General features: G+C 72.8%; 6 protein-coding genes (1 of these 6 running past the window's edge). All 6 read right to left on the bottom strand.

What is annotated here, in order from left to right; all coding sequences use genetic code 11:
- Positions 1–12,222, bottom strand: the 5' portion of a protein-coding gene (locus tag ACIGXW_RS12535) for a type I polyketide synthase (protein WP_399572544.1). The gene continues 19,236 nt to the left of window position 1, outside the view; only the first 12,222 of its 31,458 coding nucleotides appear in the window; it begins with the start codon at positions 12,220–12,222; its stop codon lies off the left edge, out of view.
- Positions 12,219–33,467 (bottom strand): type I polyketide synthase, encoded by a 21,249-nt coding sequence (locus ACIGXW_RS12530; protein WP_399572542.1) that lies wholly within the window; start codon positions 33,465–33,467, stop codon positions 12,219–12,221. Before ACIGXW_RS12530 ends, ACIGXW_RS12535 begins: the two co-directional genes overlap by 4 nt.
- Before the next feature lie 65 nt (positions 33,468–33,532).
- A complete protein-coding gene (locus ACIGXW_RS12525; RefSeq protein ID WP_399572540.1) occupies positions 33,533–50,686 on the bottom strand; it encodes a type I polyketide synthase in 17,154 nt (5,717 codons plus the stop codon).
- Between the two features lie 80 nt (positions 50,687–50,766).
- Positions 50,767–55,410: an amino acid adenylation domain-containing protein gene (locus tag ACIGXW_RS12520; protein WP_399572538.1), complete on the bottom strand. Its 4,644-nt coding sequence runs from the start codon at positions 55,408–55,410 to the stop codon at positions 50,767–50,769.
- Between the two features lie 78 nt (positions 55,411–55,488).
- Positions 55,489–56,547 (bottom strand): ornithine cyclodeaminase family protein, encoded by a 1,059-nt coding sequence (locus tag ACIGXW_RS12515; protein ID WP_399572536.1) that lies wholly within the window; start codon positions 56,545–56,547, stop codon positions 55,489–55,491.
- Positions 56,548–56,743: 196 nt separating this feature from the next.
- The gene (locus ACIGXW_RS12510; protein WP_399573498.1) at positions 56,744–57,661 is read right to left on the bottom strand and encodes a phosphatidylglycerol lysyltransferase domain-containing protein; all 918 of its coding nucleotides are present in this window, start codon (positions 57,659–57,661) and stop codon (positions 56,744–56,746) included.
- Positions 57,662–57,671 lie beyond the last annotated feature (10 nt).

Here is a 57,671-nt window from a genome sequence, read left to right as displayed (position 1 = left end):
GACCTGGTCCTCACCCGTCACGCCGGACAGCACCCGGGCCAGCTGGGTGCGGGACCTGTCGTCCACACCCTCCGGCAGGTCGATCAGTCCACCCCAGCGCAGGGGCTGTTCGAGGGCGATGACCCGGCCGAGACCCCACACCAGGGCCTGCTCCGGCGCACCGACGACATCGGCGCTTCCGGTCGACATCGCCTGTTGGGTCACACCCCACAGGGGAGCCTCCACGCCGGCGTCACCGAGGGCCTGCGACAGCAGTACCGTCAAGGCGAAACCGACCGGCACGGACGCGAAGTCGGGATGCGGCCGGCGGTCGAGAGCGACCAGCGACACCACGCCGACGGCGTCCGCCGACTCCCGCAGTCGCTCGGCCAGCGCGGCGCGGTCCAGCTCGGGTTCGCCGAGGACGAGCAGCGACGGCTCGGCACCGTGGCCGGCCAGCGCCTCGGTCACACCCGTGACCCACGCGTGCTCGACGTCGGCCTCGGAGACCACGACCAGCCACGAACTCGACAGGGGTGCGGGCTGGTTGCCGGTCAGCGGCTTCCAGTCGATGCGATACCGGAGCGACTCCTGCGCGGAGCGCTCGTTCCGCTGCCGGCGCCAGGCCGACAGCGCGGGCAGCAGACCGCTCAGCTGCTCGCCGTCGAGCCCGAGGGCCGTCACCAGCGACTCGACGTCCTCCCGCTCGACCGCAGCCCAGAATTCACTGTCCGCTTCCGCGAGCGGTGGCACGGCAGGAGCGCTCGGCTCGACCCAGAAACGTTCCCGCTGGAACGGATAGGTCGGCAGATCGACCCGGCGAGCGCCCGTTCCGGCGAAGACCTGCGTCCAGTCGGTGGGCACACCGTGCACGGACAGCTCGGCCAGCGCGGTCAGGAACTGCGCCGGTCCACCGTGGTCGCGGCGCAGGGAGCCGGTCGTCACGACACCCGTCCCGGCCGCGTCGGCGATGTCCTGCACCCCCGCCGCGAGAACGGGGTGGGGGCTCGCCTCGACGAAAGCGGTGTGGCCGAGGGTGAGCAGGCTCTCGATGGTGTTCTGGAACTCGACGGTGTGGCGGAGGTTGCGGTACCAGTAGGCGGCGTCCAGCTCTGCCGTGTCCGTGAGCGCGCCCGTCACGGTCGAGTAGAACGGGATGTCTCCCGTGCGGGGTGTGATCGGTGCCAGTGTTTCCGCGAGTTCGCCCTCGAGCTGTTCGACGTGGGCGGAGTGGGAGGCGTAGTCGACGGGGATGCGCTTGGCCTGCGGGAACTCGGCCAGGATCGCGTCGAGGACGTCGTTGTCGCCTGATATGACGGTCGATGCGGGGCCGTTGACGGCGGCGATGGACAGTCCGTCCCGGCCGCGCAGCTGGTCGGCGGGCAGGGGTACGGAGACCATGCCGCCCTGACCCGACAGTGAGAGCAGGGCCTTGCTGCGCAGGGCGACGATGCGGGCGCCGTCCTCCAGGGACAGGCCGCCCGCGACGCATGCCGCCGCGATCTCGCCCTGGGAGTGGCCCACGACCGCTGCCGGTGTGACACCGTAGGAGCGCCAGAGCTCGGCGAGCGAGACCATGACGGCCCAGAGGGCGGGCTGGACGATGTCGACCCGACGCAGGGCGTCTTCATCCGACAGCACGTCGAACAGCGACCAGTCCACGAACGCGCTCAGCGCCTCGGCGCACTGCCGCATGCGTCCGGCGAACACCGGCGAGGACTCGATGAGTTCCAGCGCCATGCCGGTCCACTGGGACCCCTGACCGGGGAAGACGAACACGACGCCGGACGGGGAACCGGCCACACCGGTCACCACGCCCGGGGCCGGCGCACCGCCCGCCACCGCGTTCAGTCCGCGCAACAGGTCCTCGCGATCCGCGCCCACGACGACAGCGCGATGCGACAGCGGGGAACGAGTCGACGCCAGCGACCATGCCACGTCCACCGGGTGCGGGTCCGTTCCGGCCTCCATGAAGGACCGCAGCCGCGCAGCCTGCGCGCGAAGACCTGCCTCGTCCTGGGCCGACACCACCAACGGCACGGCCGACGGCTCGGTGCGAGCCTCCTCGGGCTCGGCGACCACGGGTGCCTGCTCGAGGATGACGTGGGCGTTGGTGCCGCTCACGCCGAACGACGACACACCCGCGCGGCGGGCCTCGCCGGTCTCCGGCCAGTCGGTCCGCTCGGTAAGCAGTTCGACGGAGCCGGTCGTCCAGTCGACGTGCGGGGTGGGCTCGTCGACGTGCAGGGTCCGGGGCAGCACTCCGTGCTGCATCGCCAGCACCATCTTGATGACACCGGCGACGCCGGCCGCGGCCTGGGTGTGGCCGATGTTCGACTTCACCGAGCCGAGGAGCAGCGGCCGGTCCGTGTCCCGGTCCTGGCCGTACGTGGCCAGGAGTGCCTGGGCCTCGATGGGGTCGCCCAGCGTCGTGCCCGTACCGTGCGCCTCGACGGCGTCCACGTCCTGCGGCGACAGGCCCGCGCCGGCCAGTGCCTGGCGGATGACCCGCTGCTGCGCGGGACCGTTGGGTGCCGTCAGACCGTTCGAGGCGCCGTCCTGGTTGACGGCGGAGCCGCGTACGACCGCGAGGACCCGGTGGCCGTTGCGCTCGGCGTCCGACAGCCGCTCCACGAGGAGCATGCCGACGCCCTCGCCCCAGCCCGTACCGTCCGCGCCCGCCGCGAACGCCTTGCAGCGCCCGTCGGCGGACAGCGCGCCCTGGCGGGAGAACTCCGCGAACGCCGTGGGGGTGGCCATCACCGTGGCGCCACCGGCCAGCGCCAGGGTGCACTCGCCCGAACGGAGCGCCTGTACGGCCAGGTGCAGGGCGACGAGCGACGACGAACACGCGGTGTCCACGGTGATCGCCGGGCCTTCCAGGCCGAACGTGTAGGACACCCGGCCGGACACCACGCTCGCCGCGCTGCCGGTCGCCAGGTGGCCGTCGGCACGCTGAGGGGCGTTGCCGACCAGGGCACCGTAGTCCTGGCCGTTGGTACCGACGAACACCCCCGTACGGCTGCCCCGCACCGAGTCCGTGGAGATGCCCGCCCGCTCGAAGACCTCCCAGGCCGTTTCCAGCAGCAGTCGCTGCTGCGGGTCCATGGCGATGGCCTCGCGCGGCGAGATCCCGAAGAAGCCCGGGTCGAAGTCGGCGGCGTCGTAGAGGAAGCCACCGGCCCGCACCGGCACGCCGTCGGTCCCGTCGGCGATGCTCCAGCCGCGGTCCGAGGGGAAAGCCGACATGGCGTCCGTGCCCGAGTCGAGCAGGCGCCACAGTTCCTCGGGAGAGTCGACCCCGCCCGGGAAGCGGCAGCTCATGCCGACGATCACGATCGGGTCGTCGTCCACCGGAGCCGGCATTCCGGCCCCCGGGGCCGGGGAAGCGGACGTCGCCTGTGAACCGAGAATCCCGTCCAGGAGGTACCTGGCAAGGAGTTCGGGTGTGGGGTAGTCGAAGACGACGGAGGCGGGTGTGCGCACTCCGGTTGCCGCGGTGAGCCGGTTGCGCAGTTCGACGGCGGTCAGCGAGTCGAAGCCGACCGACTGGAACGTGCGCGAGGTGTCGACCGCCGCCGGTGCGGCGTGGCCGAGGACCGCGGCGACCTGGCCGCGCACCAGCTGGAGGACCGTTCGCTCCTGCTCGACCGGAGGCAGGCCCCGCAGGCGGCCGGAGAACTCACCGGCCGCGACGTCCGCCGACCGGAGGTGCCCCGCACCGAGGAGTCCGGTGAGGAGGGGGCTGGGCCGGGCCGCGGTGAAGCGGGAGCCGAACGACTCCCAGTCCACGTCCGCGACCAGCACCATGGCTTCGCCGTCGTCCAGCACACGCTGGAGTGCGGTGAGCGCCAGCGCGGGCGCCATGGCTCCCGCGTGCCCCGCTCCCATGCCCGTCCCGGCCCAGGCGCCCCAGGCCACCGAGGTGGCGGTCAGGCCCTGGGACCGGCGCTGTCGGGCCAGCCCGTCCAGCACGGCGTTCGCGGCCGCGTAGCTGCCCTGACCTGCGTTGCCGAGCGTCGCGGAGGCCGAGGAGAACAGGACGAACGCGTCCAGGTCGCGGTCACGGGTCAGCTCGTCCAGATGCCGGGCGCCGCCGGCCTTCACGCGCATGACCTCGTGGACGCGCTCCGGGGTCAACGACTCCAGCATGCCGTCGTCGAGGACGCCCGCGGCGTGTACGACGACCCGGAGGTCGGGGAGCGTGTCGAGCAGTGCGGCGACCGTGTCGCGGTCGGCCACGTCGCAGGCGGCGACCGTGACCCGGGTGCCCAGTGCCTCAAGTTCGGCGGCCAGTTCGGTCGCGCCCGGGGCATCGGCGCCTCGGCGGCCGGTGAGCACGATGTGCTCGACGCCGGTGCCCGCCAGCCAGCGGGCGACATGGGCGCCCAACGCCCCCGTACCACCGGTCACCAGCGCGGCACCCCGGCCGCGCCACGCAGCGGGCTCGTGTGCTGCCGCAGCCGCACGGCTCAGGCGGCAGCCCCACACTCCCGTGGGCCGGATCGCGACCTGGTCCTCACCGGTCGCGCCGCTGAGCACCGCGCACAACGACGCCGCGACGCGCTCGTCCACCTGCGCGGGGAGGTCGATCAAGCCACCCCAGCGGTCGGGGTGCTCCAGCGCGATCACCCGGCCGAGGCCCCAGATCCCGGACTGGTCCGGGTCGACCGTTCCGTCGTCGTCGGCTACGGATACGGCGCCGCGGGTGACGCACCACAGGGGGGCGTCGATGCCGGCCGTGCCGAGGGCCTGGACGAGGGAGACCGTTTCGACGACGGACAGAAGGGAGACCACACCCGCCACCGGGGCGTCGTCGCCCAGGTCCTCGGGGGCCGTGACGACTCGGACGTCGGCTCCGACGGCCGACAACGCGGCAGCCACGTCGTCGCCCGCCTCGCCGACCACCCACCAGGTGCCGGGCAGCGGCGACTGCGGGGGAACGCCTGTGACGGGAGTCCAGTGCGTCCGGTACCGCCAGGAATCCACCAACGACTGTTCCTGCCGACGGCGGCGCCAGGACGACAGCGTGGGGAGTACATCACCGAACGGCTGGTCGGCGTCGATGCCGAGGGAGCCCAGGTCCCCACGCTCGACGGCGTCCCAGAACGCGGCGTCCACAGCGCTGGTGACGGGCTCGGCGTCGGCAGCCGGCTCCAGCCAGAAGTGCTCCTGCTGGAAGGCGTAGGTGGGGAGTTCGATGCGGCGTGCGCCAGGGAAGACCGTGGGCCAGTCGATGGTGAGGCCGCGGGTGTGGAGGGTGCCGAGTGCGGTGAGGAGGGTGGTTGCCTCGGGTCGGTTGGCGCGAAGGGCGGCTATGCCGTCGCCGTCGGCCAGTGACGTCAAGGTGCCGTCGGGGCCGAGTTCGAGGAAGGTGGTGGTGCCGAGGGTGCGGAGGGTGGTGAGGCCGTCGGCGAAGCGGACGGTCTCCCGGACGTGGCGGACCCAGTACTCGGGGGTGAGCAGCTCGTCGCCTGCGACGGCACCGGTGACGTTGGAGACGATGGGCAGGGTGGGGGAGTGGAACGCGACATCGTCGAGTACGGCGGCGAAGTCGTCCAGCATCGCGTCCATCCGGTGCGAATGGAACGCATGACTGACCCGCAGGCGCCGGGTCTTGACCCCGCGAGAGGAGAGGATGTCGGCGACGCTCTCGACGGCTTCTGTGTCTCCGGAGATGACGGTGGATTCGGGTCCGTTGACGGCGGCGATGGTGACGCCGTCCGTCAGCAGGGGCAGGATGTCACCCTCGGAAGCGGCGATGGAGGTCATGGCACCGCCGGCAGGCAGCGCCTGCATCAGACGGCCGCGCGCGGCGACCACGCGTGCGGCGTCTTCGAGGGACCAGACGCCTGCGATGTGGGCTGCGGCAAGCTCACCGATGGAGTGGCCGAGGAGGTGGTCCGGCTTCACGCCCCACGAGGAGAAGAGGTGGTAGAGCGAGACTTCGAGGGCGAAAAGAGCCGCCTGGGTGTAGAGGGTCTCGCCGAGCAGGTCGGTGTCGTCGCCCCAGACCACTTCGTGCAGGGGCCGGTCGAGGTGGCGGTCGAGCTCGGCGCAGACCTCGTCCCAGGCCTGGGCGAAGACCGGGTACGAGCTGTGCAGCTCGCGGCCCATGCCCAGTCGTTGGGAGCCCTGGCCCGTGAACAGCACGCCCAGGCCACCGGCCACTGGAACACCGATGGTCAGTGAGTCGAGTCCGGCGAGGAGCTCGTCGCGGTTCGTGCCCACGACCACCGCGCGATGCGACAGCGCCGCCCGCGTCGAGGCCAACGACCAGCCCACGTCCGCCGGATCCAGCTCCGGATTGTCGTTCACGAAGGACTTCAAACGGTCGGCCTGCGCCCGCAAGCCGTCCTCACCGGCGCCGGACAGGACCCACGGAATCGCCGGCAGTTCGCCCCGCTCCGTCTCGGGCTCGGCCGCTGCCGACGGATGCTCCAGGATCACGTGGGCGTTGGTGCCGCTCACGCCGAAGGACGACACGCCCGCACGTCGCGGAGCACCCGTCTCGGGCCAGTCGGTCTGCTCGGTGAGCAGTTCCACGGATCCCGTGGTCCAGTCGACGTGCGTCGACGGCTCGTCGACGTGGAGGGTCCGGGGCAGCACTCCGTGCTGCATCGCCATGACCATCTTGATGACACCGGCCACACCGGCTGCTGCCTGCGTGTGCCCGATGTTGGACTTCACCGAGCCGAGCAGCAGAGGCCGGTCCGTGTCCCGGTCCTGGCCGTATGTCGCCAGGAGCGCCTGGGCCTCGATGGGGTCGCCCAGGGTCGTACCCGTACCGTGCGCCTCGACCGCGTCGACATCAGCCGCCGCCAGACCGGCGTTCGCCAACGCGGCACGGATGACCCGCTGCTGCGAGGGCCCGTTCGGGGCCGTCAAACCATTGGAGGCACCGTCCTGGTTCACCGCGGAGCCCCGCACCACGGCCAGGACCCGATGCCCGTTCCGGACGGCGTCCGACAGTCGCTCGACGAGGAGCATGCCGACGCCCTCGGCCCAGCCCGTACCGTCCGCACCGGCGGCGAAGGACTTGCACCGGCCGTCGGCCGCGAGACCGCCCTGGCGCGAGAACTCCTCGAACGCGGTCGGAGTGGCCATGATCGTGACGCCGCCGGCCAGGGCCAGCGAGCACTCCCCGGACCGCAGCGCCTGCACCGCCAGGTGCAGCGCCACCAGCGACGACGAACACGCCGTGTCGACCGTCACCGCCGGACCTTCGAGCCCGAAGGTGTAGGACACCCGACCGGAGATGACACTGCTCGAACTGCCGGTCAGGAAGTAACCCTCGGACGCCGCCGCGGCGCCGTAGCCCTGCGAGGACGCACCCACGAACACGCCGGTCCGGCTGCCCCTGACCGAGGAGGCCGGGATGCCCGCCCGCTCGAACGCCTCCCACGTGGTGTGCAGCAGCAGTCGCTGCTGCGGGTCCATCGCCGTCGCCTCGCGGGGCGAGATCCCGAAGAAGCCGGGGTCGAAGTCGCCCGCGCCGTACACGAAGCCGCCCACGCGGGCGTACGACGCGCCCGGCCGCCCGGTGGCCGGGTCGTGGAGGCCGCCCAGGTCCCAGCCGCGGTCCGTCGGGAAGGGCGATATGGCGTCGCCGTTGGAGTCGACCAGCCGCCACAGGTCCTCGGGCGACGCGACGCCGCCCGGATAGCGGCAGCTCATGCCGACGATCACAATCGGGTCGTCGTCCGCCGGAGCCGCCGCCGACGTGTCCGGCACGATCTCCTGCGGAGCGCCCAGCACCTCGCTGACCAGATACGCGGCCAGCGCCGACGGCGTCGGGTAGTCGAAGATGACCGTGGCCGGCGGGCGGATGCCGGTGGCGGTGGTCAGCCGGTTGCGGAGCTCGACCGCGGTCAAGGAGTCGAAGCCGATCTCCTGGAAGGTCCGCGCGGCGTCGACCGCTTCGGGACCCGGGTGCCCCAGCACCGCCGCCGCGGCGGTACGCACCAGCTCCACGGCCGCGCGGCTCCGCTCGGCCTCGGACAGGCCACGGAGGCGGAGCGCGAACTCGCCGGCCGGCGCGGCCGGCTCGGCGGTGTCCGTCAGCAGCTCGCTCAGCAGCGGGCTCGGACGCAGGGCCGTGAACCGCGGCCCGAAGCGTGCCCAGTCCACCTCCGCGACCACGACGGCCGTCTCGTCGCCGTGCAGCGCCTGCCGCAGCGCGGTGACCGCCAGGTCGGGCGCCATGCCCAGGAGCCCGTGCCCCGCGAGGAGGTCCACGCCCTCGGCGGCCATGCCGCCGCCGGCCCACATGCCCCACGCCACCGACGTCGCCACGCGGCCGTCGGCCCGCCGACGGTGCGCCAGTCCGTCCAGGAACGCATTGGCCGCGGCGTACGCCGACTGGCTGCCGCTGCCCCACACGCCGGCGATCGACGAGAACAGGACGAACGCGTCCAGATCCGACTCGCGCGTCAGCTCGTCGAGATGGATCGCGCCCGCGACCTTCGCCCGCATGCCGGCCTCGAACTCGCCGGCGGTCACGCCGTCCACCGCGCCCCAGCTGGGCACCCCGGCGGCATGCACGACCACGCGCAGGTCCGGGATCGTGCCGAGCAGCGCGGCGACCGCGTCCCGGTCCGCCACGTCGCACGCGACGACCCGGGCCCGGGCGCCGAGCGCCTCGAGTTCCGCGACCAGCTCCTGCGCACCCGGCGCCTCCGGGCCACGCCGACTGGTCAGCACCAGCTCCTCCACGCCCGTACCCGCCAGCCAGCGGGCGACATGACCGCCCAGTGCGCCCGTCCCGCCCGTGACGAGTGCGGTTCCGGCAGTACGCCAGGCCACGGGCGCACTGCCGGCCGAAGCCGCACGCCGCAGCCGGCCCGCCCATACCTGGGCGCCACGGATGGCGATCTGGTCCTCGCCGGTGGCGCCGCCGAGGACCAGGGCCAGCAGCTGCCCGGCGCGGTCGTCCGGTTCGCCGGGCAGGTCGATCAGACCGCCCCAGCGGTCCGGCTGCTCCAGGCCGATCACCCGGCCGAGGCCCCAGATCGCGGACTGGTGCGGATCCACCACATCGCCGTCGGCTACGGACACGGCGCCGCGGGTGACGCACCACAGGGGGGCGTCGATGCCCGCCGTGCCGAGGGCCTGGACCAGGGAGACCGTTTCGATGACGGGCAGAAGAGAGACCACACCCGCCGACGGGGCGTCGTCGTCGCCGTCCAGCTCCGCGACCGTCGTCACGCGCACATCGGCGCCGGCGGTGCGCAGCGCGGTGACGACCATGTCGGCGTCGCCCGTCCCCCCGCCCGGCTCGACCACGATCAGCCAGGAACCGGTCGGCTTCGGTTCGGAAGACACCCTGGCGACAGGGGTCCAGGCGAACCGGTACCGCCAGGAGTCGACGACCGACTGGTCCTGCCAGGCCCGCCGCCACGACGACAGCGCCGGCAGCACCTCGTTCATGGGCCGGTCGGCGTCGATGCCCAGAGCCTCCACGTCGCCGCGCTCGACCGCGTCCCAGAACGCGGCGTCCACCACGCTCGTGGCGGACTCGACGGAGGCAGCGGACTCCAGCCAGAAACGTTCCCGCTGGAAGGCGTAGGTGGGGAGTTCGACGCGGTGTGCGCCGGGGAAGACCGTGGGCCAGTCGATGGTGAGGCCGCGGGTGTGGAGGGTGCCGAGGGCGGTGGTGACAGCTGCTGCTTCCGGGCGGTTGGCGCGGAGGGCGGCTATGCCGTCGCCGTCGGCCAGTGATGTCAAGGTGCCGTCGGGGCCGAGTTCGAGGAAGGTGGTGGTGCCGAGGGTGCGGAGGGTGGTGAGGCCGTCGGCGAAGCGGACGGTCTCCCGGACGTGGCGGACCCAGTATTCGGCGGTGAGCAGTTCGTCGCCTGCGACGGCACCGGTGACGTTGGAGACGATGGGCAGGGTGGGGGAGTGGAACGCGACGGTGCTCAGCAGGGTGGCGAAGTCGTCCAGCATCGCGTCCATGCGGGGCGAGTGGAAGGCATGGCTCACCCGCAGGCGCCGGGTCTTGACCCCGCGGGCGGACAGCACATCGGCGATGCCCTGCACGGCATCCTCGTCACCGGACAGCACCAACGACTCGGGGCCGTTGACGGCGGCGATGGCGACGCCGTCCGTCAGCAGGGGCAGGACGTCACCCTCGGAAGCGGCGACGGAGACCATGGCACCGCCGACAGGCAGCGCCTGCATCAGACGGCCGCGCGCGGCGACCACACGTGCCGCGTCTTCGAGGGACCACACCCCCGCCACGTGCGCGGCGGCAAGCTCACCGATGGAGTGGCCGAGGAGGTGGTCCGGCTTCACTCCCCACGAGGAGAAGAGGCGGTAGAGCGAGACTTCGAGGGCGAAGAGGCCGGCCTGGGTGTAGACCGTCTCGCTCAGCAGGTCGGCGGCGTCGCCCCAGACGACGTCGGTGACGGGCCGGTCGAGGTGGCGATCGAGTTCCGCGCAGACCTCGTCCCACGCCTGGGCGAAGACGGGGTACGAATTGTGCAGCTCGCGGCCCATGCCCAGTCGCTGGGAGCCCTGGCCCGTGAACAGCACGCCCAGTCCACCGGCCACCGGAACACCGGCAGCCATGGACTCCAGTCCCGCGAGGAGTTCCTCGCGGTTCGTGCCCACGACCACCGCGCGATGCGACAGCGCCGCACGCGACGAGGCCAATGACCAGCCCACGTCCGCCGGATCCAGCTCCGGATCGTCGTTCACGAAGGACTTCAGGCGCTCGGCCTGCGCCCGAAGCGCAGCCTCGCCCTCACCCGACACCACCCAGGGGATCGCAGGAAGTTCGGCCCGCTCCGTCCTGGACTCCGTCTCCGTAGACGCCTGTTCGAGTACGACGTGGGCGTTGGTGCCGCTCACGCCGAACGCGGACACACCGGCCCGCCGCGGCCTGTCGGCCCCGGGCCACTCCGTCCGCTCGGTCAGCAGCTCCACCGCGCCCGCCGCCCAGTCGACGTGCGTCGACGGCTCGTCGACGTGCAGGGTCCGGGGCAGCACGCCGTGCCGCATCGCCATGACCATCTTGATGACACCGGCCACACCCGCAGCAGCCTGCGTGTGACCGATGTTGGACTTCACCGAGCCCAGCCACAACGGCCGGTCCTCCGGCCGGTCCTGGCCGTACGTGTCCAGCAGCGCCTGCGCCTCGATCGGGTCGCCCAGCTTCGTACCCGTACCGTGCGCCTCGACCGCGTCGACATCAGCCGTCGCCAGACCGGCGTTCGCCAACGCGGCACGGATCACGCGCTGTTGGGACGGTCCGTTGGGCGCGGTCAGGCCATTGGACGCGCCGTCCTGGTTGACGGCGGAGCCCCGTACCACGGCCAGGACCGGGTGGCCGTTGCGCCGGGCGTCGGACAGCCGCTCCACGAGGAGCATGCCGACGCCCTCGCCCCAGCCCGTACCGTCCGCGCCGTCGGCGAAGGACTTGCACCGGCCGTCGGCGGCGAGCCCCCGCTGGCGCGAGAACTGGACGAACGTGCCCGGTGTCGCCATGACCGTGACGCCGCCGGCAAGCGCGAGCGAGCACTCGCCGTTCCGCAGCGCCTGCACCGCCAGGTGCAGGGCCACCAGCGACGACGAGCACGCCGTGTCCACCGTCACCGCCGGCCCCTCGAGGCCGTAGGTGTAGGACACCCGGCCCGAGGCGACGCTCGCCGCCGTGCCGATCCCGACGTATCCCTCCAGCTCGTCCGGCACGGCGGGCAGCCGCGAGACGTAGTCGGAGTACATGAGTCCGGCGAACACACCGGTCCGGCTGCCCCGCACCGAGGTGACGGGGATGCCCGCCCGTTCGAAGACCTCCCACGACGCCTCCAGCAGCAGCCGCTGCTGCGGATCCATCGCCAGTGCCTCGCGGGGCGAGATGCCGAACAGGCCGGGGTCGAAGTCGGCGACGTCATGGACGAACGCGCCCTCGCGGGCGTACGAGCGGCCGGCGCGGTCGGGGTCCGGGTCGTACACGCCCTCCAGGTCCCAGCCGCGGTCGGCCGGGAACCCGCCCACCGCGTCCACCGCCGAATCGGTCAGCCGCCACAGGTCCTCCGGAGAGGCGACACCGCCCGGAAAGCGGCAGCTCATCCCGATGATCGCGATCGGTTCCCGGCTCTTCGCCTCGACGTCGCTGAGGCGTTGCCGAGTCTGTCGCAGATCGGCGGTGAGCTTCTTCAGGTACGCGAGAACCTTCTCGTCGTTCGACATCCGTGCGCCATTCCCCTCGATGACTACTGGTCGGAAGTTCTTGTCGGTCATGACCCATCGAGTTCCTGGTCGATGATGCCGAACATGTCTTCCAGTGAGGCGGATTCCAGGTCCTGCTCAGCCCCGTCTGTTTGCGCAGGTCGTTGCATGTCGTTCCACATCGCAACGATGGAATCCAGCCGTGGCGACAGCCTCTCACGCAGAGTGGTGTCCTCGGCCATGGCGGATATCACAGAAACGATCTTGTCCAGTTCCCTGAGCCGGACCTCGACCGGGTCGGCGGCCTCCGGCGCGACCTGCGCCAACAGGTGCGCGCCCAGCGCGGCCGGAGTCGGATAGTCGAAGATCGCCGTCGCGGGCAGCCGGACCCCGGTGGCGGCGGTCAGCCGGTTGCGCAGGTCGACCGCGGTCAGCGAGTCGAAGCCGATCTCCTGGAACGTCCGCGTGGCGTCGACCGCCCCCGCGTCCGCGTGCCGGAGCACCGCCGCGACCTGGCCGCGGACCAGTTCCCCCACCACCTGGCTCTGCTCGGCCGCCGGCAGCCCGGCCAGGCGGCGCCGCAAGGCGCCCCCGCCGTCGCCGGTTTCGGCCGCCCGCCGCACCGGCGCCGGCGCCAGGCCGCGCAGTACGGGCGGCACGGCACCGGCCGCCGCCAGCGCCCGGACGTCCAACGGGCTGGCCACGAGCGCCGCATCGGCGCTCCGGCACGCCGCGTCGAACAATTCCAGGCCCTGCTCGACGGACAGCGGCAGCGCACCCTTGCCCCTCATCCGGGCCAGGTCGTCGTCCGACAGGTGCGTGGTCAGTCCACTGCGCTGCTCCCAGAAGCCCCAGGCGACGGACACGCCCGCCTGCCCCTGAGCCCGCCGGTGCGTCGCCAGAGCGTCGAGGAAGGCGTTGGCCGCGGCGTAGTTGGCCTGGCCGGCGCTGCCCAGGACCCCGGCGGCGGACGAGAACAGGACGAAGGCGTCCAGTTCCAGATGACGGGTCAGCTCGTGGAGGTGCCACGCCGCGTCCGCCTTCGGACGCAGGACCGCACCCATCTGCTCGTCGGTCAGCGAGCCGACGACCCCGTCGGCGACCGCACCGGCCGTGTGCACGACGGCCCTCAACCCCGGGACGCCGTCCAGGAGCGCGGCCAGCTCCGCACGGTCGCCCGTGTCGCACGCGGCGATCCGGACCCGGGCGCCCAGCGCCTCCAGCGCGGCGGCCAGTTCCCCGGCCCCCGGCGCCCCGGCACCGCTGCGGCTGGCCAGCACCAGGTCCCGGGCGCCGTGCTCGGACACCAGGTGCCGGGCCACCAGACCGCCGAGGGTCCCCGTCCCGCCCGTGATCAGTACCGTGCCACGGTCCCAGGCGGGTGCGTCCCCGCCGGGCGCGGCCGCCTTGGCCAGCCCGGGCACCAGAACCCTGCCCGCCCGGATCGCCACGTCCGGCTCTCCCGCCGCGAGCACCGCGGGCAGGACAGCGAGCCCCGAGTCGTCGTGGTCGACCACCACGATCCTGCCGGGATTCTCCAGCTGCGCCGTCCGCAGGAGACCCCGTACGGCGGCCCCGGCCAGGTCCTCCACGTCGTCGCCCGCCGACACGGCCGCCGCACGGCGCGTCAGCACCACCAGGCGGGTACCGGCGAACCTGTCGTCCGCCAGCCACTCCTGGACCACCCGCAGCACCCGGTGCAGGCCGGCCGCGGTCGCCTCGGCGGCCGAACCGTCGCGGGCGTCGTGCGGGCACGGCACCAGCAACACGTCCGGCACCCGCTCGATCACGGCCAGGTCGTCGGCGAGCTCCAGCGACACCCCGGCCGTCTCCAGCGCGGAGGTCAGCTTCAACTCGTCGTCATGGCCGCCCAGCAGGCTCCAGGAAGCCGCCGACGCCGGATCGGACACGACGGGAACGGGCACCTCCGTCCAGTCCAGTCGGAAGAGCGCGTCGACCTGACGGCCACCGCCCGCCTCGAGCAGCTGCCGCTGCCCGGCCAACGGGCGCATCACCAGCGAGTCGACGGCCAGCACCGGCGCGCCCACCGCGTCGGCGACCTGCACCGTCACGGCATCCGTACCGGCGGACCGCAGCGCGACACGTACCGTCGAGGCGCCCACGGCGTGCAGGCTCACCCCGTTCCAGGCGAAGGGCAGATAGCCCTGGTCCGGTTCGGTGACGAACGCCCCCAGCGCGAGACCGTGCAGCGCCGCGTCCAGCAGCGCCGGATGAATCCCGCACCGTGCGGCATCGCTCCACGCCCCTTCGGGCAACGCCACTTCCAGGAACACGTCGTCCCCACGGACCCAGGCCGCGCGCAGACCCTGGAAGGACGGGCCGTAGCGGTATCCCCGGTCGGCCATCCCCTCGTACACCTCGCCGACACCGAGCTGCTCGGCGCCCGCCGGGGGCCAGACCCGGAGATCCTCCGACGCCTCCGATGCCCCCGCCGGACCACCCGTGCCCAGCACGCCGGTGGCATGACGGACCCAGTCGCCGTCGCGCCGGGAGAACACCGTGAGCGCCCGGTGACCGAGCTCGTCCGCACCGCCGACCGACACCTGGAGCTGAACGGTCTCGTGCTCCGGCAGCACCAGCGGCTCGTGCAGAGTCAGCTCGTCCAGCACATCGCAGCCGAACCGGGCTCCCGCTTGCAGCGCGAGCTCCACGAAGGCGGCTCCCGGAAGCAGCACAACACCCAGCACCGTGTGGTCGGCCAGCCACGGCTGCCCGGCCAGCGACAGCGCACCGGTCAGCACACAGCCGTCCGAGTCGGGCAGCGGCACCACCGCACCCAGCAGCGGGTGGTCGACACCGCCCAGGCCCAGCCCGGACGCGTCACCCGTACCGCGCCCCTGGGCCAGCCAGTAGCGCTCGTGCCGGAAGGCGTAGGTCGGCAGCTCCACCTGCCGGGCGCCCGTGCCCTCGAACACGGACCGCCAGTTCACTTCGGCCCCCGCGACCGAGACCTCTGCCAGCGACCTCAGGAACCGCCGGGCGTCGCCTTCGTCGCGCCGGAGGGAGCCGGTCACGACGGCCTGGACACCGATGGCGTCGGCGGTGTCGTGGATGCCGACGGTGAGGACGGGGTGGGGGCTGGTTTCGATGAAGACGGTGTGGTTGAGGGTGAGGAGGTTGTCGATGGTGTTCTGGAATTCGACGGTGTGGCGGAGGTTGCGGTACCAGTAGGCCGCGTTCAGCTCTGCTGTGTCGGTGAGTTCGCCGGTGACGGTCGAGTAGAAGGGGACATCGCCCGTGCGGGGCTCGATCGGAGCCAGTGCTTCCGCGAGTTCGTCCTCGAGCTGTTCGACGTGAGCGGAGTGGGAGGCGTAGTCGACGGGGATGCGCTTGGCCTGCGGGAACTCGGCCAGGATTGCGCCCAGCACGTCGTTGTCGCCCGAGACGACCGTCGAGGCCGGTCCGTTGACGGCGGCGATGGACAGTCCGTCCCGGCCGCGGAGCTGGTCGGCGGGCAGGGGTACGGAGACCATGCCGCCCTGACCCGACAGTGAGAGCAGGGCCTTGCTGCGGAGGGCGACGATGCGGGCGCCGTCCTCCAGTGAGAGCCCGCCCGCGACGCATGCCGCTGCGATTTCGCCCTGGCTGTGGCCGACGACCGCGGCGGGGGTGACGCCGTAGGAGCGCCAGAGCTCGGCGAGGGAGACCATGACGGCCCACAGCACCGGCTGCACCACGTCGACGCGGCGCAGAGCCTCTTCATCGGCGAGGACGTCGAACAGTGACCAGTCGACGAACGCGCTCAGCGCAGCAGCGCACTCCCGCATCCGCTCGGCGAACACCGGCGAGGAGTCGATGAGTTCCAGCGCCATGCCGGTCCACTGCGACCCCTGACCGGGGAAGACGAACACGGTCTTGCGACCGGATTCGGCGGCGCCGCCGCTCTCCAGCATGTCGAGGCCGCGCAGGAGTTCGTCCCGGTCCGTGCCCACGACCACCGCGCGGTGCGAGAGCATCGCCCGCGTCGAGGTCAGCGACCAGCCGACGTCCACCGGGTCCAGCTCCGGGCTGCTCTCCACGAACGACTTGAGGCGTTCGATCTGTGCCCGCAGGCCGTCCTGACCGACACCCGACAGCACCCACGGCACGGCGGCCGGGGCGACGCGGTCGGCCTCCGGCCCGGTCGCCACCGCCGGTGCCTCTTCGAGGATCACGTGGGCGTTCGTGCCGCTCACGCCGAAGGCGGACACACCGGCCCGGCGGGGGCGCCCGGCGGCAGGCCACGGCGTCTGCTCGGTGAGCAGTTCCACGGCACCGGCCGTCCAGTCGACGTGCGGGGTGGGCTCGTCGACGTGCAGCGTGCGCGGCAGGACGCCGTGTCGCAGGGCCAGGACCATCTTGATGAGGCCGGCCGCACCGGCGGCGGCCTGCGTGTGCCCGATGTTGGACTTGACCGAGCCGAGGAGCAGCGGCCGGTCGGCCTCGCGCCCCTGGCCGTACGTCGCGACCAGTGCCTGGGCCTCGATGGGGTCGCCCAGGGTCGTGCCCGTGCCGTGCGCCTCCACGGCGTCGACGTCCGCGGTCGACAGACCGGCGTTCGCCAGCGCCTGCTGGATGACCCGCTGCTGAGAGGGCCCGTTGGGGGCCGTCAGGCCGTTCGAGGCGCCGTCCTGGTTGACGGCGGAGCCGCGTACGACAGCCAGGACCCGGTGCCCGTTGCGCTCGGCGTCCGAGAGCCGCTCCAGGACCAGCACGCCGACGCCTTCGGCGAATCCGGTGCCGTCGGCCGCCGCGGCGAACGCCTTGCAGCGGCCGTCGGCCGCCAGGCCGCGCTGGCGGGAGAACTCGACCAGCAGGTCCGGCGTCGGCATGACCGCCACGCCACCGGCCAGCGCCAGCGTGCTCTCGCCCCGGCGGAGGGATTCGCAGGCCCAGTGCACGCTGACCAGCGAGGAGGAGCAGGCGGTGTCCACGGTGACCGCGGGGCCCTCGAGCCCCAGCGCGTAGGCGACGCGGCCGGAGATCACCGACGTCGAGTTCCCGGTGAGCAGGTACCCCTCGGAGCCCTCCGGGGTCGAGGGCTGGTCCGCTCCGTACGTGGTCGAAGCGGCGCCCGCGAAGACACCGGTGCGGGTGCCCTTCAGCGTGTGCGGATCGATGCCGGCCCGTTCGAACGCCTCCCAGGACGCCTCCAGCCACAGACGCTGCTGCGGGTCGGCGGCCAGCGCCTCACGGGGCGAGATCTTGAAGAACCCGGCGTCGAAGTCCGCTGCGCCCTGCAGGAACCCGCCGGCCCGCGCGTAGGTGGTGCCGGAGCGGCCGGGATCCTGGTCGTAGAGCGCCGCGAGGTCCCAGCCGCGGTCGGTGGGAAGGCCGGACAGGGCGTCCCCCTCGGTGACCAGCAACTGCCACAGGGCCTCGGGCGAGTCCACGCCGCCCGGCAGGCGGCAGCTCATGCCCACGACGACGATCGGGTCGTCGGCCGGGAGCGCTGCCACGGCCGACGGCACGTCCTCCGTCACCACCACGGCGCCGAACAGCTCCTGCTCGAGGAACGCGGCGAGCGCGTCCGGCGTCGGGTGATCGAAGATCACCGTGGCCTGGAGGCGTCGGCCGGTCGCGGTGCGCAGCCTGTTGCGCAGTTCCACCGCGGACAGCGAGTCGAAGCCCAGCTCCTTGAACGGCCTGTCCGCGGTCACCGACTCCGCGCCGCTGTGTCCGAGCACGGCCGCGGCCTGGGTACGGACCAGGTCGACGAGCGCGGCGTGCCGCTCGGCGGCCGCCAGGCCCGTGAAGCCCGGGCCCGCGAGGCCACCGTCGTGGGCGCCGGTGCCGGACGCGGCACGGGAGAGAGGGACGGCACCGGCGACCGGGGCACCGACGACGCCGCGCAGCAGCGGGGGCACGGTGCCCGCGCTGAGCGGGGCCGCATCGAGGCGCACCGGGACCAGCAATGCGTCGCCTGTGGTCAGCGTGGCGTCGAAGAGCCCGAGCGCGTCCTCGGTGGACAGCGGCCGGACCCCGGCCCGTGCGAGCCGGGCCGGCTCGACGTGTTCGGTCAGCTCACTGCGCTGGTCCCAGAAGCCCCACGCGAGGGAGACCGCGGGCAGGCCCTGCGCCCTGCGGCGCGCGGCCAGCGCGTCGAGGAACGTGTTGGCGGCCGCGTAGTTGCCCTGCCCGGGGCCGCCCAGCACTCCGGCCGCCGAGGAGAACAGCACGAATCCGGCGAGATCCAGGTCCCGGGTCAGCTCGTGCAGATGCCATGCCGCGTCCACCTTCGGGCGCAGCACCGTCCGGACCCGGTCCGGGGTCAGGGAGCCGATCACGGCGTCGTCGAGCACGCCCGCGGTGTGGACCACCATCCGCAGGTCCGCTATCGACGCCACCAGCCCGGCGGCCGCGTCCCGGTCCGCGAGGTCGCACGCGACCACCCGGACCCGCGCGCCGGCCGCTTCGAGCTCGGCGACCAGCCCGGCCGCCGCGGGGGCGGCACCGCCGGAACGGCTCGCCAGTACCAGCTCGCGCACCCCGTGCTCGCGCACCAGGTGCCGGGCGACCAGACCGCCCAGCGTTCCCGTCCCACCGGTGATCAGTACGGCTCCGTCGCACACCGGCTGCGGAATGGTGAGGGCCAGTTTGCCGACGTGGCGCGCCTGCGACAGGAAGCGGAACGCCTCGCCGGCCCGGGCGACGTCCCAGACCCTCAGCGGCAGCGGGGTGAACACCCCCTGCTCGAACAGCGCGACCATCTCGGAGAGGAGCCGGCCGAGCCGGTCCGGGCCCGCTTCGAGCAGTTCGAAGGCCCGGTACGCCACGGCGTGGCCGGCCAGTACCTCGTCCGCGTCACGGACGTCGGTCTTGCCCATCTCGATCATTCGCCCGGCCGGGCGGAGCAGCCCGAGGGAGGCGTCGAGGAGCTCGCCGGTCAGCGAGTTCAGCACCACGTCCACACCGTCGGGCGTCACCGCGCGGAACCGGTCCGCGAAGCCCGTGGACCGGGAGGAGGCGATCCGCTCCTCCGCGACCCCGAGCCCGCGCACCGCGTCCCACTTCGCCGGGCTCGCGGTGGCGAACACCTCCGCACCGAGCCAGTGCGCCACCTGCACCGCGGCCATGCCGACGCCGCCGGCCGCCGCGTGGACGAGCACCGACTCGCCGCGTCGTACCCCGGCCAGGTCGATCAGCCCGTACATCGCCGTGAGGAACGCGACCGGAGTCGCGGCCGCCTGCGCGAACGACCACCCGGCCGGCACCGGTGCCACCAGCCGGTGGTCGGTGACTGCCACCGGCCCGAAGGAGCCGGAGAACAGGCCCATCACCCGGTCGCCCGGAGCGACGTCTTCCACCCCGGGGCCGACCTCCAGGACGACTCCGGCGCCCTCGCTGCCCAGCAGGCCGGCCTTGTCCGGGTACATCCCCAAGGCCAGGAGCACGTCACGGAAGTTCACCCCGGCGGCGTGCACCGCCACCCGGACCTGGCCGCTGTCCAGCGGCCCTGACACCTCGGGGCAGGCCACGCGGGCCAGACCCTCGAGGGTGTCCCCGCCGGTGGCCGCCAGTCGCCAGCCGCTTTCTGCCGCATCTGCCGCATCTGCGAAGGCTGTTTCACCCTTGCCGACATGCGTCAGCCTGGGGACGAGCGCGACGCCGCCGCGCATTGCCACCTGCGGCTCGTCGGTGCGCAGAACGGCCGGGAGCGGGGACAGGTCCTCGTCCGGCAAGTCGGCCAGGACGAAACGACCGGGGTTCTCCGTCTGCGCGGTACGCACGAGACCCCACACGGCCGCGGCCGCCAGGTTCTCCGGGCTCTCGCCGGCCGCCGTCGCCACCGCGCCGCGCGTCACCACCACGAGCCGTGAATCGGCGAACCGGTCTTCCGCCAGCCATACCTGAACCGCCCCCAGCACCCGGCTGACCAGCGCGTGAACCCCGTCCGGGCTCTCGTCCACGTCAGCGGCGGGCTCGAGCACCACCACCGCGGGCAGCTCTGTCAGCTCTGCCAGCTCAGCGGCGGAGGAGACGGTGACGAGCGCCGCCCCGTCCGACGAGGGCAGGGCGAGTTCGGTCCAGTCCACCCGGAACAGCGCCTCGGCGCGTGCACGGTCGAGCCGGTCCGCGGCCATAGGCCGTAGGACCAGGGACTCCGCCGACAGCACTGGCGCGCCCGTGGCATCCGCCACCCGGACGGCCATCGCGTCCGGACCCGCGGGCGACAGGGCCACCCGCAGGGCCCGCGCACCCACCGCGTGGAGGGTGAGCCCGGACCAGGCGAAGGGAAGGTGGGGCTGTTCCGGCTCGGATACGAACGTCCCGAGTCCGGCACCCTGCAACGCCGCGTCCAGCAGCGCCGGATGCAGACCGCACCGGTCCGCGTCGCTCTCGGCCGCACCGGGCAGCGCGACCTCGGCGAACACCTCGTCCCCGCGGCGCCAGGCGGCACGGAGCCCCTGGAAGACGGGTCCGTAGGCGTAACCGCGCGCGTCCATGGACGCGTAGACATCGGTGAGGTCCACCGGCGTGGCCCCCGCAGGAGGCCACACGTCCAGGCGGTCGACGGCCGCCCCGGTGTCGTCACTCAGGCTGCCGGTGGCATGCCGCACCCACTCCGCGTCCCGGCCCCGCCGGGAGTACACCGTGACCGGCCGCCGCCCGGCTTCGTCCGGTCCGCCGACCGAGACCTGTATCTGAGTGTCGCCGTGCTCGGGCAGCACCAGCGGCGCCTGCAGGGTCAGCTCGTCCAGGTGCCGCAGACCGAGCTGGAGACCGGCTTGCAGAGCCAGCTCCACGAACCCGGTGCCCGGCAGCAGGACCTCGCCGAGTACGGCGTGATCACGCAGCCAGGGGTGGGTCGCGGTCGACAACGAACCGGTCAGTACACAGCCGTCGGCGTCCGGCAGCGACAGCACCCCGCTCAGCAGCGGATGGGCGAGCCCGGTCAGCCCGGCGCCTGCCACGTCACCGCCGCCACGGACCGGGTCCAGCCAGAACCACTCGTGCTGGAAGGCGTACGTCGGAAGGTCGACCCGCCGGGCACCGGCACCCGCGAACACGGGCTCCCAGTCCACTGGGACGCCCTCGACGTGCAGCAGCCCGAGCCCGGTGAGGAACTGGGCGAGTCCGCCCTGGTCGCGACGGAGGGACCCGGTGGCCACGACGGTGATGTCCTTGGCGTCGGCGGTGTCCTGTACGCCCACGGTCAGGACGGGGTGGGGGCTCGCTTCCACGAAGACGGTGTGGCCGAGGGCGAGCAGGTTCTCGATGGTGTTCTGGAACTCGACGGTGTGGCGGAGGTTGCGGTACCAGTAGGCCGCGTCGAGTTCGGCCGTGTCCGTGAGCGCGCCCGTCACGGTCGAGTAGAACGGAATGTCTCCCGTGCGGGGTGTGATCGGCGCCAGTGTTTCCGCGAGTTCGTCCTCGAGCTGCTCGACGTGGGCGGAGTGGGAGGCGTAGTCGACGGGGATGCGCTTGGCCTGCGGGAACTCCGTCAGGATCGCGTCCAGCACGTCGTTGTCGCCCGAGACGACCGTCGAGGCCGGTCCGTTGACGGCGGCGATCGACAGTCCGTCACGACCACGCAGCTGGTCCGCGGGGAGGGGTACGGAGACCATGCCGCCCTGACCCGACAGTGCGAGCAGGGCCTTGCTGCGCAGGGCGACGATCCGGGCGCCGTCCTCCAGGGACAGGCCGCCCGCGACGCATGCGGCCGCGATCTCGCCCTGGCTGTGGCCGACGACCGCTGCCGGTGTGACGCCGTAGGAGCGCCAGAGCTCGGCGAGCGAGACCATGACGGCCCACAGCACCGGCTGCACCACGTCCACGCGGCGCAGCGCCTCTTCATCCGACAGGACGTCGAACAGCGACCGGTCGACAAAGGCGCTGAGCGCCTGGGCGCACTCCCGCATCCGTTCCGCGAACACCGGCGAGGACTCGATCAGCTCCAGCGCCATGCCGGTCCACTGCGAACCCTGACCGGGGAACACGAACACCGCACCGGACGGCGAGCCCGCCGCACCGGTCACCACACCCGGGGCCGGCGCACCGCCCGCCACCGCGTCCAGTCCACGCAACAGGTCCTCGCGACCCGCGCCCACGACCACCGCGCGGTGCGAGAGCATCGCCCGCGTCGACGTCAACGACCACGCCACATCCTCCGGAAGCAGCTCCGCATCCGCGGCCACGAAGGACCGCAGCCGCTCGGCCTGGGCACGCAGCGCGTCCTCGCCGGCGCCGGACAGCACCCACGGAACCGCCGGCAGCTCGGCGCGCTCCACCGCGGTCCCGGCCGGCGCCTCGGGCGCCTGCTCCAGGACGACGTGGGCGTTGGTGCCGCTCACGCCGAACGCGGAGACGCCGGCACGTCGCGGCCTGTCGATCCGCGGCCAGTCCGTCCGCTCGGTGAGCAGCTCGACGGAGCCGGTCGTCCAGTCGACGTGCGGGGTGGGCTCGTCGACGTGGAGGGTCCGGGGCAGCACGCCGTGCCGCATCGCCATGACCATCTTGATGACACCGGCCACACCCGCAGCGGCCTGCGTGTGCCCGATGTTCGACTTCACCGAGCCCAGCAGCAGCGGCTGGTCGGCGTCGCGGTCCTGGCCGTACGTGGCCAGCAGCGCCTGGGCCTCGATCGGGTCGCCCAGCTTCGTGCCCGTACCGTGCGCCTCCACCGCGTCGACGTCGGCCGTCGACAGACCGGCGTTCGCCAGCGCCTGGCGGATGACCCGCTGCTGCGCGGGACCGTTGGGGGCCGTCAGACCGTTCGAGGCGCCGTCCTGGTTCACCGCGGTCCCACGGACCACGGCCAGGATCTGGTGCCCGTTGCGCTCGGCGTCCGACAGCCGCTCCACGAGGAGCATGCCGACGCCCTCGCCCCAGCCCGTACCGTCCGCGGCCGCGGCGAACGCCTTGCAGCGCCCGTCGGCGGCCAGCGCACGCTGGCGGGAGAACTCCACGAAGATCTCCGCGGTCGTCATCACGCTCACGCCGCCGGCCAGGGCCAGCGTGCACTCGCCCGACCGCAGCGCCTGCACCGCCAGGTGCAGGGCCACGAGCGACGACGAGCACGCCGTGTCCACCGTCAGCGCCGGGCCCTCCAGCCCCAGCGCGTAGGCGATGCGGCCGGACATCACCGCGGCCGAGTTGCCGGTGGCCGCGCGGCCCTCGAAGTCACCGGTCTCATCGGCCTTCAGCAGGGACGCGTAGTCCTGGCCGTTCGTACCGGTGAACACGCCGGTCGCGCTGCCCTTGAGCGACTCGGGGGCGATGCCGGCCCGCTCGAACGCCTCCCAGGACGCCTCCAGCAGCAGCCGCTGCTGCGGGTCCATCGCGACGGCGTCGCGCGGCGAGATCCCGAAGAACCCGGCGTCGAACCGGCCGGCGCCGTACACGAAGGCGGCCGTCCGGGTGTACGAGGTACCGCGGTGATCGGGGTCCGGGTGGTACAGGTTCGCGGTGTCCCAGCCGCGGTCGACGGGGAGGTCGCCGAGCGCGTCGGACCCGCTGTCGAGCAGCCTCCACAGGTCCTCGGGAGAGCCGACGTCCCCCGGGAACCGGCAGCTCATGCCGACGATGGCGATCGGCTCGTCCGCCGCTGCGACGGTCGCCCGGACCGGCTCCGCCCGGCCCGGCAAGTCGTCGAACAGTTCACCGCGCAGGTACGCGACCAGGGCGAGCGGCGAGGGGTGGTCGAAGGTCACCGTGGCGGGCAGGCGGAGCCCGGTGGCGCCGTTGAGCCGGTTGCGCAGCTCGACGGCGGTGACGGAGTCGAATCCCGTCTCGTGGAACGCCCGGCCGATCTCGACCGCGTCCGGGCCGCTGTGGCCCAGGACGACCGCGACGTGGCGGCGGACCAGGTCCAGAAGCGCACGGTCGCGCTCGGCGTCGTTCATCCCGGCGAGCCGCTCGGCGAAGCCCGAACGCTCCGGCGCGGCCCCGGCGTTCTCCGCGCCGACCCCGCCTTCGATCAGCGCGCGCACCTCGGGTACGTCGCGCATCAGCGGGCTCGGCCGGGTCGCGGTGAACGCGACGTAATGGCGGTCCCAGTCGATCTCGGCGACCGTGACGACGGTGTCGCCCTGCTCGACCGCGCGCCCCATGGCCGCGGCGGCCATCTCCGGGGCCATCTCCGGGACTCCGTGTCGCCGGGCGACGTCGCCGACGCCGCCTTCGCCCATTCCGGCACCGGCCCACAGGCCCCAGGCCACGGACGTCGCCGGCAGGCCCTCGGCCCGGCGCTGCTCGGCCAGGGTGTCCACGAAGACGTGACCGGGTGCGTAGTTGCCCTGTCCCGGGGCGCCCAGCGTGCCGGACAGCGACGAGAACAGCACGAACGCGGAGAGGTCCATGTCGCGGGTCAGCTCGTGCAGGTTCACCGCACCGTCGATCTTGACACTCAGGACCCGTTGCAGCTGGTCCGTGGTCAGCGAGCCGATCGTGCCGTCGTCGAGCACGGCCGCGGTGTGCACCACCGCGGTCAGCGGCCCCACGTCGGCCAGCAGCGCCGCCAGGGCGTCCCGGTCGCCGACGTCGCACGCGGCGACCGTCACCCGCGCACCGAGCGCCTCCAGCTCCTCCACCAGCCGGCCGGCGCCGGGCGCGGCCATGCCCCGGCGGCTGGTCAGCACCACGTGATCCGCGCCCTGGCCCGCCAGCCAACGGGCGACGTGCCCACCCAGCGCGCCGGTGCCGCCGGTGACCAGCACCGTCCCGGCCGGGCGCCAGGTCGTCACGCCCGGCTCACGCGTCGGGGCGTGCGCCAGCCGGCGTCCGAACAGGCCGGCCGCGCGCACGGCGACCTGGTCCTCGTCCGAGGCACCGGCCAGCACGCCCGCCAAAAGGGCCTGCGCCCGCTCGGTCACGCTCTCCGGCAGGTCGACCAGCCCGCCCCAGCGCAGGGGCTGCTCGAGGGCGACCACCCGGCCGAGGCCCCAGGCGAGCGCCTGCTTGCGGCTGGTGGCCACGTCGCCCTCGCCCAGCGATACGGCCCCCCGGGTCAGACACCACATCGGCGCCTCCATCCCGGCGTCGCCGAGAGCCTGCGCCAGCAGCAGCGTCATCGCGTATCCGCGGGGCACGGCCGGGTACGCGGGGTGGGCGCGCTCGTCCATCGCCACCAGCGACACGACGCCGTTGATGCGCGGGTGTTCCGCCAACAGGCCCCTCAGCCGCCCGGCGAGGGCGGCGCGGTCCAGGTCGGACTCGTCCAGCACGACCGTGTGCGGCTCGGCGCCCTGGCGGGTCAGGGCGCCGGTGACCCCGGCGACCCACTCCTCGTCGGGCTGACCGTCGGTCACCAGGACCAGCCAGGTGCCGGTCAGGGAGGTGGCACCGGCCGCGAGCGGCTTCCAGTGGATCTTGTACCGCCATGAGTCCATGGTGGAGACGTCACGGCGCTCGCGCCGCCACTGGGACAGCGCGGGCAGCACCTCGCCCAGGGGCTCCCCGGCGACGCGCAGGGTCGCCGCGAGCGACTCCAGGTCCTCGCGCTCGACCGCGGCCCAGAACTCGGCGTCCAGCGCACTGGCGGCGGGCCGGGCGTCGACGGAATCCAGCCAGTAGCGCTCCCGCTGGAACGCGTACGTCGGCAGGTCCACCCGGCGCGCGCCCTCGAGCAGCGGCCGCCAGTCGACGTCGGCACCGTGCACGTACGCCTCGGCCAGCGACGTCAGCATGCGCCTCAGGCCACCGTCGTCCCGGCGCAGCGAACCGAGCACCACGCCCTCACGGCCCGCCGCCTCGACGGTCTCCCGCACGCCCGCGGTCAGCACGGGGTGCGAGCTCGCCTCGATGAAGAGGGTGTGGCCGAGGCCGAGCAGCTTCTCGATGACGCCCTGGAACTCGACGGTGTGGCGGCCGTTGCGGTACCAGTAGGCCGCGTCCAGCTCTGCCGTGTCGGTGAGCTCGCCGGTGACGGTCGAGTAGAACGGGACGTCGCCCGTGCGCGGTGTGATCGGTGCCAGCGCTTCGGCGAGCTCGTCCTCGATGCGTCCGACATGGGGGGAGTGGGAGGCGTAGTCGACGGGGATGCGCTTGGCCTGCGGGAACTCCGCGAGCAGTGCGTCCAGGACGTCGTTGTCGCCGGAGACGACGGTCGAGGCGGGCCCGTTGACGGCGGCGATGGACAGTCCGTCCCGGCCCCGCAGTCGATCCGCCGGCAGGGGGACCGACAGCATGCCGCCCCGGCCGGACAGCGCCAGCAGCGCCTTGCTGCGCAGGGCGACGACCCGGGCGCCGTCCTCCAGGGACAGGCCACCGGCGACGCATGCGGCCGCGATCTCACCTTGGGAATGGCCCACGACAGCGGCGGGGGTGACGCCGTACGAGCGCCACAGCTCGGCGAGGGAGACCATGACGGCCCACAGCACCGGCTGCACCACATCGACGCGGCGCAGCGCCTCTTCGTCCGACAGCACGTCGAACAGCGACCAGTCCACGAACGGGCTCAGCGCCTCGGCGCACTCCCGCATCCGCTCGGCGAACACAGGCGAGGACTCGATGAGTTCCGTGGCCATCCCGGTCCACTGCGAACCCTGACCGGGAAACACGAAGGTCACCTTGCGGCCGGGCACCGCCGCCGCGGCGACCACGCCCGACGCCGGCTCGTCCTGCGCCAGCGCCGCCAGTCCCGCCAGCAGTTCGGCACGCTCCCCGCCGAGCACGACCGCGCGGTGCTCGAGCGCCGTCCTGCCGGCGAGGAGGGAGAAGGCCACGTCCGCCACGCGCCGCTGCTCGGGGGCGTCCGCCACCCAGGTGCGCAGCCGCTCGGCCTGAGCCCGCAGGGCGCGCCGGTCCCGGCCGGAGACGATCAACGGGATAACAGGGCCGGGCGCGGCGGCTTCGTTCTCCTCCGCAGGCAGCTCGGAAACCGGTGCCTGTTCGAGGATGACGTGGGCGTTGGTGCCGCTCACGCCGAACGACGACACGCCCGCGCGCCGGGGCGCACCCGTCTCGGGCCACTCCGCCTGCTCGGTGAGCAACTCCACGGAGCCGGTCGTCCAGTCGACGTGCGGGGTGGGCTCGTCGACGTGCAGGGTCCGGGGCAGCACTCCGTGCTGCATCGCCATGACCATCTTGATGACGCCGGCGACGCCGGACGCCGCCTGCGCGTGCCCGATGTTCGACTTCACCGAGCCCAGCAGCAGAGGCCGGTCCCGGTCCTGGCCGTACGTGGCCAGCAGCGCCTGCGCCTCGATGGGGTCGCCCAGCGTCGTACCCGTACCGTGCGCCTCCACCGCGTCCACGTCCTGCGGCGACAGGCCCGCGGTCGCCAACGCGGCGCGGATGACCCGCTGCTGCGAGGGACCGTTCGGGGCCGTCAGACCGTTCGACGCGCCGTCCTGGTTCACCGCCGAACCCCGCACCACCGCGAGGATCCGGTGCCCGTTGCGTCGCGCGTCCGACAGCCGCTCGACCAGCAGCATGCCGATGCCCTCGGCGAAGCCGGTGCCGTCGGCCGCCCCGGCGAACGCCTTGCAGCGGCCGTCCCGGGACAGCCCACGCTGACGCGAGAACTCCACGAAGACCGTGGGGGTGGACATCACGGTCACGCCGCCGGCCAGCGCCAGCGAGCACTCCCCGAGACGCAGCGCCTGCACGGCCAGGTGCAGGGCGACGAGCGACGACGAACACGCGGTGTCCACGGTGACCGCCGGGCCCTCGAGGCCGAACGTGTACGCCACGCGGCCCGACGCCACGCTCGCCGCGGCACCCGTGCCCAGGTAGCCCTCGACACCCTCCGGCGGGGTCGACAGACGGGTGAGGTAGTCGTGGTGCATCACTCCGGTGAACACACCGATCCGCTCACCCTTGACCGAGCCGACCGGGATGCCAGCGCGCTCGAACGCCTCCCAGGACGCCTCCAGCAGCAGCCGCTGCTGCGGATCCATGGCGGTCGCCTCACGCGGCGAGATCCCGAAGAGCCCGGCGTCGAACTCGGTCGCGTCGTGCAGGAACCCGCCGTCGCGCGCGTACGACGTGCCGGGGGTGTCGGGGTCGGGGTCGTAGAGGCCGCTCAGGTCCCAGCCGCGGTCGCCCGGCAGGCCGCCGATCGCGTCACCACCGGACCGCACCAGGTCCCACAGTTGCTCCGGCGAGGCGATCCCGCCCGGATAGCGGCAGCTCATGCCGACGATCACGATGGGATCGTCGGCGACGAGCACGCCCGGCACGGGCGCGGCCGCCCCCTCGTCCGAGCCGAGCACCTCGGCGAGCAGGTGCCCGGCCAGGACGCGCGGCGTGGGGTAGTCGAAGACGGCGGTGGCCGGCAGCCGTACGCCCGTGGCCGCACTGATGCGGTTGCGCAGTTCCACGGCGGTCAGCGAGTCGAAGCCGACCTCCTGGAACGTCCGCGACGCGTCCACCGTGTCCGCCGACGCGTGGCGGAGCACCGCCGCGACGTGATGGCGGACCAGTTCCAGCACGACCTCGTCCCGTCGGGCGGGGTCCACGTCGGCCAGTCGCCGGCCGAGTGCGGTGGTGGCGGCGCCGTCGGCGGTGCCGGTGGAGTCGGCGGCGCGCCGGATCGGGGTACGGACCAGGTCGCGCAGCACCGGAGGCACGTGGTCGGTGCCCGCCCACGCGCTCGGGTTCAGCGGGGCGGCCAGCACCATCGCCTCGTCGGCGGCCAGCGCCGCGTCGAACAGCTCCAGCGCCTGCGTGGTGGACATCGGCAGCGCGTGGGCGCGTGCCAGGTCCTCATCGGAGAGTCGCTCGGTCAGTTCGCTGCGCTGTTCCCAGAAGCCCCAGGCGATGGAGGTGGCGGGGAGGCCGGTGGCGCGTCGGTGTGCCGCGAGGGCGTCGAGGTAGACGTTGGCGGCGGCGTAGCCGGCCTGGCCTCCGTTGCCGAGGATGCCGGCGGCGGAGGAGAAGAGGACGAAGGCGGAGAGGTCCAGGTCGCGGGTGAGTTCGTGGAGGTGCCGGGCGGCGTCCGCCTTGGGTGCCATGACGCCGTGCAGTCGCCCGGCGTCGAGCGAGGTGACGACGCCGTCGTCGAGGACGCCGGCCGTGTGGACGACCATGCGCAGGTCGTCGATGGAGCGGACGACCTCCGCGATGGCGTCGCGGTCGGCCACGTCACAGGCGACGACCCGTACCCGGGCGCCCAGCGCTTCGAGTCCGGTGGCGAGTTCGGCCGCTCCCGGGGCGGTGTCGCCCCGGCGGCTGACCAGCACGAGATCGCGTACGTCATGGGCGATGACGAGATGGCGGGCGACGAGTGCGCCGAGGGTCCCGGTGCCGCCGGTCACCAGCGCCGCACCCCGGGCCGGCTCGGGGTCGGCGCCACGCCGGGTCGTCACCAGACGGGGTACGAGCACGCGCCCGGCCCGCACGGCCAGCTGCGACTCGCCCGAAGCGGACGCGGCGGCGATGTCGGGCAGCGCCGCACCGGCCTCGTCGACGTCCACGAGCACGAACCGGTCCGGGTTCTCGGTCTGAGCCGAACGCACCAGACCCCACACGGCGGCGCCGTCCAGGTCCGGTACGTCCTCGCCGGGCGCGGCCGCTACCGCGCCGTGGGTGACGACGACCAGTCGCGCGTCGGCGAAGCGTGCGTCGGACAGCCACTGCTGGACGACGTCCAGTACCGCGGCCGGGTCCGTACCGTCGACCCGTACCCGGTCGGGCACGGCCTCGTCCGGTCCCAGTGCGGCGAACTCCGCGAGAGCCGGGCCGTCCTGCGTGCCGAGGGCACGCTCCACCCACTCCACACGGAACAACGCGTCGACCGCACCGCCACGGGCGTCGTACAGCTGCTGGGCGGTGACCGGGCGCAGCGCCAGCGACCGTGCCGACAGGACGGGAGCGCCGGTGGTGTCCGTCGCCCGGAGCGCGATCGTGTCGGGGCCGGCCGGGGACAACACGACCCGCAGGGTCGTCGCGCCCACGGCGTTCAGCGTGACGCCGCTCCAGGAGAACGGCACGTACGCCTGCCGGTCGTCGGAGACGAAGTCCCCGAACCGTATGCCGTGCAGCGCGGCGTCGAGCAGGGCCGGGTGCACCGCGCACCGGGCGGCGTCACCGCGTGCCTCCTCCGGCACGACGATCTCGGCGAACACCTCGTCACCGCGGCGCCAGGCGCCGCGCAGGCCCTGGAACACCGGGCCGTAGGCGTAGCCGCGCTCCGCCAGAGAGGGGTAGAGGCCGCCGACGTCGAGGCGCTCGGCGCCGGCCGGCGGCCAGGCCTCCGGGGTGTGCTCGTCGCGTGCGGCGGCGCTCAGGGCACCGCTGGCGTGCCGGATCCACTCGCCTTCCCGGCAGGAGTACACCGACACCGACCGGCGCCCGGCATCGTCGGCGTCGCCGACCGACACCTGGACCTCGACGGCACCGCGCTCCGGGAGCACCAGCGGCCCCTCCAGCGTCAGTTCCTCCACCACGTCGCAGCCGAACCGCAGGCCTGCCTGCAGGGCGAGCTCGACGAAGCCCGTACCCGGCAGGAGCACGACACCGGAGAGCGCGTGGTCCCCGAGCCAGCGATGGGTCGCCTGCGACAGTCGGCCGGTCAGCACGCAGCCACCGGAGGCGGGCAGCGTCACCGTCGCGCCCAGCAGCGGGTGATCGAGCGCGCCCAGCCCCAATGAGGAGGCGTCACCCTGCCCGGGAGCGGGGGTCAGCCAGTAGCGCTCCCGCTGGAACGCATAGGTCGGCAGCTCCACCCGGCGCGCGCCGGCGAGTGCCGGGAGCCAGTCCACGCGTACGCCGTGCACGTGCAGCCGTGCGAGCGACGAGAAGAACTGCGCGAGGCCGCCTTCGCCGCGCCGCAGCGAACCGGTCACGACCACCTGCTCGCCGGCCGCCTCGGCGGTGTCCTGGACACCCGTGGCCAGCGCCGGGTGGGAGCTGGACTCCACGAACACGCGGTAGCCGTCCGCGAACATCGACCGCAGCGCACCCACGAAGTCGATCGGCATGCGGGCGTTGCGGAACCAGTACTCCGCGTCGAGCCCGGCGGTGTCCAGCAGCCCGCCGGTCACCGTGGAGTAGAACGGTACGTCGGCCCGGCGCGGGGTGACGTCCGCCAGCAGCTCCAGCAGCCGGTCCCGCAGCGGCTCGACCTGAGGGCTGTGCGAGGCCACCGTCGCGGGCACGACCCGGGCGCGCACCTCGTCCTTCACGCACGCGGCGACGAACTCCTCGAGGCTCTCCGGGGCGCCGGCCACCGTGGTGGCCGCGGGCCCGTTGACGCCGGCCACGGCCAGGCGCCCGCCCCACGGCTCGATCCGTTCGGCCACCTGCTCCGCCGGCAGGGCCACCGAGGCGATGGCGCCCTTGCCCACCAGCGTCTCGGAGAAGAGCCGGCTGCGCAGCACCACGATCTTCGCCGCGTCCTCCAGCGACAGCGCCCCCGCTACACAGGCCGCCGCGATCTCTCCCTGCGAGTGGCCGACCACGGCGGACGGCTTCACCCCGTAGGAGGCCCACAGCTCCGCGAGCGACAGCATCACCGTGAACAGCACCGGCTGGACGACCTCGATGAGGTCGAGCGACGGCGCTCCGGGCACGCCGCGCACCACGTCCTCGACCGACCAGTCGTAGTAAGGCTCCAGGACGGCCGCGCACTCGGCGAACCGCCGGGCGAAGGCCGGGGAGGTCTCCAGCAGCTCGACGGCCATGCCCGCCCACTGCGATCCCTGACCCGGGAAGACGAACACCACACCGGCGTCGGGCCCCGCCACCCCCTCGACCACGTTCGCGGCCGGCTCCCCGGCCGCCAGCGCCGAGAGCCCGCGCAGCAGTTTCTCCCGGCCGGAACCGGTCACGACCGCACGGTGCGACAGTGCCGAGCGCGTCGTGGCCAGGGTCCAGCCCACGTCGGAGGGGTCCAGCTCGTCCGCCGCGGCGGCCAGCCGTGCGGCCTGGGCCCGCAGCCCGTCCTCGCCGTGGCCCGAGAGGACCCAGGGAACGGCCGGCGCCCCGGCACCCGGAAGGGCAGGCTCCGCCCCGGGTGCCGTCCCGGGCTCCGCCCCGGCCTCGGAGTCGTCCGCGGCCGGCGGCTGTTCCACGATCACGTGGGCATTGGTGCCGCTCACACCGAACGCGGACACACCGGCCCGCCGGGGCCGCTCGCCCTCGGGCCACGCCGTGTTCTCGGTCAGCACCCGCACCGCGCCGGCCGACCAGTCCACGTGCGGGGTGGGCTCGTCGACGTGGAGGGTCCGGGGCAGCACGCCGTGCCGCATCGCCATGACCATCTTGATGACACCGGCGACGCCCGCCGCCGCCTGGGTGTGACCGAGGTTCGACTTCACCGAGGCGAGCCACAGCGGCCGGTCCCGGTCCTGGCCGTACGTGTCCAGCAGCGCCTGCGCCTCGATCGGGTCGCCCAGCTTCGTACCCGTACCGTGCGCCTCGACCGCGTCGACGTCCGACGCGGCAAGACGGGCGTTGGCCAGGGCCGCGCGGATCACCCGTCGCTGGGACGGCCCGTGGGGCGCGGTCAGGCCGTTCGAGGCGCCGTCCTGGTTGACGGCGGAGCCCCGCACCACGGCCAGGACCGGGTGGCCGTTGCGCCGGGCGTCGGACAGCCGCTCCACGAGGAGCATGCCGACGCCCTCGCCCCAGCCCGTACCGTCCGCGCCCGCCGCGAACGCCTTGGAACGGCCGTCGGCAGCCAGGCCGCCCTGGGCGGACAGCTCGATGAACGTGCTGGGGGTCGTCATGATCGTGACGCCGCCGGCGAGCGCGAGCGAGCACTCGCCGTTCCGCAGGGCCTGCACCGCCAGGTGCAGGGCCACCAGCGACGACGAGCAGGCGGTGTCCACGGTGGCCGTCGGGCCCTCCAGGCCGAAGGTGTAGGCGACCCGGCCGGAAATCACGCTGGCCGCGCTGCCCGTGCCGAGGTGCCCCTGCACCTCGTCGCGCGCCGCGCTGAGAATCGTGGCGTAGTCCTGGCCGTTGGTGCCGATGAACACGCCCGTCGAGCTGCCCTTCACGGACTCCGCGGACAGGCCCGCACGCTCGAACACCTCCCAGGAGGTCTCCAGCAGCAGCCGCTGCTGCGGGTCCATCGCGATGGCCTCGCGCGGCGAGATCCCGAACAGCCCGGCGTCGAAATCGGCGATGTCGTGCAGGAACCCGCCGTACCGGGTGACGGACGTGCCGGAGCGGCCGGCCGGGTCGAAGAGGCCGTCCAGGTCCCAGTCACGGTCGCCGGGGAAGTCCGCCACCGCGTCGCCGCCCGCGGACACGAAGTCCCACAGCGCCTCCGGAGAGGCGATGCCGCCGGGGAAACGGCAGGTCATGCCCACGATCGCGATCGGTTCGTGGTTCTTCGCCTCCACGTCCTGAAGGCGCTGCCGAGTCTGCCGCAGATCCTTCGTCATCTCCTTCAGGAAATGACGAAGCTTCTCTTCATTCGACATCGCAGACTGCCCTTTCAACGTGGTACTGAGCTCATTCGACGGGGAAACGGGGTTCGACGGAGAGGTCACGAGATGCCGAATTCCTTGCCGATGAGATCGAAAATTTCGTCGTCGGTCGCGGAATCGACTTCCGCGTCGACGTCATTGCCTACGGAATCCGTCCAACGGGACAGCAAGTTCTTGAGCCGCGCGGCGACTTCCGCACCGGCCGCATCACCGGCCGGCAGCGCGGACAGCGCCGCTTCCAGACGGGTCAGCTCCTCGAGCGCGGGCGACTGCCCGTCCCCGGCCAGCCCGGCCCGGACGTGCTCGGCGAGCGCCGCCGGGGTCGGGTAGTCGAAGATGACCGAAGCGGGGAAGCGCACGCCGGTGGCGGTGGCGAGCCGGTTGCGCAGCTCCACGGCGGTCAGCGAATCGAAACCGATCTCCAGGAACCGACGCGCCGGATCCACCGAAGCGGGCTTCGCGTGTCCCAGCACGGCCGCCACTTGGGTGCGTACGAGCTCCAGCACCGCCCGGTCCCGCTCGGCCGGCGGCAGGGACCGCAGACGGGCGGCCAGCTCGTCGGCCGGCTCGACCGGCGCACCGGCGTGGACCGGCACCTCACCGAGCAGCTCGCTCAGCAGCGGGCTGGGCCTCAGCCCGGTGAACCGGGAGCCGAAGCCCGCCCACTCCACGTCGGCGATCATCACCGTGGTCTCGTCGGCCGCCAGCGCCCGGCTCAGCGCGCCGATGGCCGGCTCCGGGGCCATTCCGGGCAACAGCCGCTGCCCCGCCCCCATGCCGGACCCGGCCCAGGCGCCCCAGGCCACCGAGGTGGCGGTCAGGCCCTGGGACCGGCGCTGTCGGGCCAGCCCGTCCAGCACGGCGTTCGCGGCCGCGTAGCTGCCCTGACCTGCGTTGCCGAGCGTCCCGGCGGCCGAGGAGAACAGCACGAACGCGTCCAGGTCGCGGTCACGGGTCAGCTCGTCCAGGTGCCGGGCGCCGCCGGCCTTGACCCGCATGACCTCCGCGACGCGCTCCGGCGTCAACGACTCCAGCACGCCGTCGTCGAGAACGCCCGCGGTATGCACGACGACCCGCAGGCCGGAGACCGTGCCGAGCAGCGCGGCGACCGCGTCCCGGTCCGCCACGTCGCACGCGACGACCCGGGCCCGGGCGCCGAGCGCCTCGAGTTCCGCGACCAGCTCCTGCGCACCCGGCGCCTCCGGGCCACGCCGGCTGGTCAGCACCAGCTCCTCCACGCCCGTACCCGCCAGCCAGCGGGCGACATGACCGCCCAGAGCGCCCGTACCACCGGTCACCAGCGCGCTTCCCCCGAACCCGGGAGAGGCCACGTCGTCCGGTACGGGCGTCGCCCGCGTCAGACGGCAGCCCCACACGCCGGAGGAGCGGATGGCGATCTGGTCCTCGCCGGTGGCGCCGCCGAGGATCCGGCTCAGGAGCTCCCCGGCGCGCTCGTCCGGCTCGCCGGGCAGGTCGATCAGACCGCCCCAGCGGTCCGGCTGCTCCAGGCCGATCACCCGGCCGAGACCCCAGATCCCGGACTGGTCCGGGTCCACTGTCTCGCCGTCGGCCACCGACACGGCGCCGCGGGTGACACACCACAGAGGGGCGTCGAGATCGGCCGCGGCGAGGGCCTGGACCAGGGAGACCGTTCCGACGACCGGGAGGAGCGAGACGACACCCGCGACGTCCGCGACTTCCGCGTCGCCGTCCAACTGCGCGATCGTCGTCACGTGTACGTCGGCTCCGGCGGTGCGCAGCGCGGTGACGACCGCGTCCGCGTCGTCCGTCTCGCGACCGGGCTCGACCACGACCAACCAGGTGCCGGTCAGTGGCGGAGCCCCGGCCGCCGCCGGGACCGGAGTCCAGGTCAGGCGGTAGCGCCAGGAATCGATGACCGACTGCTCCTGCCGCGCACGCCGCCAGGACGACAGCTCGGGCAGCAGAGCGCTGAGCGGCCGGTCGGCGTCGATGCCGAGGGAGCCCAGGTCCCCACGCTCGACGGCGTCCCAGAACGCGGCGTCCACCACGCTCGTGGCGGACTCGGCCTCGGCGGTCGGCTCCAGCCAATAGCGCTCGCGTTGGAAGGCGTAGGTGGGGAGTTCGATGCGGCGTGCGCCGGGGAAGACCGTGGGCCAGTCGATGGTGAGGCCGCGGGTGTGGAGGGTGCCGAGGGCGGTGAGGAGGGTGGTTGCTTCGGGTCGGTTGGGGCGGAGGGCGGCTATGCCGTCGCCGTCGGTGAGTGAGGTCAGGGTGCCGTCGGGGCCGAGTTCGAGGAAGGTGGTGGTGCCGAGGGTGCGGAGGGTGGTGAGGCCGTCGGCGAAGCGGACGGCCTCCCGGACGTGGCGGACCCAGTACTCGGCGGTGAGCAGTTCGTCGCCTGCGACGGCACCGGTGACGTTGGAGACGATGGGCAGGGTGGGGGAGTGGAAGGCGACATCGTCGAGTACGGCGGCGAAGTCGTCCAGCATCGCGTCCATCCGGTGCGAATGGAACGCATGACTGACCCACAGGCGCCGGGTCTTGACCCCGCGAGAGGAGAGGATGTCGGCGACGCTCTCGACGGCTTCTGTGTCTCCGGAGATGACGGTGGATTCGGGGCCGTTGACGGCGGCGATGGTGACGCCGTCGGTGAGGAGGGGGAGCACGTCGCTTTCGGGTGCGGCGACGGAGACCATGGCACCGCCGGCAGGCAGCGCCTGCATCAGACGGCCGCGCGCGGCGACCACACGTGCCGCGTCTTCGAGGGACCACACCCCCGCCACGTGCGCGGCGGCAAGCTCACCGATGGAGTGGCCGAGGAGGTGGTCCGGCTTCACGCCCCACGAGGAGACGAGGTGGTAGAGCGAGACTTCGAGGGCGAAAAGAGCCGCCTGGGTGTAGAGGGTCTCACTCAGCAGGTCGGCGTCGTCGCCCCAGACCACTTCGTGCAGGGGCCGGTCGAGGTGGCGGTCGAGCTCGGCGCAGACCTCGTCCCATGCCTGGGCGAAGACCGGGTACGAGCTGTGCAGCTCGCGGCCCATGCCGAGCCGTTGGGAGCCCTGGCCCGTGAACAGCACGCCCAGGCCACCGGCCACCGGAACACCGATGGTCAGTGAGTCGAGTCCGGCGAGGAGTTCCTCGCGGTTCGTGCCCACGACCACCGCGCGATGCGACAGCGCCGCTCGCGTCGAGGCCAACGACCAGCCCACGTCCGCCGGATCCAGCTCCGGATTGCGGTGCAGGAAGGACTTCAGGCGCTCGGCCTGCGCCCGAAGCGCAGCCTCGCCCTCACCCGACACCACCCAGGGGACGGCGGGCAGTTCGGCCTCGTCCGGCTCGGGCAGACCGGGTTCCGACGGTACCTGTTCGAGAATGACGTGGGCGTTGGTGCCGCTCGCGCCGAACGAGGACACGCCGGCGCGGCGGAGGTCGCCGGTCTCCGGCCAGGCCGTGCGCTCGGTGAGCAACTCCACGGCGCCCGCGGACCAGTCGACGTGGGGCGTGGGTTCGTCGACGTGCAGGGTCCGGGGCAGTACACCGTGCCGCATCGCCATGACCATCTTGATGACACCGGCCACACCCGCAGCAGCCTGGGCGTGTCCGATGTTGGACTTGACGGATCCCAGCAGCAGCGGACGGTCCGCGTCGCGGTCCTGGCCGTAGGTGGCGAGCAGCGCCTGCGCCTCGATGGGGTCGCCGAGCGTGGTGCCCGTGCCGTGTGCCTCCACGGCGTGGACGTCCCGGGACGCCAGGCCCGCGCTTGCCAGTGCCTGACGGATCACCCGTTGCTGGGAGGGGCCGTTGGGGGCGGTGAGGCCGTTCGAGGCGCCGTCCTGGTTGACGGCGGAGCCTCGTACCACGGCCAGGACCGGGTGGCCGTTGCGCCGGGCGTCCGACAGTCGCTCGACGAGGAGCATGCCGACGCCCTCGGCCCAGCCCGTACCGTCCGCGGCCGCCGCGAACGACTTGCACCGGCCGTCGGCGGAGAGTCCGCCCTGGCGTGAGAACTCCACGAAGATCTGGGGCGTCGCCAGCACGGTGACACCGCCCGCGAGCGCCATCGAGCACTCGCCCCGCCGCAGCGACTCGCACGCCAGATGCAGCGCCACCAGCGACGACGAGCACGCCGTGTCCACCGTCAGCGCGGGGCCTTCGAGGCCGAACGTGTAGGCCACACGGCCGGACGCGACACTGCCCGCGGTGCCGGTCCCGAGGTAGCCCTCGGCGTCTTCCGGAACGTCGCGCAGCCAGGAGGCGTAGTCGTGGTACATCACGCCCGTGAAGACGCCGGTCCTGCTGCCCTTCAGCGAGTCGGGGGCGATGCCGGCCCGTTCGAACGCCTCCCAGGACGCCTCCAGCAGCAGCCGCTGCTGCGGATCCATCGCGGCCGCCTCACGCGGCGAGATCCCGAAGAAGGCGGCGTCGAACTCGGCCGCGTCGTAGAGGAACCCGCCGTCACGCGTGTACGACGACCCCGTGCGGCCCTTCGCGCCGGCCAGGGCCGCGAGGTCCCAGCCCCGGTCCGACGGGAGGACGGACACGGCGTCGGCCGCGGAATCGACGAACCGCCACAGGTCGTCGGGCGAGTCGATCCCGCCCGGGTAGCGGCAGCTCATGCCGACGATCACGATCGGGTCGTCGTCGAGTGCGGCCGGGGCCGCGACGGCGGCCGGTACGACAGCGGCACCGGCACCCCATGCCTGCGCGCGTACGTACTCCGCGAGCACGCGGGGGGTGGGGTAGTCGAAGACGGCGGTGGCCGGCAGCCGGACGCCGGTGGCGGCGCTGATGCGGTTGCGCAGTTCCACGGCGGTCAGCGAGTCGAAGCCGATCTCCTGGAATGTCCGCGCCACGTCGACGGACTCCGCGGACGCGTGCCCGAGGACGGCTGCGACGTGCTCCTGCAGCAGCCGCAGGACGTACTGGTCCTGCTCGGCCTGGGACCGCCCGGCGAGGTGGTGGCGCAGCCCGGCCGGGCCGCCGCCGCCCTGGGCAGCACGGCGGACCGGCGCGCTGACCAGACCGCGCAGAACGGACGGCAGCGTGCCGGCAGCCGCCTGCTCACGCAGCGCGGGGAGATTGAGCGGATCGGCCAGCACCATCGCCTCGTCGGCGGCGAGCGCGGCGTCGAACAGCTCCAGCCCCTGCTGGTCGGTCAGGCTCGTGCCGACCGACCGGGAGATCCTGGACAGCTGTACGTCGTCCAGGTCACTGGTCAGTTCGCTGCGCTGTTCCCAGAAGCCCCAGGCGATGGAGGTGGCGGGGAGGCCGGTGGCGCGTCGGTGTGCCGCGAGGGCGTCGAGGTAGACGTTGGCGGCGGCGTAGCCGGCCTGGCCTCCGTTGCCGAGGATGCCGGCGGCGGAGGAGAAGAGGACGAAGGCGGAGAGGTCCAGGTCGCGGGTGAGTTCGTGGAGGTGCCGGGCGGCGTCCGCCTTGGGAGCCATGACGTTGCTCAGGCGCGCGGCGTCGAGCGAGTCGATCACACCGTCGTCGAGGACGCCGGCCGTATGGACGACCATGCGCAGGTCGTCGATGGAGCGGACGACCTCCGCGATGGCGTCGCGGTCGGCCACGTCACAGGCGACGACCCGTACCCGGGCGCCCAAGGCCTTGAGTTCGGTGGTGAGTTCAGGTGCGCCGGGGGCGGTGGTGCCGCGGCGGCTGACCAGGATGAGGTCGCGCACGCCGTGGGTGGTGACGAGGTGGCGGGCGACGAGCGCGCCGAGGGTTCCGGTGCCGCCGGTGATGAGAGTGGTGCCGGTGGTGAGTTCGAGGTCGGTACTGTGGTGGGTCTTGGCCAGGCGGGGTGCGAGGACGTGCCCGTTGCGGACGGCCAGCTGCCACTCGCCGGCGGCGGCCGCGGCCTCGACGTCCGGGAGCGGTGCGCTCGCCTCGTCCACGTCGATCAGCAGGAACTGACCGGGATTCTCGGTCTGCGCGGAGCGGACCAGCCCCCACACGGCGGCGCCGTCGAGGTCCGGCACGTCCTCGCCACGGGCGGCCGCCATCGCACCGCGGGTCACGATGGCCAGTCGGGAGTCGGCGAAGCGCGCGTCGGATAGCCACTGCTGTACGACGCCCAGCACCTGGGCGGGCTCGGTGCCCTCGACGCGCACCCACTCGGGCGCGGCTTCGTCCGCGGCCGGCGCGGTGAACGGCACCAGGTCCCGGCCGTCCGTGCTGATGGTTCGTTCCACCCACTCCACACGGAACAACGCGTCGACCGCACCACCACGGGCAGCGGCGAGCCGGCCGTCGGAGACGGGTCGCAGGACCAGGGACTCCACGGACAGCACCGGTTCGCCGGAGCCGTCGGTCACCCGCAGCGAGATCGCGTCCGTGCCGATGGGGGTCAGCACCACCCGCAGAGAAGACGCCCCGACCCCGTGCAAGGACACGCCGCTCCAGGAGAACGGCAGGTACGCCTGAGTGCCCTCGGTGATCAGGCCACCCAGCCCGACGCCGTGCAGCGCGGCGTCGAGCAGGGCCGGGTGCACCGCACACCGCGCGGCGTCACCATGCGCCTCTTCGGCCACGGCGATCTCGACGAACACCTCGTCACCACGACGCCATGCGGCGCGCAGGCCGCGGAACACCGGGCCGTAGGCATAGCCGCGCTCCGCCAGGACGTCGTAGACCCCGTTGATCTCCACCCGCGTGGCATGCGCCGGAGGCCACTCCTGCGGACCACGGGGCGCCGCGTCGGAGACACCGAGCGAACCGGTCGCGTGCCGGAACCATTCACCCTCTCCGCGACGCGCGTGGACGGACAGCGAACGGCGTCCCTCGTCGTCCACTCCCGTCACCGATACCTGGACCTCGACGGTGCCGCGCTCGGGCAGCACCAGTGGCCCCTCGAGCGTCAGTTCCTCCACCACGTCACAGCCGAACCGCAGCCCTGCCTGCAGGGCGAGCTCGACGAAGCCCGTGCCCGGGAAGATCACCACGTCGGACACCGCGTGTTCGGCGAGCCACGGCTGACCCGCGAGCGTGAGCACGCCGGTCAGCACGCCACCACCGGAGTCGGGCAACGGCACCTCCGCGCCCAGCAAGGGGTGGTCGATGCCGGCCGTCCCGGGCGCCTGCCGATCGGGTGCCACCCAGAAGCGCTCGCGCTTGAAGACATAGGTCGGCAGGTCGACGACCCGCGCACCATGCCCTGCGAACGCCGCCTGCCAGTCCACGTCGACGCCCTGTACATGCAGCCGGGACAGCGAGGTGAGGAACTGGGCCGGTCCACCGTGGTCCCGTCGGAGGGAGCCGGTCACGCAAGCGCGGACGTCGGCGGCGTCGGCGGTGTCCTGTACGCCCACGGTCAGGACGGGGTGGGGGCTCGCTTCGACGAAGACGGTGTGGTTGAGGGTGAGCAGGTTGTCGATGGTGTTCTGGAATTCGACGGTGTGGCGGAGGTTGCGGTACCAGTAGGTCGCGTTCAGCTCTGCTGTGTCGGTGAGTTGTCCGGTGACGGTCGAGTAGAAGGGGATGGTGCCCGTGCGGGGTGCGACGGGTGCGAGTGCTTCCGCGAGTTCCTCTTCGATCTGCTCGACGTGGGTGGAGTGGGAGGCGTAGTCGACGGGGATGCGCTTGGCCTGCGGGAACTCGGCCAGGATCGCGTCAAGGACGTCGTTGTCGCCTGATACGACGGTCGATGCGGGGCCGTTGACGGCTGCGATCGACAGTCCGTCCCGGCCTCGCAGCTGGTCGGCGGGCAGGGGTACGGACACCATGCCGCCCTGACCCGACAGTGCGAGCAGGGCCTTGCTGCGGAGGGCGACGATCCGGGCGCCGTCTTCCAGCGAGAGCCCACCCGCGACGCATGCCGCTGCGATCTCGCCCTGGCTGTGGCCCACGACCGCGGCGGGGGTGACGCCGTAGGAGCGCCAGAGCTCGGCGAGGGAGACCATGACGGCCCACAGCACCGGCTGCACCACATCCACGCGGCGCAGCGCCTCTTCATCAGCGAGGACGTCGAACAGCGACCAGTCGACAAAGGCGCTGAGCGCCTGGGCGCACTCCCGCATCCGCTGGGCGAACACCGGAGCCGAGTCGATCAGCTCCAGCGCCATCCCGGTCCACTGCGACCCCTGACCGGGGAACACGAACACCACACCGCGCCCCGGCTCGGCGGCGTCCGCGGTCTCCAGCGCGTCCAGCCCGTGCCGGAGCTCTTCGAGTTCCGTGCCCACGACCACCGCGCGGTGCGACAGCACCGCCCGCGTCGAGGCCAGCGACCAGCCGACGTCCACCGGATCCAGCAGCGGGTTGTCCGCCACGAAAGACTTCAAGCGCTCGATCTGCGTGCGCAGCCCCTCGGCACTGTCACCCGACAGCACCCAGGGAACGACCGGCAGTGGCCCGGCCCCTTCTCCTGCGGCTTCGGGCTCGGCCGCCGGCTCCGGCGCCTGCTCCAGTACGACGTGGGCGTTGGTGCCGCTCACGCCGAACGCGGACACACCGGCCCGCCGCGGCCTGTCGGCCCCGGGCCACTCCGTCCGTTCGGTCAGCAGCTCGACCGCGCCTGCGGACCAGTCCACCTTGGGCGTCGGCTCGTCGACGTGGAGGGTCTGCGGCAGCACGCCGTGCCGCATCGCCATGACCATCTTCATGACCCCGGCGACGCCGGCGGCAGCCTGGCTGTGCCCGAGGTTGGACTTGAGTGAACCGAGCAGCAGGGGCCGTTCCCGGCCCTGGCCGTACGTGGCCAGCAGTGCCTGGGCCTCGATCGGGTCGCCCAGCGTCGTACCCGTGCCGTGCGCCTCCACGGCGTCGACATCAGCTGCCGCCAGACCGGCGTTCGCCAGCGCCTGGCGGATGACCCGCTGCTGGGACGGACCGTTCGGGGCCGTCAGACCGTTCGACGCGCCGTCCTGGTTGACCGCCGAACCACGCACGACGGCCAGGATCTGGTGCCCGTTGCGCTCGGCGTCCGACAGCCGCTCCACCAGGAGCATGCCGACGCCCTCGGCCCAGCCCGTACCGTCCGCACCGGCGGCGAAGGACTTGCACCGGCCGTCGGCCGCGAGCCCGCGCTGACGTGAGAACTCCACGAAAGTGGCCGGCGTCGCCATCACGGTGACACCTCCGGCGAGCGCCATCGAGCACTCGCCGCGCCGCAGCGACTCGCAGGCCAGATGCAGCGCCACCAGCGACGACGAACACGCCGCGTCCACGGTGAGCGCGGGGCCCTGGAGGCCCAGGGTGTAGGCGATGCGCCCGGACATCACGCTGGTCGCGGCGCCCGTCAGCGCGTACCCCTCGTCGGAGTCCGACGGGTAGCCCTGCGTCCAGCCGCCGACGAAGACGCCGGTGCGGCTGGATCGCACCGAATCCGGTGCGATCCTGGCGCGCTCGAAGACCTCCCACGCGGCCTGGAGCAACAGCCGCTGCTGCGGGTCCATCGCCAGGGCCTCACGCGGCGAGATGCCGAAGAAGCCCGCGTCGAACTCGGCGGCGTCGTGCAGGAATCCGCCGGTGCGTACGTAGGACCTGCCGGCCCGGTCCGGGTCGGGGTCGTACAGGCCGTCCGCGTCCCAGCCGCGGTCGTCGGGGAATTCCGAGAGGACCTCCCGGCCCTCGCTGACCAGCTGCCAAAGGTCCTCGGGAGAGCGGATGTCGCCCGGGAACCGGCAGCTCATCGCGACGATGGCGATCGGCTCGTCAGCGGCGTACGAGGCGGCACCCGCACCCGCACCCGCGAGCGCTCCGGACGTCGGCAGGCCCAGCAGCTCCGTCCGCAGCAGTCCGGCGACCGCCCGGCAGGTGGGGTGGTCGAACATCAAGGTGGCCGGCAGGCGCAGGCCGGTGGCCGCGTTCAGGCGGGTGCGCAGTTCGACCGCGGTGAGCGAGTCGAAGCCCAGCTCACGGAACGGCACCGTCGGGTCGACCGCCGCGGGGCCGCGGTGGCCCAGCAGGTCGGCGGCGTGCTCGCGCACGAGGTCCGCCAGCACCCGTTCCTGTTCCGCGGCGGGCAGCGCGCCGAGGCGCGTGCGCAGCTCCGCGTGACCGCCGGCCGGGCCGGCGCTCTCCAGGCACTTCCGTACCTCGGGCAGCTCGCCGATCAGCGGGCTCGGCCGGGAGGCCGTGAACGCCGGGGCGAACGTCCCCCAGTCGACATCCGCGACGGTCGGACAGGGCTCGCCCGTGCCACCCGCCTGCCGGAGCGCGCCGACCGCCAGCTCGGGCGGCATCGGGCGCAGGCCGTTGCGGCACAGACGCTCCTCGTCCTCGCCGGCGAGGCTGCCGCCCCACGCTCCCCAGGCCACCGCGGTGCCCGCCAGCCCGCGGGACCGGCGCCGCAGGGCCAGTGCGTCGAGGAAGGCGTTCGCGGCGGCGTAGCCCGCCTGCCCGGCGCCGCCCCAGACCGCCGAGGCCGACGAGAAGAGGACGAAAGCGTCCAGCTCCTCGTCACCGACGAGCTCGTCCAGGTGCGCCGCGCCGGTTACCTTGGCGCGGAAGACGTCGGCGTATTCGTCGAGATCCGCGTCGATGCGGCCGTCGAACTGCACCGCGCCGGCCAGGTGCACCACGGCGGTCAGTCGGTCCGACAGCGGGCGGAGCACTCCGGCAAGAGCGGCGCGGTCGGTCACGTCGCAGGCCGCGATGGTCACCTGCGCGCCCAGAGCGGTCAGTTCCGCTTCCAGCGCGGCGGCACCCGGGGCCTGTGGCCCGCGCCGGCTGAGCAGGACCAGATGCTCCGCTCCGGCCCCCGCGAGCCACTTCGCGACGTGCGCGCCCAGTGCGCCGGTGCCGCCGGTGACCAGTACCGTGCCGCGCGGACGCCAGGCGCTCGCCGGACCGGTGACGGGCGCGGATTCCAGCCGCCGGCCCAGGACCGCCGAGGACCGCACCGCGATCTGGTCCTCGGCACCCGCCTCGGCCAGTGCCGCGACGAACCGCCGCAGCACCCGCGCGTCGCACACCTCGGGCAGGTCGATCAGCCCGCCCCAGCGCCCGGTCCGCTCCAGCCCGGCCACCCGGCCGAAGCCCCAGACCGCCGCCTGGGCGGCGCTCGGCCCCGGGTCCGCGTCAACAGCGGCCACGGCGGACCGGGTGACGCACCAGAGCGGGGCTTCGACGCCGGCCGCCGCGGCGGCGCACAGCAGCTCCACCGTGGCCGCCAGTCCCTGCGGGAGGGCGGAGTACGTGGCGTGCGGGCGCTCGTCGACGGCCAGGAACGAGACGACACCGGCGACGCCGTCGGCGCCCGCCGTGTCCGTGAGCAGCCCCGTCAGGGCCGAGCGTTCGGCACCGTCGGGCCGCACCTCGACCGTACGGACCCGCACGCCGTGCTCGGCCAGGGCCCGGCAGCACGCGGCGGACCACTCGTCGCCCGCCGGAACCACGGCCAGCCAGGTGCCGGACGGTGCGCCGGTGCCCGGGCCGGACAGCGGCCGCCAGCCGATGCGGTAACGCCAGGCGTCCACGGTGGACCGCTCACGACGCCGACGGCGCCACGAGGACAGCGCGGGCACAACACCGTCCAGCACCGCCCCGTCGATCTGCAAGGTGGCCGCGAGCGATTCCAGGTCTTCGCGTTCCACGGCGTCCCAGAACCGGGAATCGACCGCGTCCATGACCGACGGCTCCAACCAGAAACGTTCCCGCTGGAACGCGTAGGTCGGCAGCTCCACCTGCCGGGCACGGGCGAAGACCGGCCGCCAGTCGACGCGGGCACCACACACGTGCAACTGCGCGAGGGAGAGCATGAACCGCTCGGCGGTCCCGTGGTCACGGCGCAGGGAGCCGGTCACGACGACCTGGGTGTCGGCGGCGTCGGCGGTGTCCTGCACCCCCGCCGCGAGAACGGGGTGCGGGCTCGCCTCGACGAAAGCGGTGTGGCCGAGGGTGAGCAGGTTCTCGATGGTGTTCTGGAACTCGACGGTGTGGCGGAGGTTGCGGTACCAGTAGGCCGCGTCGAGTTCGGCCGTGTCCGTGAGTGCGCCCGTCACGGTCGAGTAGAACGGGATGTCTCCCGTGCGGGGTGTGATCGGTGCCAGTGTTTCCGCGAGTTCGTTCTCGAGCTGTTCGACGTGGGTGGAGTGGGAGGCGTAGTCGACGGGGATGCGCTTGGCCTGCGGGAACTCCGTCAGGATCGCGTCCAGGACGTCGTTGTCGCCCGAGACGACCGTCGAGGCCGGTCCGTTGACAGCCGCGATCGACAGCCCGTCACGACCACGCAGCCGGTCCGCGGGGAGGGGTACGGAGACCATGCCGCCCTGACCCGACAGCGCGAGCAGGGCCTTGCTGCGCAGGGCGACGATGCGGGCGCCGTCCTCCAGGGACAGGCCGCCCGCGACGCATGCCGCCGCGATCTCGCCCTGGGAGTGGCCCACGACCGCTGCCGGAGTGACACCGTAGGAGCGCCACAGCTCGGCCAGCGAGACCATGACGGCCCACAGCACCGGCTGCACCACATCCACGCGGCGCAGCGCCTCTTCATCCGACAGCACATCGAACAGCGACCAGTCGACAAAGGCGCTGAGCGCCTGGGCGCACTCCCGCATCCGCTCGGCGAACACCGGAGCCGAGTCGATCAGCTCCAGCGCCATCCCGGTCCACTGCGACCCCTGCCCCGGGAAGACGAACACCACGTCGCCGGATACGGCGGTGCCCCGCACGACGCCCGGGTCGGACTCCCCGTTCGCCACCGCGTCCAGTCCCCGCACCAGCGCATCGCGGTCCGACCCCACGACCACCGCGCGGTGCGAGAGCATCGCCCGCGTCGATGCCAGCGACCAGCCGACGTCCGCCGGGTCCAGCTCCGGGCCGCCCTCCACGAAGGAGCGCAGCCGCTCCGCCTGCGCCCTGAGCCCTGCCTCACCGTGGCCCGAGAGGACCCACGGAAGCACGAGGGGCGATGCGGTGTTCCGGCTCTCCGGCCCGGACCCCGACGGTGCCTGCTCCAGTACGACGTGGGCGTTGGTGCCGCTCACGCCGAACGACGACACACCCGCACGTCGCGGAGCGTTCGTCTCCGGCCAGTCCCTCCGCTCGGTCAGCAGTTCCACCGATCCCGCGGACCAGTCGACGTGCGTCGACGGCTCGTCGACGTGCAGGGTCTGCGGCAGGACGCCTTGCCGCATCGCCATGACCATCTTGATGACACCGGCCACACCAGCAGCGGCCTGCGTGTGACCGATGTTCGACTTCACCGAGCCCAGCAGCAGAGGCCGTTCCCGGTCCTGACCGTACGCCGCCAGCAGCGCCTGCGCCTCGATCGGATCGCCCAGCGCCGTACCTGTACCGTGCGCCTCCACCGCGTCGACATCAGCTGCCGCCAGACCCGCGCTCGTCAATGCCTGGCGGATGACCCGCTGCTGCGACGGACCGTTCGGCGCCGTCAGACCGTTCGACGCGCCGTCCTGATTGACGGCGGAACCCCGGACCACGGCCAGCACCCGGTGCCCGTTGCGCACCGCGTCCGACAGCCGCTCCACCAGGAGCATGCCGACGCCCTCGGCCCAACCCGTACCGTCCGCGGCCGCGGCGAAGGCCTTGCAGCGCCCGTCCGCCGCGAGTCCCCGCTGGCGCGAGAATTCGACGAACATGCCGGGCGTGGCCATCACGCTCACGCCGCCGGCCAGGGCCAGCGAGCACTCGCCCGACCGCAGCGCCTGCACCGCCAGGTGCAGGGCCACCAGCGACGACGAACAGGCCGTGTCCACCGTCACCGCCGGCCCCTCGAGACCCAGGGTGTAGGACACCCGGCCCGAGGCGACGCTCGCCGCGCTGCCGGTCAGCTGGTAGCCCTCGGCCGATTCCCCGGCGCCGGCCGCGTACCCGGCCGAGGAGGCGCCGACGAACACTCCGGTGCGGCTGCCCTTGAGCGACTCCGCGGGAATGCCCGCGCGTTCGAACGCCTCCCAGGACGCCTCCAGCAGCAGCCGCTGCTGCGGGTCCATCGCGGCCGCCTCACGCGGCGAGATCCCGAAGAAGGCGGCGTCGAACTCGGCCGCGTCGTAGAGGAATCCACCGTCGCGGGCGTACGACGTGCCCGGCTGGTCGGCGTCGGGGTGGTAGAGGCCTTCGAGGTCCCAGCCCCGGTCCGTCGGGAAGGCGGAGATCACGTCCGTACCGTCGGCCACGATCCGCCACAGGTCCTCCGGCGAGCGCACCCCGCCCGGGAACCGGCAGCTCATCCCTACGATGACCACCGGGTCGTCACCGGTGGCCGGCACGGGTGTGCCGGGAGCTTCCGCGCCCTCGTCCGGCCCGCCGTGGAGACGGCGGTGGAGGTGAGCGGCGAGCGCGGCGGGGGTCGGGTGGTCGAAGAGCAGGGTTCCGGGCAGGTCGAGGCCGGTGGCCGTGCCCAGTCGCTCGCAGAGCTCGACCGCGGTGATCGAGTCGAAGCCGAGCTCCTTGAACGTACGCCCGTCGTCGACGGACGCCGCGCCGTCGTGCCCCACGACGACAGCGGCGTGCTGCCGTACGAGCGCGAGCACGGCGCGGGGCCGGTCGGTCCCGGCGGGGGCGGACGCAGCGGGGGCGCGGCGGTCGTGCCGGTCCTGCGGCGGTGCGGGCAGGGCAGGGGCGGGCGCCGGTACGTCGGCGTGCCCGGCCGGTGCGGCCGCGTCGATCCAGTACGACCGGCGCTGGAACGCGTAGGTGGGCAGCGGAACCCGCCGGCTGCCGGGGAACGCCATGTCCCACGCCACCTCGGCGCCCGAGACGTGGAGTTCGGCCAGCGCCGTGACCAGGGCCAGCGGCTCGGGGCGGTCGCGCCGCAGGGTACCCACCAGGACGCCGGGGCGGGTCAGGCACTCGCGGGTCAGGGTGGTGAGGGCCTTGTCCGGGCCCAGCTCCACGAACGTGGTGACGCCTTCGGCCTCCAGGCAGCGCACGCCGTCCAGGAAACGTACGGTCCGGCGGACGTGCTGCACCCAGTACTCGGGGGAGCACAGCTCCTCGGCCGTGGCCAGCGTCCCGGTGACGTTGGACACCAGCGGGATCCGGGGCGCCCGGAAGGTCAGCCCCTCGGCGACCGTGCGCAGCTCGTCGAGCACCGGGTCCATGTGCGAGGAATGGAAGGCGTGGCTCGTGCGCAGCCGCTTGGTCCTCCGGCCGCGCCGCTCCCACTCGGCCGCGATGTCCAGGACGGCCTGCTCGTCGCCGGAGACGACGGTCGCGGCCGGGCCGTTGACCGCCGCGATGGAGATCCTCGCGGCATCCTGACCGCCGTCCGCCAGCGTGGCGGCGACCTCGTCCTCGGAGGCCTCCAGCAGCACCATCGCGCCCGGTTCGGGGACCGACTGCATCAGCCGGCCGCGAGCGGCGACGAAGGCCGCCGCGTCGGCGAGGGACAGCACACCGGCGACATGCGCCGCGGCCACTTCGCCGATCGAGTGACCGATCAGCGCGTCCGGTGCCGGCCCGAAGTCCTCGAGCAGCCGGAACAACGCCACCTCGACCGCGAACAGTGCGGCCTGTGCGTGGACCGTCTGCTCCAGCAGATGGTCGTCCTCCCCGTCGATCACCTCGCGGATGGGCCGGTCCAGGTGCCGGTCCAGCTCCGCACAGACGTCGTCGAAGGCCCGGGCGAACGCCGGGTGGGCGGCGGCGAGTTCCCGGCCCATGCCGAGGCGCTGCGCACCCTGCCCGGTGAAGCTGTAGGCGATCTTGCCCGCGCCCCGGGCGACGCCCGTGACCAGCCCGGCGGCCACCTCGCCCCGGGCCAGCGCGTCCAGTGCCCGGGCCGCGCCGCCGGCGTCCTCGGCGACGATCACGGCGCGGTGCTCGAAGTGCGACCTCGTGGTCGCGAGGGAGAGCCCGAGGTCGGCCAGGCCGGGGGCCGGCTCCTGGTCCCGCAGCCGGTCCGGGTGCTCCAGGTGCGCCCGCAACCGGATTGCCTGGTCCCGCAGCGCCGTCTCCGTAGTCCCCGACAGGGCCAGGGGGAGCGGGCGCGTGACCGACTCCGGCCCGGAGCCGGCTTCCAGTCCGGCAGCGGTCGACCGCGGAGGCGCTTCGGCGAGAACGACGTGGCAGTTCGTGCCGCCCATGCCGAACGAGCTGACGCCGGCGACGAGACGGGAGTCCGGTGCGCGCCAGGCGCCCGCCGTGGTGCGGACCGTGAGGTTCAGCGTGTCCAGCGGGATGCGCGGGTTCGGGGTCTCGAAGTTGAGGGAGGCCGGAAGGCGGCGATGGTGGACGGCGAGGGCGGCCTTGATCAGCCCCGCGATGCCCGCGGCCCCTTCCAGATGCCCGATGTTGGTCTTCACCGAGCCGACCTCTACGGGGCGGACGATCTCGTCTGCCGCCCCCGCCCGGTCGAGGGACCGGCCGAAGACGCGGCCGAGGGCGTCCGCCTCCACCGGGTCGCCGAGAGCCGTCCCGGTCCCGTGCAGCTCCACGTACTGCACGTCCGCGGGCGAGACCCCCGCCCGCTCCTGGGCGAGCCGCACGACGGCCTCCTGGCCGCGCGGATCCGGCGTGGTCAGTGAGGCGCCGCCGCCGTCGTTGTTGACCGCGCTGCCCGCGATGACGCAGTAGACCGTGTCACCGTCGGCGAGGGCGCGGGACAGCGGCTTCAGTACGACGAGACCGCCGCCCTCGCCCCGTACGTAGCCGTTGGCGCGCGCGTCGAAGGTGTAGCAGCGGCCGTCGGGGGAGAGCGCGCCGAACTCGGCGATGTCCGCGGCGGTTTCCGGGGCGAGGTTGAGGTTCACCCCGCCGGCCAGCGCCAGCAGCGACTCGCCCCGGCGCACGCTGTCCGCTGCCATGTGCACCGCGACCAGGGAGGACGCCTGGGCCGCGTCGACGGTCACGCTGGGGCCGCGCAGGCCGAGGCTGTGCGAGACGCGGTTGGCGATCATCGCCCGGTGGGTGCCGGTCAGCGTGTGGTGCGAGCGCCGGCCGCGGGAGAGCTCCGCGTAGTCGTGCGACATCACGCCGAGGAACGTGCCGACCGTGGCGCCGCCCAGGGCGGCGGGGACGATACCGGCGTTCTCCAGCCCCTCCCAGGCCAGCTCCAGCATCAGCCGCTGCTGCGGATCCATGGCCGCCGCTTCCCGCGGCGAAATGCCGAAGAAGGCGGGGTCGAAGCGGTCGACGTCGTCGATGAAGCCGCCGTGGCGGATGCCGGCGGGCGCCGACCCGGGCAGGATCCACCGCCCGGCCGGCACCTCGGTGACGGCCGAGGCGCCGGCGGTCAACAGCCGCCAGAACGCGGTGGGGTCGGGGGCCTGCGGGAACCGGCAGGACATTCCGACGACGGCGACAGCCTCGTCCGCTTCCATGATGATCCTCGGTGGTACTGGGTGATCCTGGCGGGAAGTGTGGTCACTGACCGGGCGGAGACGTCATGCCGCCGCCCCGGTCACCGACCGTGGAAGCGCTCGCTCCACACGTGTGAGAGCGGTCGGCCGGCATCCGCCGCAGCGGACGCGACGACGGCCACGACGTCGTCGCACAGGCTCTCGATGGTCGCGCTGTCGAAGAGCGAGGTGCTGTAGAGCACCGTGCCGGCGAGCGAGCCGTCCACGGTGTCCTCGTACAGGTCGATCTCCATGTCCAGGTTGATGTGGACCGGCGGGTGGCTCATCACGAACGGCTCGGCCGTCGCCTCCGCGAGGCGAAGGGTCTGCGGCGGCGTGTTGACGATCTGGAAGACCACCTTCACCGGCGGGTCCTGGAACAGCGGCGCACCGCCGGCCCACCGGTCGACGGCGCAGACGAACGGCACGTCCTGGTGGGTGTGCGCGTCGGACATCGCGTCGCGCACCTTGACCAGCAACTCGTGGAACGTCGGATCGCCGCCCAGGTCCGTCCGCACGGCCAGCAGCTTGGAGACGAGGCCGACCACGTTCTCCAGCTCGTCACGACCCCGGCCGGCCATGGGCATGCCGACGAGGACGTCCGGGCTCGCCGAACGGGCGGATATCACCAGCTTCATCGCGGCCAGCAGGGTCATGTACAGCGTGGCGTGCGCGGACTCGCCCAGCCGGCGGGCGGCGGTGACGACCTCCAGCGGCAGCCGCCAGTGGAAGACGCCGCTGTCGTAACTGGCCACCTCCTGGCGCGGACGGTCGGTGGGCAGCTCGGCCGGCACCATGCCGTCGTAGTGACGGTGCCAGTAGTCCAACAGGCCCTCCAGCAGCGGCCCCTGCAGCCACTGCTGCTCCCAGAGGGAGAAGTCGGTGTACTGCACCGGAAGCTCCGGCAGTTCGGCCTCGGTTCCGCCGACCAGCGCCGAGTACACCTCGGAGAGATCACGGATGAGCACGCCCCGGGACCAGCCGTCGGTGACCAGGTGGTGCAGGGCGAGCACCAGGACGTGGTCGCGCTCGCCCAGCCGCAGGACGCTCAGCCGCGCCAGCGCGTCCCCGGTGAGGTCGAACGGCCGGGCGGCCTCGCGGCCCGCCAGCACCGAGGCCTCCGCGGCGTCGGCGACCTCGATCACCTCCATACGGACCGGCGCGCTCGCCTGGACCGCCTGGGCGTATCCGCCCGGCTTCCCAACGACGGTGATCCGCAGGGCCTCGTGCCGGGCGACCAGGATCTCCATGGCCCGCCGCAGGTGTGCCAGGTCCAGTTCGCCCGAGACCCGCACGGCCAGCGGGATCGTCCAGTGACCCGCTTGCAGGATGTCCTCGAAGAACATGTCCGCCTGCCGCTGCGCGAAGCTGAACGGCACCGGCAGGGAGCGGGAGCGCTCGAGCGGAACCAGCGGCGGAAGCTCGTGCTCGACGCCGGCGCCGGTGCCGGCGGCACCGGCCACCGTGACCGCCAGCTCCCGTGGCGTCCGCTGCTGGAAGATCGCCTTCAGCGGTATCGAGACGCCGAGCGCCGCCCGGATCCTGGCGACCACCCTGGTGGCGATGAGGGAGTGACCGCCCAGCGAGAAGAAGTCGTCCTCGATGCCGACCCTCTCCGCGCCCAGCAGGTCGGCGTAGATGGCGCAGACGGCCTCTTCCTCGGGCGTGCGCGGGGCGACGTAGCCGACCTCGAGCACGGTGCGCAGGTCGGGCGCGGGCAGCGCGCCACGGTCGATCTTTCCGCCCGTGGTCAGCGGCATCGAATCCAGGACGACGACCGCCGAGGGCACCATGTACTCCGGCACCGCGGCCTCGACATGCAGGCGCAGGGTCTCGGCCAGCCGTCCGTCCCGGCCCGCCGCGGTCGGCTCGGCGACGGCGTAGGCCACCAGCCGCTTGTCCCCGGGCACGTCCTCCCGCACGATCACGGCGGCGTGCAGGACGTCCTCGTGCCGGGCCAGGATCGCCTCGATCTCGCCCGGTTCGATCCGGAAGCCACGGATCTTGACCTGGTCGTCGATCCGGCCGAGGAACTCGAGGTTGCCGTCCGGCAGCCAGCGCACCAGGTCGCCGGAGCGGTACATCCGGGAGCCGTCGGCGCGGAAGGGGTCCGCCACGAAGCGGGTCGCGGTCAGCTCCGGGCGGCCGAGGTAACCCCGGGCCAGACCGGATCCGGCGACGCACAGCTCGCCGGGCACGCCCACCGGGACCGGCCGGAGGTTGCCGTCGACCACGTACACGCGGGTGTTGCCGACGGGCTTGCCGATCGGCGCGGTGAGCGGCCAGTCGGACACGGACGCCGGCAGCGAGTACGACGTGACGACGTGGGCCTCGCTGGGGCCGTAGTGATTGTGCAGCCGCAGCTCGGGGCGGTTCTCGCACAGCTCGCGCAGGTCGTGGTGGAGCGAGAGCGGCTCGCCCGCCTGGGAGAGGTGGCGCAGGGCGGACAGCTCCGGGCCGTGCGGATCCACCTCTTCGGAGATCGCCCGCAGCATCACGTTGGGCAGGAACAGCTGGTCCAGCTCGTGCTCGTGCGCCCAGGCGGCGAACGCGGCGGGGTCCATCCGCAGTTCCTCGTCGGGGATGACGATCGTCTCGCCGTACAGCAGGGCGGAGAAGATCTCCTGCAGCGAGATGTCGAAGGTCACCGCGGCGAACTGCGCCGTCTTCGCGTCGGGACCGACCGGCAGGGCCCGCTTCTGCCACGCCACCAGGTTGATCACGCAGGCGGCGGGCATCAGGATGCCCTTGGGCACGCCGGTGGAGCCGGAAGTGTAGATGACGTAGGCGAGGGCGTCCGCGCTCGTGGGCGTCGCCGGCGCGGTCTCCGGCTGCTTGTCGAGCGTCTCGCGTTCGGCGTCGAGGAGGACGAGATCGGTGCCCGGCGCCTCGAACAGCTCCGTGAACCGCTGCTGTGTGACGGCGGTGGTCACCTTGGCGTCGTCCAGGACGAACCGGATGCGGTCGCGCGGGTGGTTCGGGCCGATCGGTACGTAGGCCGCGCCGGCCCGCAGGATGCCGAGGATCGCCACGACCACCTCGGGGCCGCGCTCGACGCACAGCCCGACGAGGGTCTCGGGCCCGACGCCCCGGCCCTGGAGGTGGTGCGCGAGCTGATTCGCGCGCCGGTCCAGCTCCGCGTAGGTGAGACGCTCGTCGCCGTGGATCACCGCCACGGCGTCCGGGCGCCGCCGCGCCTGCGCGCTGAACAGCTCGGACAGGGAACCCTCGGGTACGGGCCCGGCCGTGTCGTTGAACTCCTCGATGACCTGGGCCCGTTCGGCGTCGTCGAGCAGGGAGATCTCGGAGATCCGCTGGTCGGGGTCCGCCAGCGCGGACCGCAGGACGACACCGATGTGGCGCAGGAGCCGCTCGATGGTCGACGCGTCGAAGAGGGCCTTGCTGTACACGATGTGGCCGATCAGACCGCCGTCGTCGCCCTCGACGAGGTGGAACTCGAGGTCCATGCGGGTGAGGATGCGGCCCGGGTCGAACTGCTCGGTCTCCAGGCCGGCCAAGGACAGCCGCTCGGCCGGGATGTTGATCATCTGGAAGAGGACCTGCACCAGCGGATTGCGCGACAGGTCACGCTCGGGCTGTACATGCTCGACGAGGTACTCGAAGGGCAGGTCGCCGTGTGCGAAGGCGCCGACCGTCACGTTCCGGACCCGGCGCAGCAGCTCACGGTAGGTCGGGTCCCCGGAGAGATCGGTGCGCAGGACCACGGTGTTGACGAAGAAGCCGATGAGGCCCTCGATCTCGGACCGGCCCCGGTTCGCCACCGGTGTGCCGACGGCGATGTCCTCGCTGTCGACGTACCGCGCGAGCACCAGCTGGAAGGCGGCCAGCAGGGTCATGTAGAGGGTCGCGTTCTCGCCGGCACCCAGCTTCCGGGCCGCTTCGACGAGCTCGGCGGGCAGTTCCCAGCGTGCCGCCTCGCCCTCCTGGCGGGCGATGGAGGGACGGGGCCGGTCGGTGGGCAGCTCCAGCGCCGGCTCCATGCCGGCCAGCTGCTTCTGCCAGTGGTCCAGCTGCCGCCGCAGGGTCGGGCCGGACAGCCACTCGCGCTCCCATACCGCGTAGTCCGCGTACTGCACGGGCAGGGGCGGCAGGGCCGGCGTGCGCCCCGCGACGAGCGCCCCGTAGGCGGCCGACAGCTCCCGCACCAGCACGCCCTGCGACCAGGCGTCGGTGGCCACATGGTGCACGATCAGCACCAGGACGTGGTCCTGCTCGTCCAGCCGCAGCACCTTGGCCCGGAACAACGGCCCGACGGCCAGGTCGAAGGGCTCGGCGATCTCCGCACCGGCCAGCTCCCGCGCGGCGGCCAGCCGCTCGGCGGGCGAGTCGCCGGGCACGACCACGACCGGGACGGCGACGTCCTCGGCCGGACTGATCCGCTGGACCGGCTCCCCGCCGTCCTCGCCGAAGGCCGTACGCAGCGCCTCGTGCCGGCCGACCACGATGGAGACGGCCCGCGCGAGGTGCCCGACGTTCAGCCCGCCCCGGATGCGCATCGCGAGCGGGATGTTGTACGAGGCGTTGCCCGGCTCCAGTTGGTCGAGGAACCACAGCCGCTGTTGTGCGAACGACGCCTTGAGGGGCCGGTCTCTTCCGACGGGAACAACTCCGGTGGGTTGTTCCTTACGACGCGTCCGCTCGAAGAGATTGCTCATCGCCGCGCCGAGCCCACCGGTTTTAGGCATGCCTGCGTGCCCCATTGTTCAGCCTTCTCTGGATGGCCGGCGAGACAAGCCCCCGGCGAATGCTGCTGATTGATCCGGTCAAGCCGCGGTGGCCGGCACCACGGAACGCGCGGGAGCACCCGCGACGGAATCGGCACCGACGAGCGGCGGATACGGGTCGAGGCTGTCGACCGGGTGGTATTCCACCTCGACGGTGTGGCCGAGCCCGTATTCGATGGCGAGTTCAAGGAAAAGATCGAGGGCCAGGTGGTCCTCGAAGGCGAAACCGGTGGAGTCGAAAACCGTGCTGCGCCCACGCCAGGCAACGGCCGAACCGGGATCGGCGCAGAACGTGGCCAGCGCGGGGCCGACGGCGTCCTCGAGCAGCTGCTGGCACTCGCCCTCGACGCGGGACTGCGCCAAGTGGTCATAAGTGACGAGCGAACGGGTGAGCAGCCCGAGCGGGAGCTCGGTCTTCCCCGGCAGATCGGCGCCGACCGCGTTCACGTGCACGTGCTCGCGCATGGCGGTGTCGGGAAGAACAGGGCCTTCACCGACGCCCACCGTGGTGGCGGTACAGATGATGTCGGACTCGGCGGCCACGGTCGAGGCTGTGACCAGCTCGATCTCGAGATCCCGGCCGAGGAAGGCGACCCGGCGGGCGAACGTCGCCGCGTGCTCGGGCTCGATGTCGGACACCAGAACCCGGTGCACGTCGAATACCCGCGTAAGGGCGTGCAGTTGCGTGACCGACTGGGCACCGGCGCCGATCAGCCCGACGGTCGCGCTGTCCGGACGGGCCAGCAGCCGGCTCGCCACCGCGGACATGGCCCCGGTCCGGATCGCCGTGGGAACCACACCGTCCGCGAGCGCCACCAGTCGGCCGGTGACGTCGTCGAAGCGGGTCACCGTGCCCAAAATAGTGGGCAGTTCATGGTGCAGAGGATTGGCCGGGGTGTATCCCACGGTCTTGAGCGTCATGCCCTTGCCGGGTTCGTGGTGCGGCATCCATTCGATGACGCCGATGCCGGCGGAGTCCCGGGTGAATCCACCTCGCGGCGGCGTCGGAGCGACTTCGCCGCGCCCCAGCGCGGCCATTCCGGACGCCATTCGGTCGATCATCCGGTCCATCAGTGCATCGCGGCCGACGAGTTGCACGATCCTGGCGATATCAGACGCAGGCAGAATCAACGTACTCATGCAGCCCCAGTCCCCCAACTGTCAATTTCTGCGCCCGAGCGGCTGAGCTCGGCCGACAACGAACCTAGATCGACGTCGCGATGACTGTCAACGACTGCCAACGTTTGTTTCTTCGCAGGTCAGGGCCCCGGAGGAGCCATAACAGATGCGTAGTTCACATGGTCCGGGCTGTAGGGAATTTCACATGCGGGGGCGTGGTAGGCGGGTATGTCGCGGTGCTTCGGGGGATTTGTTCCGACCGTGAACGGGTACGCGATGGCGCGGGTGCCCGATATGGCTGATTCCGGCCTGTGCCGGCGACGCCGTCACGCGCCGCTGTTCGGTGCTTCGTGGGTGGGGGCGCCGGTGGGGTGTTCAACTGCGCGATGGATGATCCGCGTCCGGTGGTCGCGGCGGTGGGTATGGGTGTGGAGTTGGATGCTTTGAAGACGTGGATGAGGGCGCTGGTTTGGGCCGGGCCCCAGAAGGCGATGTATTCGGGTAGGGCGAGGTGGGGGCCCCATTTGTGTTTGTAGGCCAGCTGGCTTTGTGCGGGGTATACCGCGTCGCCGTTTTCTCCGAGCCAGTGCATGAACCAGGTGAACGCCGGGCTGGAGCCCGGGGTTTCGTGGTCGGGGCTGAGGCTGGTGAAGGGGGTGAAGCCGAAGTGGAGCCAGTCGGCGCCTTCGGTTTGGAAGGTGTCGATGGCGTGTTTGTTGATGGCTTCCATGATGCCGGGGGTGTCGCCGGGTAGTCTGCGGCTGAGGTCGTGTAGCCAGCCGGGCCGGCTGCCGTGGGCGGGGGAGTAGGGGATGTAGCCGACTGTTTTGCCGTCGATGAGGCCGACGAAGAGCCTGCGGTGGGCTTGTGGGGGGCCTCCGTGCTCGCCGACGAGGAATTCCAGTGTTCTGGCGTGTTCGCCTTTGCTGCCGAGCCAGGCCGCGTCCACGGCGGCCACGTCGTCGGCCCATTGTTCCAGGGGGCCTTCGATGACGGTGAGGCCGGCGCGGACGGGCGTGAGGCTGCGGTGGGGGAGCCCGGGGAGGTGTGCGTGCGCACCCCGGCGCGGATGCTGGGCTACTGGAAGAACCAGGAGGCGAGTG

Source organism: Streptomyces sp. NPDC053079 (assembly GCF_044546695.1).
GTDB lineage: Bacteria > Actinomycetota > Actinomycetes > Streptomycetales > Streptomycetaceae > Streptomyces.
This window is presented reverse-complemented; position numbering and strand designations above follow the sequence as displayed.

Bases quoted from the DNA above. Each gene is read 5' to 3' on its own strand.
- ACIGXW_RS12530 (WP_399572542.1), bottom strand. From the start codon at position 33,467: ATGTCGAATGAAGAGAAGCTTCGTCATTTCCTGAAGGAGATGACGAAG.
- ACIGXW_RS12520 (WP_399572538.1), bottom strand. From the start codon at position 55,410: ATGCCTAAAACCGGTGGGCTCGGCGCGGCGATGAGCAATCTCTTCGAG.
- ACIGXW_RS12525 (WP_399572540.1), bottom strand. From the start codon at position 50,686: ATGGAAGCGGACGAGGCTGTCGCCGTCGTCGGAATGTCCTGCCGGTTC.